The following is a 54800-nucleotide window of genomic DNA, read 5'->3' as shown; positions in this document are numbered from 1 at the left end:
CAAAAGCGGCAAATGCAACCGCAAGTGTGAATGTCTTCATGATAATCTCCCTTTTTGCGACAAGTCTGACCTTCAAAGGACCATCCGGCAAGATTGACTTAGCGTCGCGTTGCATCCCCTGCCCTTCCCATGCCATATCCCTCGCAATTATCAGCAAAAGGCCGCCAGATCATGATCCTTTATCCCGCTATCGACCTCAAAGACGGCCAGGCCGTTCGCTTGCTGCGCGGCGAGATGGACAAGGCCACCGTGTTCAACGAAGACCCCGCCGCGCAGGCCCGCGCCTTTGTCGAGGCCGGGTGCGAATGGCTGCATCTGGTGGACCTGAACGGCGCCTTTGCGGGCGAACCGGTCAACGCCGCCCCGGTCGAGGCGATTCTCAGGGCCTGCGACGTGCCCGCGCAGCTGGGCGGCGGCATTCGCGACATGGCCACGATCGAGGCATGGATCGACAAGGGACTGGCGCGGGTCATTCTGGGCACCGTTGCAGTGGAAAACCCCGATCTGGTGCGCGAGGCCGCTCGTGCGTTCCCCGGCAAGGTTGCCGTCGGCATCGACGCCCGCAACGGCATGGTCGCCACCAAGGGCTGGGCCGAGGAAACCGACGTTCAGGTCACCGATCTGGCCCGCAGCTTCGAAGACGCGGGCGTGGCCGCCATCATCTATACCGACATCAACCGGGACGGCGCCATGCAGGGTCCGAATATCGAGGCCACGGCGGCGCTGGCCCGGGCCGTGTCGATCCCGGTGATCGCTTCGGGCGGTGTCAGTTCGCTGGACGACCTGATCGCCCTGCGCGATTGCGGCGTGGAACTGAATGGCGCGATCTCGGGCCGCGCGCTTTATGACGGTGCGATTGACCTGGCCGAAGCACTGACCACGTTGCAAGGCTGAGGTCATTGGACTTCGGCCACTTCCGTCAGCGTTATTTCATCTTCGCGCGGTGCTTCAACGGTTTACCGTCCTTGTAAAATTGGAACTCTTTCTCGCCGGTTTGGACAATCTGCCAACACCCTGAGCCGCTGCCCCAGTCTTCGCACCATAGGTCACCCTTCACAGACCATGTGCCCTCGTATGCGTCGCCCCCCCAGTTTCCGGCCAGCTTTCCCTTTTTGCGGCCCTTGCCGTACGCTTGTGCCCAGGGCGTTTTACCATCGGCGTTGGAAATGCCCTGCAGCGTCGAGCCTGGAATAGTGGCCAGAAGCTCTTTTTGGGTCATAAATTCCTGAGCGTAGGCAGACCCTGCAATTACAATGGAAATCAAGCCAGCCATCCACATTGCTTTAAGTGAAAACGGCATCAGAAATTACCTCTCTTTACGGAAAAAAACACGAGCAATTTATCACACGAAGCAGAATCCAGCAATTTTGGTGACTTGTGAGAAGCTTGCCCCGTCTCCCATCGAGCAGGGCAAGCGATAAGAAAGTGAGCTTACTCGGCAGCGACCGAAGTCAGCTTGGCCAGAGCGCCGCGCATTTTTTCGATAACTGGTGACTTCTCGACCTCGTCAAGCTCGTCCATGGTCTCTTTCGGGTCTTCATAGATCAGCCAGACCTGACCGTCGGCATCTTCGTATGCCTGCACCTTCAGCGGCAGGAACAACCCGGCGCGCGGGTCCAACTGCATCGCGGGCGTGCCCAGCGCCGGATTACCGAAGATCAGCACCTGATTGGCCGGGATGCTCAGGCCGACCTTTTCGGCCCCTGCCGCATGATCGACGCGTGCAAAGACGGTTGCGCCCGCATTGCCCACGGCGGCTTCAAGCGCGTCCATCGCCTCTGCCACAGATTTGTCCGTGTTTATCTTGATGATGTCTTCAGCCATTGCTGCGACGGCTCCCGTGAAAATGAATGTTGTCGTCAAAAAGAGTTTGCGCATCTCATTGATCTCCTGATGAATTTGGAGATAGTTTTCACAGGTTCGAGAGTTGTGACAATCACAAGTCTGGCATCGGCGGGGCTTTGCCGGTAGAGGTGCGCCAACAAAGGATGCCGCCATGTTGAAAACCCGGATCATTCCCTGTCTCGATGTTGCCGATGGCCGCGTGGTCAAGGGTGTGAATTTCGTCGGTCTGCGCGATGCGGGCGACCCGGTGGAATCGGCCAAGGCCTATGATGCGGCGGGCGCGGATGAGATCTGTTTTCTGGACATTCACGCCACCCATGAAAACCGGGGCACCATGTTCGATGTGGTGCAGCGCACTGCGGAACAGTGCTTTGTGCCGCTGACGGTGGGCGGCGGCGTGCGCAGCAAGGACGACGTGCGCGCTCTGCTGCTGGCAGGGGCGGACAAGGTCAGTTTCAACTCGGCGGCCGTGGCCAACCCGGATGTGGTGGCCGAAGCGGCGGATCAGTTCGGCGGCCAGTGCATCGTGGTCGCCATCGACGCCAAGACCGTCAGCCCCGGCAAGTGGGAGATATTCACCCATGGCGGCCGCAAGCCCACCGGCATCGACGCAGTCGAATTCGCCAGAACCGTCGTCGCCAAGGGCGCGGGCGAGATCCTTCTGACCTCAATGGACCGTGACGGCACCAAGGCGGGGTTCAACCTGCCCCTAACCCGCGCCATTTCAGACGCGGTGGACGTGCCGGTGATCGCCAGTGGCGGCGTCGGCACTCTGGACCATCTGGTCGAAGGCGTCACCGAGGGCGGCGCCAGTGCGGTGCTGGCGGCCTCGATCTTTCATTTCGGCGAATACACCATCCGCGAGGCCAAGGAACACATGGCCGCCGCCGGCATTCCCATGAGGCTGACATGAGCATTCTGCACGATCTGGCCGCCACCATCGAGGCGCGCAAAGGGGCTGACCCGGACTCGAGCTGGACCGCCAAGCTGTTGGCCAAGGGCCCCGAGAAATGCGCCGAGAAATTCGGCGAAGAGGCCATCGAGGCCATCATTGAAGCCACCAGGGGCGATCAGACCAGGCTGACGTCCGAAGCGGCGGATGTGCTGTACCACCTGCTGGTCATGCTGGCCGCGCGCGATGTGGCGCTGGACGATGTGCTGGCCGAACTGGCCCGGCGTCAGGGCGTCAGCGGTATCGCCGAAAAGGCCGCCCGGACCAGTAATTGAAACCCGGCAAAACCGGGATTACGATCACCCTGATTGCAAATCAGGTAGCAATGTCCGAGGAACCAGAAATTGCCGACACGCATTTTATCCATCTTTGCGGCGCTGACTCTGGCGGTTTTGGCCGGCTGCGCCCAGACGCCCAGCGTCACCCAACAGGACATTGACGAACTGGCGCTGCAAATCAAAAGCCTCGGCCCCGAAGTTGATCCGGCAGAGGCCGAACGGGCGGCAAGCATCGCCTATCTGTATCCCAGGCAACTGGCCGAGGAATACCAGATCACCGACCCGCCGCTGGTGCACAACGCCAAGGTAAATCACGGCCTGCGCCCGCGCGGTCTGTGCTGGCATTGGGCGGAAGACATGGAAAAGCGTCTCAATCAGGAAAATTTCCGCACTCTGACGCTGCACCGCGCGATTTCCGACCCGGAAAACCCGTTCCTGATCGACCACAGCACAGCAATCATCTCGAAACGCGGTGATGACATGTATGGCGGCGTGGTACTGGACCCGTGGCGCTATGGCGGTACGTTGTTCTGGGCGCCGACGCTTGAGGATACCCGCTATGACTGGCGGCCGCGCATTGAGGTGCTGATCGACAAGACCCGGCGCAAGCAGGCCAAGCTTGATCAGGAATTCAACGAATAGGCGCGCCCTACAGCTTTGACGAGATGATGCCGGTGGCGAAACCGCCCATGCGCAACTCGCCGAACAGGCGCTGATATTCGATCTTGGGACAGCGATTCATCACCACATCAACCCCGCGCGCCTGCGCCTTTGCCGCAGCCTCGGCATTCTCGACCCCGATCTGCATCCAGATCGTTTTCAGGCCCGGGAAACTGTCCAGCGCCTCGGCCACGATGGGCGGCACCGCCTCGGAACGGCGGAAGATGTCGACCATATCCACCGGCCCGGATATCTCCGACAGCGACGCTCGCACCGTTTCCCCGAACAGCATCTTGCCGGCATGACCCGGATTGACCGGGATGACCCGGAACCCCTTCAGCCCCAGATACCGCGCAACGTAGTAACTGGGCCGCACCGGGTTCATCGACACGCCCACCACGGCAATCACCTTGGTGCGCTGCAAAATCGTCCTGAGATAGTCGTCGGAGTAATCTGGCATGCGGCCACATTATCCAGCACCGCACAAAGAAAAAAGCGCCCAAGTGAACCTTGGGCGCCAGTTATGGAACGAGGGACAGTGAAATGACCCGCGGCAGTTCCAATCCGCGGTCACTGTGACATTTAGGACCTATTTCTGAGAAAAAAAGGGGTTTCACAAAAAAATGTGATGACACGTCTGCATTGGCAAAGAATCGCCGCTCATCCTTGCTGCAGGTGCGGCCAGTTCTGTTCGGCCAGGGCAATGTTTCCGGCGATATCCCGCTCCCAGATCAGTTCCACATTTGGTGAGTGGATCAGGTACAGCTTGCCATCGACGATCCTCCAGGCTTTGGGATCGGAATCCAGAAGCTTTCCGCGTGAAACCCCATAGGCGCAATAGCCTCCGAATTGCGGCGCAAAAGCGCGGGGATTGGCTTCGAAAGCCTCACGATGCGTCATCGACGCAAAGCGCCACTCGGCGCCTTTCCACATGACCGCGACATCGGCCCGTCCAACCAGAGGGGTTTGCGACCGGAAATAGGAAACGGCGTCAAATCCCCTGACCGCCAGTCCATTATCCGAATAGTACAAAGAGGAATTCGCCCACGCGGATCTGGCGGAAAAGGCCGCCGTCACGCCCACCACGAAGTCACGTCGTGATATCATCAACTCTCTACCCAAATATTCAGGCTATAAAATGCATAAAACAGCCGATTTTCGAAACCCCATCTGACGCTGTTGTGAACGGCGCGGGCCTCAAAATACCCGTTCAGTCGAATATATCTTCGATCACATCCCAGACTTCATCCAGGATCTTCGACATCGCACGTTTTCGCGGCCTGGGTTTCGACCTTTTTTTGCGTGTGTGATTCGGCTCAAAAGCCTGTTCCGGACGGCGTTCGGGCCTGGCGGGAGCCTTGCGCAGCATCTTCAGCTCGTGCAGGGGCGCCCCACAGCTGGCACAGCTCAACTCGTGGCGTTCGTGCCCGCGCAACACCAGCGCCGCACGGGTTCCGCAATAGCAACAGGTCGCGATTTTGGCCGGTCCGGGAATTGCTGCCTCCTGTCAGACGTGTCTGGACGCATATAAGGCAATCGCAGCCGCATTCGAGACGTTGAGCGATCCAAACCCACCAGCCGCGTCAATCTTGACCAGCCGATCCACCGTCTCCTTGGTTTTTTGCCGCAACCCCGGCCCCTCGGCCCCCAGCACCAGCGCCACCGGATGGTCCCTGCGCCCTTCCAGCGCCTCTTCGATGGTCACCTCGGCCTCACCGTCCAGCCCCAGCACAAGGAACCCCATCGCCTGCAACTCGATGATGGTATCGGACAGATTGCGCACCCGCAGATAGGGCTGCCGTTCCAGAGCCCCGCTGGCGGTTTTGGCCAGGGCGCCCGTTTCGGGCGCCGAATGGTGCCGCGTACCGATCACCGCGCTGGCCCCCAGCACCTCGGCCGAACGCAGAATCGCCCCCACGTTATGGGGGTCCGTCACCCGGTCCAGCAGCATCACGCGCGGGTGTTCGGTGCCGATGCAATTCTCGGCCAGCCCGCCCCAATCAAGCGGCCTGACCTCCAGCGCCGCGCCCTGATGTACCGATCCGGGATCGATCGGGGCAGAAAACTTGCGCGGATCGACCTGCTCCGGAGAAATCCCGGCAAATTCAATGGCCTCGGCCAGCTTGTCTTGCGCGTTCCGGGTCACGATCAGGCGCAGTTTCTGCCGTTTCGGATTCATCAGCGCATCGCGCACCGCGTGCAATCCGAACAGCCAGACGGTCTCAGCAGCCGCCGTCTTGCGAGCCCGTTCCTTTTCGACCACCCACTTGGGTTTCTTCATTTTGCCGGCCTCCGGGCCATGAAATCGGTTTCCTGCGCCAAAGCGGAATTTTCCTGTTGACGCTCCTTTGCCGCGCTAGTAATCACGCCTCCACGTCAGGTGCAACGCCTGACAGTGGGCGACAGGCCGCAAGGTGTGGCAGGGGACTGTAACTCCCTCGCGGAGACGCACGCCTGGTTCGATTCCAGGGTCGCCCACCATCTCTTCAAAAAACCAATCCCTTGCCGAGCATTCTTAAAGTTTGCGCAAAAGTGACGCGCTGGCCTCGATCGATTCCCCAGGCCAGTCCGCCATCACATCTCCGGCCCGGGTCCAGCCCGGGCAGGTAGCTCCATTCGAACTGCGGCCTCGTCAGCAGTCAGCGACGCCTGCGCAGTCTCAGGCGGCCGAACGTTCCGCGACCACTCCGGCGATCCATTCCTCGATCGCATCCGGATCGGCGGCCAGTTTGCGGGCTGCTTCACCGGCGAATTCAAGAAACTTGTCCTCGTTCAGCCCGTTGACCCCGACGAGAACCGGAATATCGCGGGCCAAAGCCTCGCCGATCACCGGGCGGAACCCGCGTCCGTCGGATTCGTGCTTGCCGAACTTGTTCACGATCATCAGTTGCGGGCCATTCTCCAGCGACGCAGTCACGTCGCCCACGGCCTGTTCCAGCGCCGCCGGATCCAGGCGGCAGCCCCGTGCCATAGACCCCAGCGATTGCGAGATGCGGATGGTCGCGCCATCCGGTAGCACCTGCAGGTCCATGTCGCATTTGCTGGTGTCGTAACATTCGGTGTTGGTCTGCACCACACCGGCCAGCGCATAGCCATTGGCTTTCAGACGGTCGGCGGCGGCGCTCAACAAGCGGTCGGTCGCGCCCCGGTCGGTGGTGGTGATATAGGCCAGATGCATGGTCGTGGCTCCTGAAGTTCGATTGTGGATTAAGCAGATAGCACGCAGTTCGGGTTTCGGCCACTCCTCTCGGTCAAGGCAGTGGCGACAGCCCGATCACGGGCGCGTGCAGGTGAAGGATCGCGGCATAGGCGGCGGCGGCGGCAAGCCACACCCAAAGGCGCGGCCAAGGACGCGGCGGGCGCAACGACAGGCGCGCGGTGTTGCGGGCAAGGCTTTCCCAATCCGGCATCTCGCGCGCCTTGCGCCGGTCGATCAGCGCCATTCCCATCCCTGCGAATCCGGCGAACAGGCCAAACAGAATAACGTGGGACAGGCTGCCATTGGCCAGCAGATGCGCCACCGCCCACAGCATCAGCGCCGCCAGAACGGGGTGGCGCGTGATCCGCAGGATACCCGGCCTTTCCGGGTCAAAAGGCCGGGTTCCCATGCCGCCAAAGGAAAACGGATTGTGGATCGCCATCCCCGCCACCGCAAGCCAGCACACGACCGGCATGAGCAGAACTGGCACCCAACGCAGGATGGGCAGCGGCGGAATGACCTCGACATAGGGCGCATTGGCGGCGGCCACGATCAACCAGACCAGCACCGCCACCGACAATACGGAATAGGCGGCGAAATAGCCGGCGCGTCCCAGCGTGGCGATCAGCCAGCCGCGCACCGTCGGGCGCACGGGGATGGCGTGGCTCAGCAGAAAGGTGGCGAGCGCCGCAAGGAATATGCCCCAACCGGTCATGGCTGCCTCCGAAAATGTACCCGCCCGGTCTACAGACCGCCCGCCGGCCGGTCCTTGTCCGAAATCAAGTCGGGTTCAGAGGCGGACGCGCCGCCCCCGCCCCTGTTTCCAAGGCATCGTCAAAGACCCAGCGCCTTGCGCCGCTCCTCGGCAAAGCCCTGCACCATGCGATCCGCGATCAGCGCCAGAATCGCCATCGCTGCGCCGGCAGAGATTCCCAGACCCACATCCGCCTGCCCCAGCGCCAGGTAGATCGACTGGCCCAGACCGGTGGTTCCGATCAGCGCCGCGATCACCAGCATGGCGAAAGCATAGAGGATGGTCTGGTTCAGCCCCAGCAGGATCGTCGGTGCGGCATAGGGCGCACGCACGTCGCGCATGATCTGCCACTCGGTCGCGCCGCTGGAAATCGCGGCCTCCATCATCTCTTCGGGCGTGTTGACCAGCCCGTGCCGCGTATAGCGGATCATCGGGACGATGGCGTAGGCACAGATTGCCAGAAAGGCCGAGAATTCGCCGATCTGGAACACCATCAGCACCGGGATCAGGAACACGAACAGCGGGATCGTCTGCAGCATGTCGCAGATCGGTCTAACGACTTTCCACACTGGCTCCCACACCGCGCTGGCCAAACCGATCAACCCGCCCAGAACCGCGCAGGAGAACACCGCCGCCCCGCTGAGGTACAGCGACAGCAGCGCCCGTTCCCACAGGCCCGACACCAGGATAGTGCACAGCAGCGCCACCGACAGCGCTGCCAGACGCCAGCCACCCGCAACCCAGCCCAGCGCGGCGGCGCCGGTCAGGACGAAAGGCCATGGCAGATTGGCGATGCCGGTCTCCAGCATACCGATCAGGATTAGCGCGATCAGCCCACCGGTCAGGCGGCCGCGCCACGCCATCAACAATGCGATAGCTGCACCAACGGCGAAGAGCCCATAGCTCATGGAGGGTGTCCATGCGAAGCCCCATGTAAACGGTAGCACCGCCTGATCCAGCCCGATCCTGAGCGGCAGCAGCACGTAGAACAGCGAGTTGTTCTTGAGCGCATCCAGCCACGGGCCGTTGGCCTGCGTGAACGCCGTCAAGCCGCTGTCGATCGCCTCGGCCATCGGGTCCAGCACGGTCAGCTCGGACGGGTTCGGCAGCCTGGCCCAGAATGCGGCGGTGAACAGCACCGCAAAGCCGAGCATCGCCCAGACAACACGGCGGTCATAGCGCTTGCGCTCGGTCGCCAGCGTGCCGCTCATGCGGTCGATGACCACAGCGAAGACGACGATGACCAGACCGGCCATCAGAGATTCCCCGAACTGCGCCTTGCGCATGGTCAGCAGAACCTCCCACCCGATGTCGTTGAACCCGCCGATGACGGCGGCGATGATCACCATCGACAGCGCGGCCATCAGGCATTGGTTCACACCCACCATGATCTGAGTCGTGGCGGCGGGAATCTCGACCTGGAAAAGTTGTTGGAACCGCGTGCCACCTGACATGATGGCAGCCTCCTTGATCTCGGATTCGACTCGTTCCAGCCCCAGCATCACGTTCCGCGCCATCGGCGGCGCGGCATAGATGGCCGAGGCGATCAGGCCGACAACCGGACCAAATCCGAACAGCAGCAGCAGCGGCGTCAGATAGGCAAAGGTCGGCACCGTCTGCATCACATCCAGCACCGCCTGCACAAACGCCTTCACCCGCGGCACTTCATTGGCGAGGATTCCGATCGCGCCACCCATGATCAGCGCCACCGGCACCGAAACGGCCACCAGCGCCAGCGTATTCATGCTTTCGGCCCAATAGCCCGAGGCGAGAACAAAACTGAGGCCGACAAAGCCCAGCGCCGCCATCGGCAGACCGCCCAGGTACCAGCCCAGCGCGGTGACAATACCGATCAGGATCGGCCATGGGGTGTTACCCAACACGAAATTGGCCCAGTTCATCGGATAGGCCATCAGGTCGGAAAACAGCCGGGCCGCAGGTTTGATCCCGTTCAGGAACCAATCGAGAAAGGCACCGACCCATTGGGTCGCAGGCAGTTCCCATGCGGCGGGCCATTTAACCAGCCATGGTGCGGCGCCTTCCAGCGTCAGACACATCGCGCCAACGATCACAGTGATCAGCGCCGCTTTAGCACCCACAGTCAGTCGCTCCGTGGGCTGTGAAGGGATGTCCGTGACAGCCGTCATGTCTCGTCCACCTGCAAGGCGGCGGCCAGATCAGACGGATGTACCGTCCCGACAATATTGCCGCTTTCATCGCGCACCGGGACAGGCTCATAAAGTTCCATGCAATGTGCCAGTGCCGCATCCAGCGTCATCGAAGTGGTCAGGCCCGGATCGTCCGGCCCCCTTTCACCATCTTCGCGCATGACCGAGGCCACCTTGGCATGCTGCCCTTTGGCCACATCTTTTGAGAACTCGCGCACGTAATCGTCCACCGGCCGCAGCACGATATCCGTCGGCGTGCCGATCTGAACGATCTTGCCATCGCGCATGATGGCGATGCGGTCGGCGAGTTTCAGCGCCTCTTGAATGTCATGGGTGATGAAAACGATGGATTTCTTCAGCGTCGCCTGAATGCGCAGGAATTCGTCCTGCAACTGGCGGCGGATTAATGGATCGAGGGCCGAGAATGGTTCGTCCAGGAACCAGATATCAGGGTTCACGGCGAGGCTGCGCGCGATCCCCACACGCTGCCGCTGCCCTCCCGAAAGCTGTCGGGGAAAGCTGTCCTCGCGCCCCTCAAGACCGACCAGAGAGATCACTTCCTGCGCGCGAGCCAGACGTTCCTTTTTGCCAACGCCCTGCACGCGCAGCGGATAGGCCACGTTTTCAGCGACCGTCATATGCGGGAACAGGCCGAAATGCTGGAACACCATGCCCAGCTTTTTGCGGCGCAGATCGGTCAGTTTTTTCTTCGACGCTCCGATGACGTTGTCGCCGTCGACGCGAATCTCTCCACCGGTGCCTGGCAGCAGCTGCGAGATACATCGGATCAACGTGGATTTGCCCGAACCCGACAGGCCCATAATGACAAATAGCTCGCCTTCCTTGACCTCGAAATTGGCATCCTGAACGGCGGGAATGAACCCGGCCTCGCGCAGACTGGTGGCAGCTTTGTCGGTGTCATCCCCTGACCGAGACAACGCGTCGGTCAGGGCCTTGTCAGCGCCGGGGCCAAAGACCTGCCAGAGATTCCGGCAGGCGATGGCTGGCGTAGCAGTGTCAGTCACCTACGGGGCTCACTTGGTTGCCGCGTCGACGACCGGACGCCATTTGCCTTCGTTCGCGGCCATCCATGCGGCGACCACTTCCTCGACCTTGCCGCCATCGACATCAATGGCACCCATCATCGGCTGCTGGTCTTCGACAGCCAGTTGATAGTTGGTCAGAATTTCATAGGCGGCGGGCCATTTTTCTTCCATGCCGCTCCAACCGGCCTTGAAGATGCGCGAGGGCGAGAAGTCGCAGTCGTTGACCGCATTCGGGTTCGGGCCCCAGGCCGGATCGTTAAAGCAAGCCTCTTCGCCCGCGGGCAAGTCGACGAACTGCACGTCATAGGCCGACATCGCCCAGTGCGGTTGCCAGAAGGTGATCAGCAGCGGCGACTTGCGCTCGGTCGAGGCACGAAGTTCTGCGATCAACGCACCCTCGGACCCGGCGGGGACCGCTTTGAACGGAAGCTCCAGACCGGTCATGCGGTCGGCGCCGGGCGTGCCCCAATCGGCCGGATAGTCAACCAGACGGCCGCCGGGCAGCGTTTCCGCCGTGGCAAAGACCTGCGCACAGTCTTTCAGCGCCTCCCAAGCTGGCAGGCCCGGGCACAGTTCGGCAACATGCGCCGGATAGGCGATGCCTTCCTTGGCATCCAGACCCAGATCACCGATTTCGACCACGGTGCCTTCGTCAATCTTCTTGGCATATTCGTCCGAAACGTTGGACGACCAGATTTCCAGCGTTGCGTCGATGTCGCCATCGGCCAGCGCCTGGAACTGGTTCATCATGCCCGCGGTCACGTATTCCACGTTATACCCCGCCGCCTTCAGCATCTCACCGGCGACATGCGTGGTGACGTGCTGGCCGGTCCATTCGTTGATCGCCAGTTTGATCGGCTCGTCCACCGCGCCCATGTCGGCGGCATAGGCCGAACCAGCAACGGTTGCGGCCGCAAGGCCCAGGCTCAGTTTTTTCATTTTCATTCTCCCAGTTGATTAATCCGCCGTCACCCGGTCGGTTGTTATTCATGGGTGTATCTTGCCGACATCTCTCGCTGCACTGCAACATACAAACCCGGAAAATTTCAGATTCCAACGCACCAAGGGCGTGCCTCTCCGGTGCCGTATTCCTCCTCTTTGAATATCTTCAATCCGGACCTGAGCTTGCGCAAGCCCAAACCGGTTCACCGCTCCACGTTCCTAGTCTTGCCGGTTATTGATTGACCAGTCAATTACAAATCTCGCCTTCCGGTGAACATAACATCGCAAGATCCGTCTCTGGCAAGCTGCCATGCCCTCGGAATTCCCCTTGCCAAAAGGGAACAAAAAGAAAACACTCAGGGCCGGAGGATGCAGGAATGCGCCATTTCGACGAGATCTTCAAACTGGCTGCCGACCGGCACGGCGGCACCGACGCGCTGAATGCCAAGCTGGCCAAACCAAAGCCGGCGGATGAACTGGCCGCCATGCCCGACGACCGGTGGCTGTCGATCATCAGCAAATGCGTGTTTCAGGCCGGCTTCAACTGGAAGGTCATTGAAAACAAATGGGACGGATTCGAGGCGGCCTTCGACGGCTTTGACGTCGGCCGCTGCGCCTTCATGGACGACGAAAAATTCGACGCGCTGCTTCAGGACACGCGCATCGTCCGCAACGGCACCAAGATCGCCACGGTGCGCGACAACGCCGCCTTTCTGTTGGAACTGCGCGAACAGGGCGGCGCGGGCAAAGTTCTGGGCGGCTGGCCCTCGACCGATTACGTCGGACTGCTTGTCATGCTGGGCAAGGGCGGCTCGCGTCTTGGCGGAACCACCGCGCAATACGCCATGCGTTTCGCGGGGCGCGACAGTTTCATCTTGTCGCGCGACGTCACCGCCCGGCTTGTCGCCGAAGGCGTGGTCGACAAGGCCCCCACTTCCAAAAAAGCGCTGGCCGCGACACAGGCGGCTTTCAACACATGGATGGATCAATCCGGCCGGTCGCTGACCGAAATCAGCCGCGTGCTGGCCATGAGCCTGTGAAAACGTCTTGCGGCAGGCAGATTGCGGGCTAGTCTCGAATTCATGGATAAACGCATGTTTCTTGTTCTGCTTGTGCTTGCCGCCTGCGGCCGCCCCCTGACCGATACCGAACGCGCGTTTGCCGCCAGCGTCCATGGCGAAAGCCTGAATCTCGACCGTGTGCGCCTGGTCGAGGGCGCGCCGGTGGCGGCGGTGACCTTCCGGCGCAACAAACGCCCGCGCGTGACCTGCCGCGAACGCATCCTGCCGCCGCTCAAGGAAGAGATCGTCACCAGCAAACCCGCCGCCGTGGCCCTGTTCAACCGGGTCTATTTCACTCGCGACTGGTATATCGACGACTACATGGCCGATTATCCGGACAACCTCAATCTGGTGGCGGCCATGTTGTTGGCTCATGAGTTGACCCATGTCTGGCAATGGCAGAACCGCAAGGAAACCGGGTATCATCCCCTGCGCGCCGCCGCCGAACATGGCGGCGACGACGACCCCTATTTGTTCGACCTCGACGGGCCGGCCGATTTTCTCAGCTACGGGTTCGAACAACAGGGCGCGATCGTCGAGGAGTATGTCTGCTGCCGTGCCCTTGCCCCAGATGCCCCGCGTACCAAACGCCTGCACGCCATGCTTGGCCAGTCGATGCCGGTCGCCGATCTGCCCCGGGCGCGCGAAAGCGATGTGGTCATCCCGTGGAGTGGCGCCGAAATACAGGGCATCTGCGACTGACCCGTCAGCCGGACACCTGTATGCTTTCCAGATAAGTCAGCAACGCGGCCAGCGGGCGCGGCGTGGGCGTCAGAACACCATCCACCTCGACCGGCACCAGATCGCCTTCCAGCAGCCCGCCGAATTCCGGCATGATATCCGGCGATACCCGGCCGCGCCCATAGCCGTCGATCTGCGACATCACCCTGGCGCGCGGAAATGTTCCGCCGTTCCGTTCCGCGATTCGCGTCAGATCCGGCGCGACCTGACCTTCGGCTAGCGCGCCTCCGCGCCCGTCATAATCGTGGCAGGCCGCGCAATTGGCGGCGAATATCGCCTCACCCTCTCCCGGCGTGGGCATCTTTTCCCCCGGAGTACAGGCGATCAGCGCCAACGCCCCGGCTATCCCGATCCCTGCTGACCGCATGGTTTCACCCTCCCTGCAGCGTCTGCAGATAGGCGACCAGATCGGCAATCGGCTCGCTGGTCAGAATGGGCTGTCCTGCCGGTGTCTTGATCGCCACATCATTGCCTTCGAAATACGGGCCATAGACCGGCATCGGGCTGCCATGGCTGACCAACGGGTCGCGCCCGTCAATACGGCGTACCACCCGCTCGGTCGGAAACACACCGCCTTCGCCCTGCAGGGCAGTCAGGTCCACCGGCTGGATGATCAGCACGCCCGCCATCGGCCCGAACCCCGTCGCCTCGATGCCGTGACAGGTGGCGCAATGGTGGCGATAGAGCTCGGCACCGCGACCGGTATCCTGCGCCACGGCGGGCGCGGACAGGGCAATTCCTGCAGCCAAAGCATATCCAAACGCTGTCCTCATCGGCCCTACTCCACATCTGATCTTCGCATTTGCAGGCTTGCCGATGGCCGACGATATCACAATGATCCAGATCAACGATCTGGAGGCAAGAAGGATTCGGGCATGACACACTACGCCACAATCATGTTGGCCGCAGGGATCGGCATCCCGATCCTCGCCGCGCTGAACGCCGCTCTGGGCAAGCTGATCGGCTCTCCCACCGTCGCCGCCGTCGTCCTGTTTGCCGTGGCTTTCGCCGCCTCGGCGCTGGTCATGCTGCTTTTTCCCGGCCCGCAGGCGCTCGCCAAGGTCGCCTCCAGCCCCAAACATCTGTTGCTGGGAGGTCTGCTGGTCGCCTTCTACGTCCTTTCGATCACCCATGTGGCCCCGCATTTCGGGGTTGGGAACGCGGTGTTCTTCGTGCTGCTGGGACAGTTGATCAGCGCCGCCGCCATCGATCACTATGGCCTGTTCGGCGCACAGGTCGAACCGCTGACGCTGATGCGTGCGGGCGGCATCGCGGTGATGGCGATCGGCGTGGCGATCACTCAGTTGGCCTGAGAACGCCGCCCTCCAGCCGCACCACACGGTCCATGCGCGCGGCCAGTTCCATGTTGTGCGTCGCAATCAGCGCCGACAGGCCGTTGCCACGCACCAGATCCATCAATGCGTCGAACACCTGATCCGAGGTTTCGGGATCCAGGTTCCCAGTCGGCTCATCCGCCAGCAGGACCCTCGGCGCATTCGCCAGCGCCCGGCAAAAGGCCACCCGCTGCTGCTCGCCACCTGACAGGGCCGCCGGGCGGTGCCCCGCACGCGCCGCCACACCAACGCGCCCCAGCAAGCTCATCGCCCGCGCCTGCGCCTCTTTCTCGGGCACGCCATTGGCCAATTGCGGCAGAGTGATGTTCTCGAGGGCCGAGAACTCGGGCAGCAGGTGGTGGAACTGATAGACAAACCCCACATCCCTTCGTCGGATCGCCGTGCGCGTCCGGTCACCCCTGCCGCTGGCCGCCTGCCCCGCAATCTCGACCGCCCCGGCATCCGGCGTATCCAGCAGCCCGGCGATATGCAGCAGCGTCGACTTGCCCGCCCCCGATGGCGCCACCAGCGCCACCGCCTCGCCCGCGCGCAGGTCCAGATCGGCGCCGCGCAGCACCTGCACCTCGCCCGGCGTGCCGCGCAGATAGGTCTTGGTCAGGCCCGTCAGCCGCAGGGTCACATCATTCATAGCGCAGCGCCTCGACCGGGTTCAGCCGCGCGGCGCGGCGGGCCGGAAAATAGGTGACAAAGAACGACAGCCCCAGCGACAGCCCCACCGCCTTGAGCACATCCGACAAGTGCAACTCGGCCGGCAATGCATAAATTCCCCGGATCGCCGGATCCCATACACCACCGCCCATCAGAAAGTTCACAAAGGAAAAGATCGGGTCGATGTATATCGCGAACAAGCACCCCAAAATCACCCCCATCGCGGTCCCGATCACGCCCGTGAATGCGCCGCAGATGAAAAACACCCTAAGCACCGACCCTTCGCTCAACCCGATGGTACGCAGGATGCCGATATCGCGCCCCTTGTTCTTGACCAGCATGATCAGGCCCGAGACGATATTCATCGCCGCGATCAGTACGAGGATCGACAGGATGATGAACATCACATTGTCCTCGACCTCGAGCGCCCGCAGGAACCCGCCCGAGGAATCCTTCCACGTCCAGATCTGCACCCGCTCTCCGGCGGCGTCGAAGATCGGCGTGATCACCTGACCCAGTTCCTCCGGGGCCTCGACCATCACTTCAATTTCATCCGCCAAGCCTTCTCGATTAAAGAAAATCTGCGCCTCTTCAAACGGTAGATAGGCCCGCGTCCGGTCGATATCATACCGGCCTGCCGAAAAGACATAGACGACGTCATAGGCTTTGACGCGCGGCGACACGCCGAATGCCGTCTTGACCCCGTTGGGCGATGTCAGCTTTACCCGGTCGCCAACCGTCGCTCCAATGGCCCGCGCCACGCCGGACCCGATGGCGATGCCCTCGTCGAACCTCGTAAGATCGCCGATCGCATTGTCGCTCTGGGCGATCCCCGGCAGGTTCATCAGGTCATCCTTACGAATGCCGAATATCTGTACACCCGAACTGTTGCTCCGGTTGGTGATCAGCACCTCACCCTTGACCAAGGGTGCTGCGCTGCGCACGCCCGGAACCTGAGCCACCCGATCCGCGATTTCATCAAAATTGCTGATCGTCCGGTCCACCTGCCCCTGGGCGTCCACCTCACCCACATTGTAAAGGGTGACATGCGCATTCGCGCCCAGAATGGTGCCGACAAATTCGGACCGGAACCCCGACCGCACCGCCAGTGTCGCAATCAGTGCGAACACTGCCAGCGTGATGCCGATCAGCGAGATCCAGGTCATCACGCTGACGCCGCCCTCGGCCCGCCGGGCGCGCAGATAGCGCCAGGCGATTTTCCATTCGAAAGGCGCAAAGGGCGGCGGTGTCCTGGTCATGCTTTCTCCGGGTATTCCGGGGCGGACCCTCGTTCGATCGCCGCCGATGGTCAAGGGCAGAGTTTGTGCTCGTGCGCCTTCCTGTCAGCCGGATACAGCCGATACGCGTTCCAGAACTGCCCGCGCCGTTTCCCGGTCACAGATCTCCCGCGCCTCCAGCGCGGCGAAAACACGATCCTGCACCGCCTCGGGCAAGGCTGCAACCGCCTTGTCATGCAACCCGAAGGAAACCGTTTCCGGCCGCTCCAGCCGCTCGATCTCCGCCCTCACCTGCTGCGGCGAATAGGCGGGCCAAAGCTCTGCGTTCTTTGTTCCCGAATCCTCGAACCCACCACCAATGTCGCCGTAAGTTTTCAGACAATATGCGTTCAGCAACATGAACTCGGACGGCCTGAGTGGCGAGGCGAATAACTCCTGAACCGAGTGGTTGCGTGCTTCGAGATCCTCGCACAGGCCAAGCGCCAGCTGCCGGCTTACCGGAAAAGGTGTCGAAAACGTCGTTGTCCGGATCTCGTCGGGATCGGCCACCTGAACGTCCAGCGCATTCAGGCTCTCGCGCCACCAGGCCCGGTGGCATTCGGTGCCGGGCGCAGCGAAAAACAACTTGCCCCGGCCATCCGGCGTAAAGAAATCCTCTATTCCTATGTGGCGCAGCAGCAGGTTCCTAGTCTCAAGTATCACCACCCTCTCACAAGGTGCCCGCGCGGCCGCCGCCAGTTTGAGCGCCTGTTGCATGCGATAGCCGTTGTCGCCCCGCCTCCCCTGATGCCGCACGAGCGGCAGCCGGAACCGGTGATCTACATAATATCGATCCGCCAATCCGCTGGCGGGCGGCCGCCCGCCCTCGCGCAACAGATCATCGCCACGCAGGATGCGCAGCTTGGCGGCCAATGGGCCATACGCGGTCAATACAGGCTCCAGCGCCCGCTCAAGCGCCGCCTCGTCCCGGTCGTTCATCACAAGCTGGATCGAACCGACCTGACTGATATCCAGAAAACGGGCCATCGACAGGGCTTGGAGCTCCAGCAATGGGTAGTCGCATGAGTAGACCACCGTCACGAAACTCAGCATCATGCCGCCTCGACCATTTCCGTTTCAGCCAGCGCCCAACACGCCATATTCGATCTGCACTCCTGCCCCGCAAGAACAATGATTTCAAGGGGCGCGGAGAATGCAGGTTCGACCAGCCCCGCCATTACTGTATCCACTTTAAAAACAATTCGTTTCCGGTTGCGCTAACTGACTTCCAAATGCAACATTCTTGCGGTAATTTTATTACATAGTTTGACCAAGAAGCGCAATTTTGTCACCCTGAGATGGGGGATTAATGAGTTCAGAGCGGAGGACGCTCATGAGTTATGAATATTCAGTTCAACCCGTAGGCCCATTGAGGCCGGAACACGCCTCAACACAACTGGATTGCGAATCCGCTGCCTTGCTTCGGGCGGCGATACGGCCGGATTTCGAAAACGCCGCCAGTTGGACAACGCTCAGGGATACGCTGCGGGCGAAGGGATACCGCCTCGCTTTCCGTCAGGGCCGCCTTTGTATTACCGATCGAGTGACCGGCGGGAGAATCTGCGGGCTTCGGTTCCTGGGCCTGGAACTGCGCGATCTGGTGATACGGCTGGGACGTCCGATTGTGGTGGCCCTGCCCGGCAGCAATGCGGATGGCGATCTGCTCTTTGCACGCCCGGCAAGCCAGCCCTGATCTCGCGCAGCACGCCGAGGCGTCCAGACCGCTGATCTCCTCCGGGGTCCGCTGCATCTTTCTGACGGCCAACACCCCGGAAGGCTCGCCGGACAGCGCCCCTCACACACATATCGAAAATGCGTGCCGAAGGCACTCAATCTGACAACCGCATGGTTCAGAGGCTCCGCCAGGGTTGCATGCAGCGGCGAAGGGTTTGAACGGGCTGTGTCGCGCCGCCGCCCGCAATGCCTTCGGCTGCCTCCGTTTGCAGAACCGGACGGAATCTTCGACCGTCAGGTCCTTTGCGGCGGCATTTCCGACGAAAACTTCACCCAGATCTTCGTATAATCCAGCCCCCAAAGCGTCGGCGGTCAGGATCAGAACATCGTCCGAGGCCAGAGCGTCGTCCGAGTTCAGAAACAGCACGTACTGCCCTGCGCCGCCTCGACGCGCGGTTCATAGCGTCATACAATCCGGTATCCCGGGCACTGTAAACATGTACAAATTGGTCATTTCGGGTCAGATCCCAAATGAATGGGGTTGTACAATCCGACGAGGCGCCTTCCTGAGTCACATGCTCGAACCGGTCACGATCCTGCCGTCTCAGGTATGCAACCACTTCGCGAAAGCTGTCGGCGCGCTCCTGAGACAGAAGATTTTACGTGGCCGTGATCACCGAGATCAGTGGCCGCCATTTTGATCAGGCGATACCTTCATAGATGCCCGCAACCTTGGCCACCGCCTGCTCCGGGTTCAGTTCTTCGCTTTCCCCGGTCCGGCGGCAGGTGAGTTCCACCACGCCGTTTTTCAGGCCACGCGGCCCCACGGTAATCCGCCACGGCAGGCCGATCAGATCCATGGTGGCGAACTTGCCCCCGGCACGTTCGTTGCGGTCGTCATAGAGTGGCTCAAGGCCCAGCGCAGTCAGCGCGCCATAGATCTTTTCGCAAGCCGCATCCGCCTCGTCGTCGCCCTGTTTCAGGTTGACGATGCCGCAGTGGAACGGGGTCACACCCTCGGGCCAGATGATACCCTTGTCGTCATGGCTGGCCTCGATGATGGCGCCGATCAGACGGCTGACGCCGATGCCGTGGCTGCCCATGTGAACGGGAACCGGCTTACCATCAGGGCCTTGAACCGTGGCACCCAGAGGTTCGGAATATTTGGTACCGAAATAGAAGATCTGGCCAACTTCAATACCACGCGCCACGCGGCGGCGTTCTTCGGGAATCTGATTGAACAGCGCCTCGTCATGGGTTTCATCCGTGCGCGCGTATTTCGAGGTGAACTCTTCCAGGATCGCCTGACACTGTTCGCGGTTGTCATAGTCAATCTCGCGGTCACCAAAGGTCAGGTCGGTGACGGCGCTGTCATAGAACACTTCGGACTCGCCAGTATCGGCCAGCACCAGGAATTCATGCGTGTCATCGCCGCCGATCGGACCGGAATCGGCACGCATCGGGATGGCTTGCAGGCCCATGCGCTCATAGGTGCGCAAATAGCTAACCAGATGACGGTTATAGGCGTGCAGCGCATCCTCTTTGGTCAGGTCGAAATTGTAGCCGTCCTTCATCAGAAACTCACGGCCCCGCATCACGCCGAAACGCGGGCGGATTTCGTCGCGGAATTTCCACTGGATCTGATACAGCGTCAGCGGCAGATCCTTGTAGCTGCTGACATGGCCGCGGAAGATATCGGTGACCAGCTCCTCGGCCGTCGGCGTGTATAGCATGTCACGGCCATGGCGGTCCTGCATCCGCAGCATTTCCTGACCGTAATCGTCATAGCGCCCGGATTCGCGCCACAGGTCAGCCGATTGAAGGATCGGCATCTGGATCGCGATATGGCCGGCTCGCGCCTGTTCCTCATGCACGATATTTTCCAGCTTGCGCAGAACTTTGAAGCCCAGCGGCAGCCAGGAATAGATGCCGGCAGCGGCTTGTTTGATCATCCCCGCCCGCAGCATCAGGCGGTGGCTGACGATCTGGGCCTCGGACGGGTTTTCCTTGAGCACGGGCAGGAAATAACGGGACAGGCGCATATACTCTCTCTTTGCTCGTCAAAAAGGCGTTCAGGGCGGTCTAAGCCATCGCCGCGTGACAGGCAATCACACATTGGCGCTATTGCGACGAGTGCGATGTCGGAAAGCGGGTTGAACCGCCCCGCAGCTTCGCGAAATGGTGGCGGAAACAGCGGTGGGAGAGAGCTGCGTTGGAAAACATTCTGGAGCCCGCGCGTCCTACGCCGGTGGTTCACAAGACCGATATTCTGGTTGTGGGCTCCGGCCCTGCCGGACTGGCGGCGGCGCTGGCGGCGGCGCGCACTGGCGCCGAGGTCACGCTGATGGACCGTTTCGGCTGCTTCGGCGGCAATATCACGGCGGTCGGCGTCGAAGGATTCGCCTGGTATCGCCATGAGAAGACAGTCGAGGCCGGCGGCATCGGCATGGAATTCGAAACCCGCGCCAAAGAGATGGGCGCGGCAGTGCCGGAAAGCCAGTCGCTGAGTTACGAGTTGGACAGCGAAGGGTTCAAACTGGTCGCGGATAGATTGGTCGAAGAGGCGGGAATTCACCCCATGCTGCACCGTCAATTCGTCGCTCCGATCATGGAAGGCGACCGGATCACCGGGGTCATCACCGAATCCAAGGCCGGGCGCGAGGCGATTTTGGCCAAGGTGGTGATCGACGCCACAGGCGATGCCGATGTGGCCCATCGTACGGGTGCTCCGACCCGCAAGACTGCGCCCGAGAATATGATGGCGGCCTCGGTCATGTTCCATCTAGCCGGGGTTGACAAGCGTGCCTTTGTCGAAGGGGTCAAGGCCGATCCGCAAACCTACAAGGACTGGGGCGGCGGCGGCGAGTGGAACATCGAAACGAGCGGCAAGGAAGACAACATGTTCTCGCCTTTCATTTACAAACCGTTCCAGCAGGCGATCGATCAGGGGCTGATCCCGCCGCATCTCAACACCATCGCGGGCACCTGGGGCGCAATGCATGACACCGGTGAGCTAACTTACATGAATCTGATCCATCTGGGTGGTGTGGATGGGACCGACCCCGACAGCCTGACACGGGGCGAGATCGAGGGGCGGCGGCAGACGATGCTGGCCATCGAGGCGCTGCGCCGCTTCATGCCGGGTTGCGAAAACGCGCGGCTGAGGAATTTCGGGATGACCATCGGCATCCGCGACACCCGCAAGATCGACGCGGTCTACAACATGACCGAAGAAGACGTGCGCCATCAGGGCCGGTTTGAAGATTCCATCGGCGTTTACCCCGAATTCATCGACGGCTACGGTGTTCTGATTCTGCCCACTACGGGGCGTTACATGCAGGTGCCCTATCGCTCGATGCTGCCCAAGGGAATCGAAGGATTGCTGGTCGCGGGCCGGTCGCACGGGGCCGACCGCATTGCTCATGCCGCCACCCGCAACATGGCCTGTTGCGCCGTGATGGGACAGGGTGCTGGCATAGCGGCGGCGCAATCGCTGAAAAGCAACCGCGCGCTCGATCAGATCGACATTAGCGCCGTTCACAAGGAACTGGATAAGCAAGGCGTGAGGATTCACTGATGCAGTATATCCCGACCATCGACATCACGCCGCTCAACCTGCCGGACGGACCGGAACGCGCGGAAACCATCGAACGGATAATGGAAGCCTGCACCGGTATCGGCTTTCTGTCGATCACCGGCACCGGCATCGCGCCCGAGACCGTGGACCGGGTACGGGCCTGCGCCCGCGCCATTTTTGAAGTTGATGAAAACGGCAAATGGGATCAGGCGATTACCCGCGACAATTATCGTGGTTACATCCCGATGGGATTTTTCACGCCCAACGACAGCTCGGGCACGGCGGACAAATACGAAGGCTACAAACTGCATCACGAAGTTGCGCCAGACGCCAGGGTCCGGTCAGCCTGCCCGCTATATGGCCCGAACCTCTGGCCGCGCGAGGTGCCGGAGGCGCGCGAGGTGATCCTGAACTATTGGGCGCAACTGGACTTGGTGGCGGACCTGCTTTTGGGCGCGATTGAATCCGGGCTTGAGCTTGCCCCCGGAATCCTGCGCGACGCCTTTGTCGATCCGATGACGAACATGACGCTACTGCATTACCCACCGCAGGCACCCGACGAGGCCGGCTATGGTATCCACCCGCACAAAGACACCGATGCGCTAACAATCATCGCCCCTGACCCGGTAGGCGGGCTGGAGGTGAATACCCTGAGCGGGGACTGGATCACTCCTGATTGCCCGCCGGGCGGGTTTGTCGTCAACATCGGTGACATGCTGGAACTGTGGTCGGGCGGGCGGTTGAAATCAACGCCGCATCGCGTGGTGAACCAGTCGGGACGCGAACGCTATTCCTTTCCCTACTTCGCCGTCCCGCGCCATGATGTGGTGATCGAACCGCTTCTGGAACCGGTCGCCGGGTTCGACCGACCGGCAGTTCATTGCGGCCATTGGTCGGCGGAAATCTGGCGCACCAACTGGCCGGACGAACAGGCCACGGACCAAACGCCTGAGCTGGGAACACTGAACGTCTGAGATTTGCCACCGGCCCGGGAACGGGTTGCATCATGCCATCGCATCGTCCAAGAACTGAATCAGGAAAGCGGCAACGGGAACAATATCATGGCTTTGCCCGTCAGGGATCAACTCAGATACTGGGGCATTGCAGCGGTAGGTTTTGTTGCGGTTCTGTGGCTGCTGGGCGACGTACTGCTGCCCTTCGTGATCGGCGGGGCCATCGCTTACTTCCTTGATCCGGTGGCCGACCGGCTGGAACGCCTGGGATTGTCGCGTGCAGGCGCGACCGCCGTCATAACAATTCTGTCGGTACTCGTTTTCGTGCTGATGTTTCTGATGGTGGTTCCGGCGCTGATCACGCAGCTATTGGATCTGATCGACACTTTGCCCAGCTTGTTCAAACAGTTGCGCGGCTTTATCGAACGCCAGTTCCCGGCGCTGCTGGACCGGGAATCGAATACGCATCAGATGCTGGTATCTTTTGGCGAAACGCTGAAATCCAAGACCGGGGACGTGCTGCAAACGGTGCTGGCCTCGGTCGGTTCGGCGATCAATGTCGTCATCCTGCTGGTCATCGTGCCGGTGGTGGCGGTTTACCTGCTGCTGGACTGGGACAGGATGATCGCGCGAATCGACCAGCTTTTGCCGATGGACCACGCCCCGGTGATCCGGCGGCTGGCAGGCGAAATCGATCAGGTTCTGGCCTCGTTCGTGCGTGGGATGGGCACAGTCTGTCTGATCCTCGGCACCTATTACGCGGTTGCCTTGATGATCGTGGGGCTGCAATTCGGCCTGATCGTGGGTTTCATCGCGGGGCTAGTCACATTTATTCCCTATCTTGGGGCGCTGATCGGCGGCTCTCTGGCCATCGGTCTGGCCTTGTTCCAGTTCTGGGGCGACTGGACCTCGATCGGGATGGTGGCCGGGGTATTTGCCATCGGACAGGTGGTCGAGGGCAATTTCCTGACCCCCAAACTGGTCGGCAGTTCAGTCGGCCTGCATCCGGTCTGGCTGTTGCTGGCTCTGTCGGTCTTCGGCGCGCTGTTCGGCTTTGTCGGAATGCTGATCGCAGTTCCGGTAGCCGCCGCGCTGGGGGTGGTCGCGCGTTTCGGTGCCGGGCAATATCTGACGAGCCGCCTGTACCTGGGGCTGACCGCGCAGGACCGGGATAACGAGTGAATGGCCGAGCAACTCAGCTTTGACCTCCCGGCCAAGACGGCGCTGGGGCGCGAGGATTTCTTTGTCTCGCCCGCAAATGCGCTGGCAGTCGCAATGATTTCCGCCTCGACCTGGCCCGGCAACAAACTGGTGCTGACCGGGCCTGCGGGTTCGGGCAAGACACATCTGGCCCATGTCTGGGCCGGAGAGAAAGGCGCGCGCATCGTTCAGGCGTCGGACCTGCGGCACGAGGATGTGCCCGAACTGGCGCAGCGGCACATCGCGGTCGAGGACGTGCCCGACATCGCCCAGGACATCGAACGCCAGAAAACGCTGTTCCACCTGCATAACCTGGTTTTGGCCGAGGGCAATTTGCTTTTGATGACGGGCCGTCTGTCGCCTGCCCTGTGGACGCTGCCGCTGGCCGATCTGCAGAGCCGGATACAGGGAGCGCACCATGTGGCGCTCGACCCGCCCGACGACGCCCTTTTGGGCGCGGTTCTGGCCAAGCTCTTTGTCGATCGACAACTTAACCCCGGCCCTGAAGTGATCTCGTATCTCGTGAAACATATGGACCGCCGATTCACGACCGCCGCCGGGGTGGTGGACCATCTGGATCGTCTCGCTCTGGCGGAAAAGCGCGAGATCACCCGTGCTCTTGCGGTCAGGGTGCTCAACTATGACGCAGGTCCGGGGTGAACCTGCAATTGACCCGATACCGGCGATTTCGCATCCTGCCGGCGCAATGACCGGGGGAGAGATGGAAAAACCAATCGCAACCACCGCGCCGGACTGGGGGTCATTTGGCAGGCCGCTTTTCGATGATCCAAGCGCACGTGCACTATCGCGCGTCGGGGTCGTGGACGTGGGTTCAAACTCTGTCCGGATGGTCGTTTTCGATGGCGCGGCCCGTTCACCCGCCTACTTCTACAACGAAAAGATCATGTGTGCGCTTGGCGCGGGCCTGTCCGAAACCGGACGCCTGAACTCCGAGGGCCGCACCCGCGCGCTGGCAGCATTGCGGCGCTTTCAGCAACTGTCGCGCGATCTTGAGATGCCACCGCTGCACGTCGTCGCCACGGCCGCAGTTCGCGAGGCCGAGGACGGGCCGGAGTTTTGTGCCGAAGTAAAGCGCGAAACCGGCTTGCGCATCGCAGTCATCAATGGCGAGGAAGAGGCCCGGTTGTCCGCGCAGGGCGTATTGCTGGGCTGGCCCGGCGCATATGGCCTGATCTGCGACATTGGCGGCTCGTCCATGGAACTGGCCGAGATCGGTGGCGGACAGGTCGGCCGCCGCTTGACCTCACCGCTGGGGCCTCTGAAACTGCGCGACCTCAAGGGCGGGCGCCGCGGCCGCAAGGAACATATCAAGGCGGTGATGGAAGGCCTGCGCGACCAGTTGGGTCCCCAGCGCGACCGCCTGTTTCTGGTTGGCGGCAGCTGGCGCGCGTTTGCGCGGATCGACATGATCCGGCGCGGTTATCCGCTGAAGGTGCTGCACGAATACCGGATGAGCACCAAGCAGGTGCGCGCGACCATCAAATTCATCGAACAGTCGAACCCCGAGAAACTGCGCCTGATGGCGGGCGTTTCGGGCTCGCGCATGGCGCTGGTGCCCTATGCGATGGACGTGCTGGCTCGCCTGATCCGCACATTCAAGCCCAAGGATATCGCAATCTCAAGCTATGGCATTCGCGAGGGGTTGCTTTACGAGCAGATGCCACAGCGCCTGCGCGACCGCGACCCGCTGATCGAAGCCAGTTATTTCGCGGAAGCCAAGGATGCCCGCCTGCCCGGTTTCGGAAAACATCTGTTTGAATTCGTCATGCCGCTGTTCAAATCGGCACCGCCCACCATGGTCCGACTGATCAAGGCGGCTTGCCTGCTGCATGATGTGTCATGGCGCGCGCACCCCGATTATCGGGCAGAGATTTGCTTTGACAATGTCACCCGCGCCAATCTGAGCGGCCTGAAACATTCCGAACGTGTCTTTATCGGTCTGGCGTTGCAGCACCGTTATCGAAACAAGCGCGAAATGGATCAATTTGACCCGCTTTACAAGCTTTTGGACGAAAAGGGGCAGAAGCAAGCCGAAATTCTGGGCAAGGCAATGCGATTTGGGGCCATGTTGTGGATGCAGCGCGACGTCAGGATGGGTCGGTTGAAATTCTATCCCAAAAAGCTTGAACTTGAACTTCTGTTGCCCAAGGAAACCCTGCCGCTTTTCAGCGAGGTTGCCGCCGCTAGGCTCGATTCACTTGCCGGTGCCTTGAACGCCAGGGTGCGGATCATCGTTGGGGATTGAGCAATGCTCAGATGTCGATTTCCCCGCCCGGTGCGGCTTTGTCCAGCGAGGGGGTCTGCTCTGTCTCGGGGTCTTCGGACGGCGGTTTTCTGCGTATGATGATATCCCCGTTCGGTAGCATCTCCGGGGCTTCGTAGACGCTCCAGTCCTGGACCTCGCGCGCCAGATCAGTCAGCGCCGGTCCCATCTCTTCCATGAACGAACGCATCGACGGGCCAAACTGCTGAGCCAGGTCACGCAGATTGTCGAGTGTCGGTTCCATTTCCTGACGCAGCCCTTCAAAGAACAATTCGGCACCCTGTTCCATCAGTGACTTTCCGGTTTCCTCTTCTGCAGGGGCGGAAACCGGCGTCAGGGCAATTGCAGCCGTGGCAAGGACAATTCGCATAGGTTGGATATAGGGGAGGCGGCTTGTGCATTCAAAGGTCATATCTCGATATCCAGTGTCACCGGGAAATGATCGGATGCGGTCAGCAGGGCATCGCGCAGTTCGGGCAGGTTCCAGCAACCCGGATCGTCGAAGGGGTGCCAGATACGCCAGGCCGGATTCCTGGAGCGCAGGTTCGGGCTGATCATGATGTAGTCCAGCAGCGCCTGTAGAAAGCGCCCTTCCCCGGGCAATTGAAACCGCGCTGTCGCTGGCAACGACCCTGGCCTGAACTGGCTGGCTTTGGTCGCGTGAGGATCGAACAACCCGGTGCCAAGCAGAATTTCGACCGAGGATCGCCCGAACAGATGTTCGAATTCATCCAGTCCGGGGCCGTCGTTCATATCACCCAGCAATATGACGTCTTCGTTCGCATTAAGATGCTGTTCGATACGCTGTTTCAGCCAGATCGCCTGTGCCAGTTGCTTGCGCCGGTTGGCAATGGAAATCTGTATCGCCTCATCGCGTTTTTGCGCGCCGTGGGGCGCTTTGGATTTCAGATGCGCACCGATCAATCGCAGATCGGTGCCCGACGTGGTGCGTATCGCAAGTTCGATCGGGGGTTTGGAGAACCGGACAAGATCCTCGGTGGCGTCGATATCAAGGTCGATGCGGAAAACGCCATCAAATCGCGGCGTGTCGGAGTTGCCTTTTTTGCCGGTTACGTCACCTTTGGGATCATGCCGCGCCTCAAGGCAATCCGGGTCATAGAGCAGTGCCAGTTCCTGATGCGTGTCATTGGCAAACCCCATGATCGCGCGCCGGGTGCGCAGATCAAAGGCTTCGGCAAACTCCTGCAAGGCGCGCACGGTGTTCTGGGTGCGGCCGGTATTGGGGGCTTCGACAATCAGAACGGCATCGGCATCAAGTGCCGTCATCACCTTGGCCAGCGCTTCGACCTGCTGGGCCTTGGTCACGTTGTGGCGCCCGGACCAGCTGTCATCGACGATCAGATGGTCATCCTTGTCGAAAAGATTGGCGAACCATTCCACATTATAGGTCGCCAGCCGCATCATATCAGACCTTCGCGCCGTTGATCTCGTCCCAGGCACGGTTGATGTCGATCATCTTCTTCTCGGCCAGCCGGATCGCCTCTTCCGGCACGCCCCGCGCCATCATCGCGTCCGGATGCGTTTCGCGCACCAATTGCCGCCATACCTTGCGAATTTCCGCCAGCGGCAAGTCGGGCGGAACGCCCAACACCGTATACGGATCGGCGGTCGCATCCGGAACGAACCGGGCGCGCAGGGCTTTGAACTGGGCATCGGTCTGTCCGAAAATCCGGCTGACCTCTTCGAGAAACTCGTTCTCGCCCGGGTGATAAAACCCGTCGGCCATGGCGATGTGAAACAATCCCTCCATCAGGTCGCATAGCGTCGTGCTGTCCTCGGCAAACATCTTTTTTATGTTGCGCGCATAGTCCTGATAGCCCGCAACATCGGTTCGGGCCATGTTGAACACTCGCGCAGCGCCGTCCTCGTCCGCGCGGGCAATCTGGAACACTTCGCGAAACGCCGTCACCTCGTCACGTGTCACCTGTCCGTCGGCTTTTGCCATCTTGGCCCCGAGGGCAATAACGGCAATGGTGAAGGCCACCGACCTTTCGGGCGGAGTGCGCAGACGTTCGAAAACCTTGGCAAGGCTCTCTCCTTGCGCCAACGCGCTGATTGCATCTGTTATGCGGGTCCAGATCGACATGGCTTCACCCTAGCCCTCATGGCGGTCGCTGTCAGGTGCGGCGAATCATACCTCGATCAGAATTTTCTGCATCAGCACCAGATCGAGCCATTGCCCCCGTTTGCGCCCCACCTCCGGCATCCGGCCGACCTCGTGAAATCCGATGGCGGCGTGAAAGGCGATCGCAGAGGGGTTGGCGGCCGAAATGCCCGCCACCAGCACATGCACACCATCAGCCCGCGCCCGTTTTTCGAGCTGTTCCATCAAAGAACGCCCCAAGCCCCGCCCCCGCGCGTCCGGGGCGAGCTGAATGGAAAGTTCCCGCGTATGAGCATAACCCGGCCCGCCGCGAAACGGGCCATAGGTGGCAAACCCCGCAATCGTGCCGTTCAATTCGGCCACCAGATACGCCGCGCCTCGGGCTACTATGTCGGCCGCGACACTTTCCGGGCTGCGTTCCGCTGTCGTGAAGGTGATCAGCGTGTCGCGGATGATGACGTTGGTGATGGCGGCAATGGCCACGGCGTCCCCGGGTCTTGCGCTGCGGACGGTCACTCCAGAACCCGCTTTCCGTGAGGAGTATCGAATTCCGCCAGCAATCCGGGATCTCCGGGCACGATTTCGACCCAATGCAGCGGTCCAAGAAGGCCGGAAAGGTCGTCGGCATGCGGGTGAGACACGATCAACCGCTTCAGCGCACAGCCACTTTGCGCCAGCATACCGGACGGGTGCAAATTGCCCTGCCATTCGATGAGCGCGGGAAACAGGTTGTCGAACGGCAAAACACCCGTGTCCGGCACCGCCATGCTCCATCGCAAATCGCCGCGCGACAATGAAATGGGTTTGCCGACTGAGTCCGGCAAGCTTGCCAGCACGGCATCCAAGCCGGCCACATGACATATCCAGTTCGTCAGGCGCGGTCTGCCGGAAAACCCGTCCAGACCGAACCAGCGCGGCCTGTCGGGCGCAGCAGCTTCGAGATCGACGGCGATGGCCTCCAGATACAACCCGTTCGCCAGCCCCAGCAGCTTGTTATACGTGCCGAACTTGTCGTGATGCCCGCCGGCCTGAAGCTTGACGCCCAATGCGGCCTCGACATGCTCGGTTGCTTCTTCCAGCGTCGACCCGGCGACAGCGATGTGGTCCAGTTGCATGGCGTACCTCCACTGTGGCGAACCCTAGCGCATTGGAATTGGCGTGCAACCGTCGGATGCGGTCTCAGATGAGCCAGACCAATCCCGACCACAATGCAGCCACAACAGTCGGATAGAAGGTTCCCGCAAAACCAAAGGCCCGCAATGGCGGCGACAGGTGGTAGCCAATCCAGAACAAAACCCGCATCACTGCAAAAGAAAGCCCCAATGCCACGGCCAGAGCCCCACCAAGCACCAGCGCGACAAAGGGCCAGACTGCCAGCGCCAGCACCAGTTGTTCAATCGTATTGGTCAATACCCGCTGGTCGATATCGGCGCCAGAGTCCGGGGCGAACGGTTCACCGTCAATGATCGCGTCGTCAAAGAAACGCCGCTGCGCCAGTCGCCCGATCATGGCGGTCAGAACCAGCCCCGGCAAAAGAAACGACGCCGGCAACGCCATCGGCAGAGGCAGAAACGGCAAATCCAGCCGCAAGGGAAAAGCGACGACGGCGAGCGCCCATAGAACGCCCGCCGCCATACCTGTCAGAATGACACCACGCTTAGCCACGCGCTTCGCGGATCAGGCGCAGGATATCCTGCGCGGCGTCCGGGATATTCGTACCGGGGCCAAAGATCGCCTTGACGCCATGGTCGTGAAGGAACTGGTAATCCTGCTGCGGGATCACACCGCCACAAATGACGATAATATCCTCGGCGCCGGCTTTCTTAAGTTCTTCGACCAGTTGCGGCGCCAGCGTTTTGTGACCCGCCGCCTGCGACGAGATACCGACCACATGCACATCGTTGTCGATGGCGTCCTGTGCCGCTTCCGCGGGTGTCTGGAACAGCGGGCCGACATCCACGTCAAATCCGATATCGGCAAAGGCAGTGGCAATCACCTTGGCCCCACGGTCATGCCCGTCCTGCCCCATCTTGACCACCAACAAGCGCGGGCGGCGGCCTTCGGCCTCGGCGAATTCTTCGATGGATTTCTGGATGGCGGCAAAGCCTTCGTCGCCTTCATAGGCCGCGCCATAGACACCGGCCAGCGTTTTTACCTCGGCACGGTGGCGGCCGAATTCCTTTTCCATTGCCATGCTGATCTCTCCTACGGATGCGCGGGCGCGTGCGGCCTCGACGGCGGCGGCCAGCAGGTTGCCGCCTTTGCGGGCGGTCGCGGTCAGGTTGTCCAGTGCCGCCTGGCACGCAGCCTCGTCCCGGGTGGCGCGGATGCGTTCCAGCCGCGCAACCTGAGCTTCGCGCACGGCGACGTTGTCGACATCCAGAATGTCGATCAGATCTTCCTGTTCCTTGCGGTACTTGTTGACGCCGACGATCACCTCATCACCGCGATCGATCATCGCCTGGCGCCGTGCGGCGCTTTCCTCGATCCGCAGCTTGGGCATGCCACTGGCCACGGCCTTGGTCATACCGCCCATCTCCTCGACCTCTTCCATCAGGGCCCAGGCCTTGTCTATCAACTCATTGGTCAGGCTTTCGACATAGTACGACCCAGCCAGCGGGTCGACCACATCGGTTACACCCGTCTCCTCCTGCAGCACCAGCTGCGTGTTCCGTGCGATGCGGGCCGAGAAATCGGTGGGTAGCGCAATCGCCTCGTCCAATGCGTTGGTATGCAGCGACTGGGTGCCGCCCAGAACCGCGCTCATCGCCTCATAGGCGGTGCGGATCACGTTGTTGTAAGGGTCCTGTTCCTGCAACGACACGCCCGAGGTCTGGCAGTGGGTGCGCAGCATCTTGGAACGCTCGGATTTCGCGCCGAAATCCGTCATCACCCGGTGCCACAACGTGCGGGCAGCACGCAGTTTGGCGATCTCCATGAAGAAATTCATGCCGATGGCAAAGAAGAACGACAAACGGCCCGCGAACTTGTCGACGTCCATCCCGGCCTCGGTCGCGGCGCGCACGTATTCGCGGCCGTCAGCCAGCGTATAGGCCAGCTCCTGCACCAGGTTCGCCCCGGCCTCTTGCATGTGATAGCCAGAGATTGAGATCGAGTTGAACTTGGGCATCTCGTTCGAAGTATAATCGATGATGTCCGAGATGACCTTCATCGACGGCTCGGGCGGATAGATATAGGTGTTGCGCACCATGAACTCTTTCAGAATGTCATTCTGAATGGTGCCGGACAGAACGGACTTGTCGTGCCCCTGCTCTTCGCCCGCAACGATGAAGCTGGCCAGAACCGGGATCACCGCGCCATTCATCGTCATCGAGACCGACACCTTGTCCAGTGGGATGCCGTCGAACAGGATCTTCATATCTTCGACGCTATCGATGGCCACACCGGCCTTGCCCACATCGCCCACAACGCGCGGGTGGTCGCTGTCATAGCCGCGATGCGTGGCCAGATCGAAGGCGACCGAAACGCCCTGCTGGCCAGCGGCCAGATTGCGGCGGTAAAAAGCGTTCGATTCCTCGGCCGTCGAAAACCCCGCATATTGCCGGATCGTCCACGGGCGCCCTGCATACATGGTGGCCTTGACGCCGCGCGTGAACGGGCCAAAACCCGGCAATGTGCCCATATGCGGCAGCTTGGCCGTGTCCGCCTCAGTGTAAAGCGGTTTGACCTCGATCCCTTCCAGAGTCGTCTTGTTCAGATCTTCAACGGATCGGCCGCGCAGTTCCTTTTCGGCCAGCGCCCGCCAGTCGTCGGTCTTGGTCATTGTGTCATCCTCTTGTCGAATCCGGTTGTGGCAGTCGCTTGCTGCCTATTGTTTTCCGATCCTGCGCGGGCAAGGTCCGCCCGTCCGCACGGCAGAATCGTTTCGTGTCCGTATCGCGCGTTATGGCTCGGGTCTGTGCTTTCGGTTGCCGGGCAGCGCTGGGACGCGACAGGGAAATTTCTGGTGCCGCCTTGCACGGCAACCCGCCCGCAGCCCAAAAATTTCAAGCCACTTCGAAATTCACCGGTCGCATTCACCCGATCAGAGGCTATATTCAACCTGACAGGAGACCAAATGACCCGAACGCTAGCCATTGTTTTAACAGCGCTTATTCCGTTTGCCGCGATTGCCGCGGATGGTGGTGCCACGCAGAACGACGATTTGATCCGGCCGGTCGGCGACAGCCACCTGGACGAGTTTCTATGGTTGAACCGGCCCATTGTCATATTCGCCGACACGCCAGCCGACCCCCGGTTCCAGCAGCAGATCGACATGCTGCGCGAAGGTGAAGACATGCTGCGCGACCGCGATGTTGTGGTGCTCACCGATACCGACCCCAAGGCGCGCTCGGCAGTACGCGCCAAACTGCGTCCACGCGGTTTCCAGATGGTTCTGGTGGACAAGGACGGCGTGGTCAAACTGCGCAAACCCTCACCGTGGAGCGTACGGGAAATCAGCCGTTCGATCGACAAGACCCCCATGCGCGAACGAGAAATCCGTGAGCGGCGCGAGAGCAACTGACCCTCGCGTCCGATCATCCGATCACGTTCCGACAAAGTAGTTCTGCCGCATTTCACGGTGTTATCCCCTGTATGCCATACGAGAGACCGAAGTTTTCCCGGTCACTCGAACTCCATGATCACTTCGTCGACGGCCAGGCTGTCTCCGGGACCCGCATTGAGCTTGGCGACGGTGCCTTTCTTTTCGGCGCGCAGGATGTTTTCCATCTTCATCGCCTCGATGGTGCACAGCGCCTGACCTTCCTGCACTTCCTGCCCCACTTCGACGTCGACCTTCACGATCAGCCCCGGCATCGGGCAAAGCAGCAATTTCGAGGTATCGGGTGGCAGTTTCTCGGGCATCAGGCGCGCCAGTTCCGCCTGGCGCGGGGTTCGCACATGCACCTTGAGGTCCGCGCCCCGGTTGCGGATGCGGAACCCGCCCGGAATCTTGCCGACTTTCAGAACCAGCGGGCTGCCATCAACATCCAGCGTGGCCAACTGGTCCCCTGGCGTCCAGTCCGAGGCGACGCGATAGGAACCACCCCCTTCAAACGTCACGGTCGAGCCCGCCTGATCCGCCGCGATCACAACATTGTAGTCATGGTCCTGGAGGCTCACGGTCCAGTGGGTGCCGACTTTGCGTTCGTGATTGTCCATCCGGCCCGAAACACGGGTGCGGCGGATCTCGGCCACCCGGTGCATGGCCGCACACGAGGCCGCGATACGGCGCAGGTCGTCTTCGTGCAGGGTCACGCCCTCGAACCCGTCAGGGTATTCTTCGGCAATGAAGGCGGTCGTCATGTCACCTTCGACGAATTTCGGATGATCCATCACCGCACTCAGGAAAGGCAGATTGTGGCCGATACCCTCGACCTCGAACCCGTCGAGCGCCACGCGCATCGCCTCGATGGCCTGTTCGCGCGTCGGCGCCCATGTGCACAGCTTGGCGATCATCGGATCGTAGTACATTGAAATTTCGCCGCCCTCGTAGACACCGGTATCGTTGCGCACGGCAGCTACGCCCTCGGGCGCATCGCCCTGCCATTTGCCATTGGCAAGCAGCGGTCCAGCAGCGGTTTCCGCAGGCGGACGATAACGGGTCAGACGGCCGATGGACGGCAGAAAATTGCGGTACGGGTCCTCGGCATAAAGCCGGTTTTCGATGGCCCAGCCGTTCAGGCTGACATCGTCCTGCGTGATCGACAGCGGCTCACCCGCCGCCACCCGGATCATCTGTTCCACCAGGTCGACCCCAGTGATCAGTTCGGTGACGGGGTGTTCAACCTGCAGGCGGGTGTTCATTTCGAGGAAATAGAAGTTCTTGTCCCCATCCACGATGAACTCCACGGTGCCAGCGCTGGCATAGCCTACCGCCTTGGCCAGTGCGACCGCCTGTTCGCCCATCGCCTTGCGCGTTTCGGGATCGAGGAAGGGGCTGGGCGCCTCTTCCACCACCTTCTGATTGCGGCGCTGGATCGAGCATTCACGCTCGCCCAGATAAATACCGTTGCCATGGCTGTCGCAGAGCACCTGAATTTCGATGTGACGCGGTTGCGTGACGAATTTCTCGATAAAGATTCGGTCATCGCCGAAGCTGCTGGCCGCCTCGTTTTTGGACGATTGGAACCCTTCGCGCGCCTCGTCATCGTTCCAGGCAATCCGCATGCCCTTGCCGCCGCCGCCGGCGCTGGCCTTGATCATCACCGGATAGCCGATTTCGTTGGAGATTTTCACGGCCTCGTCGGCGTCTTCGATCAGACCCATGTAACCGGGCACGGTCGACACATTCGCCTCCTGCGCGATCTTCTTCGAGGTGATCTTGTCGCCCATGCTTTCGATGGCGCCGACCGGGGGGCCGACAAAGGCCACGCCTTCAGCCGCCAACGCTTCGGCGAATTTCGAGTTCTCGGACAGGAAACCATAACCGGGATGCACTGCCTGAGCGCCTGTTTCGCGAATGGCGCTCATCACATTGTCGATAACGATATAGGACTGGTTGGCGGGTGGCGGGCCGATATGCACGGCCTCGTCCGCCATTTGCACATGCAACGCCTGTTTGTCGGCATCCGAATAGATGGCAACGGTTCCGATACCCATTTTGCGGGCGGTTTTGATGACCCGGCAGGCAATCTCGCCCCGGTTGGCAATCAGGATCTTGTTGAACATGGAACGTCCTTTGTCTTGGGGTGTTTCAGATGCAAAACGCCGCTTCGGACAATTCGGTCCGAAACGGCGTTCCACAGTGGTTTGGATTGGCCGGAAAAACCGGCCTGAATTACAATCTGCCGGTCAGCAGCTTTTCTGCACTTCGCAATACAGCAGGTTTCCTGCCGCGCCGGCCGCAGCGCCGACAACCGGGTCTGCGTCCAGTACGAGCGCGCCCAGCAGGCCCGCGCTGCCGCCAAAGAGCGCCTGTTCGCCTTTCGTGTCACCACAGGCGGCCAGCCCCGCACAAAGTGCAATGACCGATATGAACCGAATGTTCCGCATGAGTCCCATCCCCTATTAAAGTTTGACTGCTCACGCGTGTGTTGAAGGGGATTTTTCCGGTTCCGCAAGTCAATTCTACGGGCCGTTTCGCCATGCGCAAATCTTTGCCATGCTCCCGCGGAATTCGGCCACCAGAAAAAAGCGGGCGGGTCAATGTGGGGAACATCAACCTGCCCGCTGAAGGAAGGGGTACGGAATAGTAGGTGCCAGTGCGGCGCAGGCAAAGACGTGCCGCACGGCCCGATCACCTTGCCTTCGTCGCGGCCCGCCGCCAACACGACATTTTCGGCGACATATATTCCGGCCAGTTTCTGCCCATTCTTTGCCACCGCACGCAAAATTGCGCCGATACCGCCACGGCCAGGCTGATTGGTGTCCGCAGCCTTTGCCGTCACTTCTTTGTCAAAACCATCAATTCGCTCGTACACTGCCGTAAAGGCAACATCACAGGCGCAATTCCGGAGACCGCCGGAAAAGTTTTCATTTGTTAACAACTTGCATACCGACCTCACCGACGCGTGCGCAAACTGTGACAACCGATAAACTTGCCGTGAGGGATCCGCAAAAGACGATCTCAGGAACGTGAGTTCACACTTCGCAGACTGCGTGGAACGTTCGTTTTGCTCACTCGCAAAACAAGGACTAACAACATGATAGTAAAGACTAAAACAGCCCTTTGGCTGGCTTCCTCGGCGTGCGCGCTTGCTGCCCTTCCCGCGCTGGCTGAGGACTCTGGGGAAATCGCCGAACTGCGCGCTCGCGTGGAGGTTCTGGAAGCTTCCAAAAACGCTGCCCCGTCCGGAGATCTGAAGATTGGCAGTACCGCGCTCGATATCTATGGCTATGTCAAAGCCGACTTCTTTTACGACTTCGAATACGATCAGGGCGACACCGCATTCGTCAACGTGATCGGTGAACCGTCCGCCGCCACGGACGGGACGTTCGGCGCCACTTTGCGCCAATCGCGCCTGGGACTTCGAACCACCACGCTCACCGATATCGGCGAAATCACTGGCCAGCTTGAATATGACCTGTTTGCCTCCAACGGCACCGCCGAGCTTCGGCTTCGTCACGCAAATATCGGCATCGGAGACAACTGGCTGATCGGCCAAACCTGGACCAATTTCATGCCGCTGGACACCTATCCGACAACGGTCGAATTCAATGGCCCGGTTGGTATTCCTTTCGCCCGGGTGCCGCAGGTCCGTTTCAGCAACAAATTCGGCGGCAACACGACCTTCAGTGTTTCGGTCGAGGAAAACGTCGGAGGATCGAATTCCGACGATCCGGTCCTGACGGGTGCCGTCGAATACAACGACGGAACATATGTTGCACGCGCGTCCGCACTGTATGGCAAGGCCCAGTCCGGTTCCGTCGAGGTCGATCAGACGGGCTTTACCGTATCCGGCTCGGTCCGTCCCTGGCAGGGCGGCCTGTTTCAGGTCAACTATGTCAACGGCGAAGCGCTTGGCCCCTACCTTATCGGTCTGGGCAATGCCATCGTCGGCGCGCAGGCCAACGATGTGGACGGCTACACCGTCGAACTTCGGCAGGATCTGGGCTCCAAATGGAATGTCGGCGTCTCCTACGGCAGGGAAGATTACGACCTGCCAACCTCGACCGGCACACTGTCCTTCACCGAGTTGGAGACAATCCATGTCAACGCCTTCTACAAGGCGACGGACAATCTGACGCTCAGCGCCGAATACATCTATGGCGAGCGAAACGACGTGATCTCGGGGCAAACCTTTGACGGCAGCCGTGTTCAATTTGCCGCACAACTGAATTTCTGACGCCACATACTGGCCCTGCCCCTGATCGGGCAGGGTCATGGCGGAGTTCGCACATTGGCCAATATGTGTCGTCCCAGGAAGCACAGTCAGCCCTTCCCTTCGAAGATTTCCGGAAACGACTGCCGGGCAGCCTCCACATCGATGACCAAAAGCGCATCATAGCTCGCGGCATCGAACGGTTCCTCGGCCGGGATGACCTCGCGCCCGAACAGCCAGCTCAGCCGCCCGGCATCCAGATTGCCGCGTTCAAAAGGCTGATCGCCGAAATGTTCCCACAAGGCTTCGACAAAGGCCGCGTCCGCGCGACGGTCCGCGGCCTTGCGGTCGCGATATCTTTCGCGGCGAGTCAGCGGCGTTACCCCCTTGGGGTTGCCCCGGCGAATTGTGAACTGAAAGTCGGTGCCGGGAAGGCGGCCTGGAAATCCACGATGCTTCAGCATGGGCGAACCTCCCTGCGCGGCAATTTCGCGTGTAATAGCAACGCCATATTGGTGTTCGGTTTATTCCGGATCAAATCCCCGGTTATCGTCTGCATCATGTTTTTCGCTTTCAAAGCCGTCTGGCCCCGACAAGAGAACGGAGTCAGTGCGGAGGTTGCATTTGACATCAAAGCCCCTCCCACACGCAGGCGGCGTTTTCCAGCCTGTAGGCTTCGAAAAACTGGGTTGCGGCCTGTTGGGCCTGACCGAATTCCATCTCGCGGTCCGCCATCGAGATGATCACGCGGACCGGCTGCAAACGGTGTTTGGCGACGTAAGGCACCGCCAGCGTGTCGCAAAGGTGATCCATGTCGCTGGTTGCCACATCATGACCGATCTGCCCGGGCTCTGATCCGATTCTGGGCGCAACAAAGCGGAAGCGGACCCAAAGCTCACCCGGGTTGGTGTCCAACAGAACCTCGCTCAGCCAGACATCCTGTCCGGACGGGACCGGCAGGCTGCCTTGGGCCAGGGCGTTCGTGTTCGCGGTCAGGGACAGCAGGGCCAGCAGAAATCCGCAGCCCCGGCCCCGCCAGTGACGGACTCCTCCTGCCGGGGCTGCTGGCGCTGCGCGATGGGCGCGCGCTGACTCATGCCGGTTGGCGCGGATCATGGCGCGGTTTCATCCTGTGTGTCAAACGCTGCGGGAGAAGTGACTTCGATCAGCTCCATATCGTCAGAGTGCCGCACCTCACGATGTTTGATGCCAGGGGGCTGCAATACGCAAGATCCGGCGCGCAGCATATGTTCCCCCTGCCCATCGTACTCAAAGGCGACCCAGCCTTTGGTGACATAGACCATCTGGAAATCGAGCTCGTGAGAGTGCCATTCTCCGGGACTTTCCATCCCTGGCACCGCCCGAATCACATGGGCGCCGAATTTAGCATTGGTGGCGTCGCTGATCCCCAGATCCCGATACTGAAAAAACGCCCGCAGCCCATCGGCCGCAAACGGAGAGCTGTCCGGATGGGATATCGTGAAGGCCTGATTTTTCCAAAGCTGTGCCATGTCATCCTCCATAGAGCGGGGTTCACCCCGCCCTACCCTGTGTCTCTACAGCGGAATGTTGTCGTGCTTTTTCCAAGGGTTCTTCAACGACTTGCCTCGCAGCGAGGCAAAGGCGCGCGACACCCGGCGGCGGGTCGATTGCGGCATGATAACCTCGTCGATGAAGCCGCGCTCGGCCGCCACAAAGGGATTGGCAAAGCGGTCTTCGTAATCCTTGGTGTGGGCGGCGATCTTTTCCGCATCGCCCAGATCAGCACGGTGGATGATTTCGGTTGCACCCTTGGCGCCCATCACTGCGATCTCAGCAGTTGGCCAGGCATAGTTGAAATCGCCGCGCAGGTGTTTGGAGGCCATCACGTCATAGGCGCCGCCATAAGCCTTGCGGGTAATCACGGTGACCTTCGGCACAGTGGCTTCACCATAGGCAAAGAGCAGCTTGGCCCCATGCTTGATCACGCCGCCATATTCCTGGCTTGTTCCCGGCAGAAAGCCCGGCACATCCACAAAAGTCAGGATCGGGATTTCGAAACAGTCGCAGAACCGGACGAACCGCGCGGCCTTGCGGCTGCTGTCGATATCGAGACAACCTGCCAGCACCATCGGCTGGTTGGCGACGACGCCGACGGTCTGCCCCTCAAGCCGGATAAAACCGGTGATGATGTTCTTGGCGAAATCCTCCTGAATTTCGTAGAAATCGCCCTCATCCGCCACTTTGGTGATGAGTTCCTTCATGTCGTAGGGGGTATTGGGGTTTTCCGGCACCAGCGTGTCCAGCGAAGCTTCGACCCGCCCCGGCTCGTCAAAGAACGGACGCACCGGAGGTTTATCGCGGTTGTTGAGCGGCAGAAAATCGACCAGACGCCGCACTTCGGCCAGCGCCTCGACATCATTTTCGAATGCGCCGTCGGCGACGGAGGATTTTCTGGTATGGGTCGACGCGCCGCCCAGTTCCTCGGCCGTCACCACCTCATTGGTGACCGTTTTGACCACATCCGGGCCGGTCACGAACATATAGGAGGTGTCCTTGACCATGAAAATAAAATCGGTCATCGCCGGTGAATACACGGCGCCCCCGGCGCATGGTCCCATGATCACGCTGATTTGCGGCACCACGCCCGAAGCCATGATGTTGCGCTGGAACACTTCGGCATAACCTGCCAGCGAGGCAACCCCTTCCTGGATTCGCGCCCCGCCCGAGTCGTTCAGGCCGATGACGGGCGCACCGTTCTGCACCGCCATATCCATGATCTTGCAGATCTTCTGGGCATGGGTTTCCGACAAGGATCCGCCGAAAACGGTGAAATCCTGCGAGAACACATAAACCATGCGGCCATTGATCGTGCCCCAGCCGGTCACAACGCCGTCGCCCGCAGGCTTTTGTTCTTCCATCCCGAAATCGGTACAGCGATGCGCGACGAACATGTCGAATTCTTCAAAGCTGCCCTCGTCGAGCAGCAGCTCGATCCGTTCGCGCGCGGTCAGCTTGCCGCGCCCGTGCTGTGCGTCGATCCGTTTTTGCCCGCCCCCCAGGCGTGCGGCTTCACGGCGGTCTTCGAGCTCGGCAAGGATGTCTTTCATCGCGATTGTCCCCTTTGAAATTTGTCCGGACCATATAGTGTGTATCGCGTCACCCAAAGAAGAATTCGGCAAATTTGCAAATAGTTGGCAACTTAATCTATGCTAAATGCAAATTAGTTAATTAACACATTAACTCATCAACCGACATGGAACTGGCGCCGCCTTTCCCGTAAATGCAGAGCATGCAGTTCGATAGTGCCCAAACTCACCGTAGCCCGCCAACACTGGCGACGCTTGTTTTGCTGTCCGGGCTGTCGGCATTGGGCATGAATGTGTTTCTGCCGAGCCTGCCCAACATGACCGAATATTTCCAGACCGACTACCGGGTCATGCAACTGTCTGTGGCAGTGTATCTGGGCGTTAATGCGGGCATGCAAATCATTATTGGCCCCCTTGCAGACAAGGCTGGCCGTCGCCCTGTCATCCTTTGGGGGATTGCACTGTTCCTTCTGGCGACGCTGGGGTGCATCTATGCGCCGACTGCGGAAATTTTTCTGTTCTTTCGTATGTGCCAGGCCGTGATCGCGGTCGGTGTCGTGCTCAGCCGGGCGGCAGTGCGCGATATGTACGAACAGGACAAGGCCGCCTCGATGCTCGGCTATGTCACCATGGGCATGGCCGTGGTGCCGATGATCGGTCCGGCCATCGGCGGGCTTCTGGACGAGACGCTTGGCTGGCAGGCCAATTTCTGGCTGCTGCTCATTCTAGGTGCTCTGACCTTTCTTCTGACCTATACGGATTTCGGGGAAACCTCTCTCAAAAGCGGCAAGACCCTGGTGCAACAGTTCCGGGAATATCCGGAATTGCTTAAATCGCCACGTTTCTGGGGTTATGCGCTCGCCTGCGGGTTTTCGTCCGGTGCGTTTTTTTCCTATCTCGGCGGCGCGCCCTTTGTGGGGTCCGAGGTGTTCAGACTGAATCCCGCACAGGTCGGCATCTATTTCGGAGCGCCCGCGCTCGGGTATTTCTTCGGCAACTTCTTGAGCGGCCGTTTCTCGATGCGCGTTGGGGTGAACCGCATGGTGCTTTGGGGTTGCTGGCTGAATACCCTGGGAATTTCGCTGTCCATTCTGATTACGTTCCTGGGTGCGGATAGTGCGGTTTCTTTCTTTGGCCTGATGACATTTGTCGGCCTTGGCAACGGGATGTCGATCCCCAATGCAACCGCCGGCTCTCTTTCGGTTCGCCCGCATCTTGCGGCCACGGCCTCGGGCCTGAGCGGTGCGATCATGCTGGGCGGTGGCGCGGCACTGAGCGCACTCGCGGGGCAGTTGCTGACGCCTGAAACCGGCACACTGCCCCTGCTTTGGCTGATGTTTGCCACGTCCGTATTCGCCATTCTCGCGATCAGCGTTGTTATTTGGCGAGAAAAGCAGCTTGGCCTTTGACCGCTTGCGCCGGACGATTTGCAAAGTTAGCCTTTCACCGAGTAAATCCGCAAAGGCGCATTGATGGCCACTCAGAAACTCTATGCCGGCGCAAAGCTGCGTGAAGTTCGCACGCGATTGTCCCTGACGCAAAAGGACTTTGCCTCGAAGCTTGGCGTCTCGCTGCCCTATCTGAACCAGATGGAGAACAACAACCGTCCGATCTCGACGACCGTTGTTCTGGCGCTGGCGCAGGAATTCGGGCTGGACGTGACCGAACTCAGCACCGGTGACAGCGAGCGGTTGGTGTCTGACATGCGCGAGGCCCTGGCCGATCCGATCTTTGCCGACGCAATGCCACCGCTGGCCGATCTGCGCCTGACCGCCTCGAACGCGCCCGCACTGGCGCGCGCTTTCATCGAGTTGCACCGCAACTACCGCCAAACCCATGAGCGGCTGGCCTCGCTGGACGAGGCACTGGGGCGCGAGGATTCCCGCGTCCAAGCCAGCCCATGGGAAGAGGTGCGCGACTTTTTCCACTATTGCGACAACTATATCGACGCTGTCGATCACGCGGCCGAACGCTTTGCCGAACGCGGTGCCCCCGGCGATATTCGCACCGTCGCAATGGAAAACCTCAGTGATCGCGGCATTCATGTGGAGCTTTCCGATATCGAAGCTTTGCGCAGCTATGACGCTCCATCGAAAACCCTGCGCCTGTCCTCGCGCGCGACCCCGCAAACCCAGGTTTTTCAACTCGTGCTTCAGGTTGCTTTGCTGAGCCAGGACAAATTGCTGGAAGCGACGCTGGATTTTGCCCGGTTTCAAAGCGAAGAAGCGCGATCCATCGCCAAGATCGGCCTGGCCAATTATTTCGCTGGCGCCGCATTGATGCCTTATGGGGCCTTTCTGACTGCAGCGCAGGAGGACCGCCACGATCTGGAACTGCTCGGCAACCGTTTCGGTGCCTCTATCGAGCAGGTGGCGCACCGCCTTTCAACGCTGCAACGACCCGGGGCGAAAGGAATCCCGTTCTTCTTTGTACGCGTGGATCAGGCCGGGACCATCACCAAGCGGCATTCGGCCACTCGCCTTCAATTTGCTCGGTTCGGCGGGGCCTGCCCGCTGTGGAACGTGCACCGCGCCTTTGAAACACCGGGTCATTTCCTGCGTCAGTTGGCCGAGACACCGGACGGGGTCCGCTATATCTCACTGGCTCGAGACGTCTCAAAACCCGGCGGCTCTTTTGGCGCGCCCGTGCGCCGCTATGCCATCGCCCTGGGGTGCGAAATCCGGCATGCCGACGCGCTGGTCTACGCCGACAATCTCGACATCAACAACGCAAGCGCCTATGAGCCGATCGGCATATCCTGCCGAATCTGCGAACGAAAATCCTGTCACCAGCGCTCGGTTCCGCCGTTGGAACGCCGCCTGACCATCAACGCCGACACCCGGGGTACATTGCCTTATGAGGTCAACTGACGGTGTTGTGCCTAAAGAGCGGCCTGTGGCAACCGGGGCCAATGCCACCCTTCAGGCGGGCTTGGGAACTAGGCCTTGGACAGGATTCCCCAGATCTGATCCTTCAGCACCGCGCGTTTCTTGCGCAGTTCCACCTCGGCCATTTCTACCATCGGCTCGATATTGGTTTCGGCCCGGTGAACCGCCCGGTTGATCTCGTGATACTCCTCTGCCAGCTTCGCGAAATGCGCGTCCGACTGCTTGAGCTGGCTCATCAGATCAACCTTGTCGGGAAACTCTTCGGCCAGTTCGTGAGGCGTGTGAGACATCCTGTTCGCTCCTTGTCTTGATGTTACCAACAACAGCTAGTCAGTCCCGAACGCGCGCTCTTTGACCCGGATCAAATCGAAAGGGAAAACACCTCTTTTCTCAGCGCTGTGTCACTTTCCACTGCGGATGCAACCAAGGCTCGTCATTGGCGCGCGGCAGCGGGTTGCGGCCCAGAAGGTGATCGGACACTTTCTCGCCCACCATGATGGACGGGGCGTTGAGGTTGCCGTTGGTAATCTGCGGAAAGATCGAGCTGTCCGCCACCCTGAGGCCGTCGACGCCGATCACACGACCTTCGGGATCGACAACGGCACCGGGATCGTCCGCGCTGCCCATCCGGCACGTACCGCAGGGGTGATAGGCGCTTTCGGCGTGTTTAGCTATGAAGCCGTCGAGTTCTTCATCCGACTGAACTGCCGCGCCCGGTTGAATTTCCTTTCCGGCGAACGGCTTGAACGCATCCTGCAAGAATATCTCGCGCGTCAGGCGGATGCAGGTGCGGAAGTCTTCCCAATCCTCGTCTTGGCTCATGTAATTAAAACGGATAATCGGCGCATCTTCGACCCGCGCAGAACGCAGAGTGACGTTGCCGCGCGATGGCGAACGCATCGGGCCGACATGAGCCTGAAATCCGTGCCCCTCGGCGGCGGCCTGTCCGTCATAGCGCACGGCAATCGGCAGAAAATGGTACTGGATGTCGGGGTACTTCACCCCCGGCCTTGATCGGATAAAGGCCGCGCTTTCGAACTGGTTCGAGGCGCCAAGACCCGTTTTGGTGAACAGCCACTGTGCCCCGATCGCGCCTTTGCCGATAAGGTTCCAATACTTGTACAGGGTCACCGGCTGGATCGCCTTCTGCTGGATGTAGAGCTCCAGATGATCCTGCAGATTGGCTCCTACTCCCGGACGGTCGGCAACCACATCGATCCCGTGCTCGGCAAGATGCGCACCGGCGCCGATACCCGACAGCATCAGAAGTTTGGGCGAGTTGATGGACGAGGCCGCCACAACGACCTCGCGCCGCGCACGGATCACTTCTTTTTTTCCGCCACGCAGAATTTCGACGCCCCTCGCTTTGCCGCCTTCAATGACGATCCGGGCCGCCAGCCCGCGAATGACGTCGCAGTTCGGCCGTTTCAGGGCCGGCTTGAGATAGGCATTGGCCGCCGACCAGCGCCGTCCTTTCCAGACGGTCTGCTCCATCGGGCCGAACCCTTCCTGCTTTTCGCCGTTATAATCGCCGGTGACCTCATAACCCGCCTGTTGACCGGCCTCGACAAAGGCTTTGAAAAGCGGGTTCGACCGCGGTCCGCGCGTTACGTGCAAGGGGCCGTCCGTGCCGCGCCACGTGGGATCGCCGCCGTGTCCGCCATCGTGCCACGTCTCCATCCGCTTGAAATAGGGCAGCACGTCCGAATAGGCCCACCCGCTGGCGCCCATCTCGGACCAGGTATCAAAATCCATTGCGTGACCGCGCACATAGACCATGCCATTGATCGAAGACGACCCGCCGATCACCTTGCCCCGCGGACAGGCCAGACGCCGGTTGTTCAGATACGGCTCGGGCTCGGACTGATATCCCCAGTCATAACGCGACATGTTCATCGGATAACTGAGCGCAGCCGGCATCTGTATGAACGGACCGGCATCGGTGCCGCCATACTCGATCACCAGCACCGAGGACCCGGCTTCGCTCAGTCGATAAGCCATCGCACAACCGGCAGACCCTGCGCCAATTATGACAAAATCAGCTTCCATATTCAGTTCTCCCTGGCTTCGGGGGCCAAGATTTTTCGTCAAAAAATCTCATCCTCCGCAACCGTGATTTTCCAAAATGTGCAGAGGTCACTCGCCACGCGGGAAGCGCTGGCTTTCCTCTAGGTTGTCCAGATTCATGTGGTTGCGCATATAGCGTTCCGAAGCCTTCTGAAGCGGCTGGTAATCCCACGGGAAATACCCTCCCTGCCTGAGCGCCTCATAAATCACCCAGCGGCGGGCCTGACTGGCACGGACCTCGGCATCGAAGCGATCGAGATCCCAGCGTGCTTCGGACTTGGCCCTGAGCGTTTGCACCGTGCCCGCATGAGCAGGATTATCCGCCAGATTTGTCAGTTCATGCGGGTCGGAGTGCAGATCGAAAAGCTGATCGGGGTCCAGCGCACATCGATTGTATTTCCACCTTCCGTAGCGAATCGACACCAGAGGCGCATAGGATGCCTCGGCCGCGTACTCCATCAGAACCGGTTCAGTCCGCTCTTCACCATTGGCCAGCGGCACAAGGCTGTGCCCGTCCGTCCAGGGTTCAAGCTCTTTCATGTCGACGCCGGCCAGCGCGCCCAAAGTGGGCGTCACGTCGATGGTCGAAACCGACGTGTCGATACGGCCTGCGGGCATGTCAGGTGCAGAAATCATCAGCGGCACCCGCGCCGAGCCTTCGTAGAAGTTCATCTTGAACCACAAGCCGCGCTCGCCCAGCATGTCACCATGGTCGGAAACGAACAGGATAATAGCCTTCTGCCGGGTGGTTTCCAGCACCTCGATAATCTCGCCGATTTTGTCGTCAAGATACGAGATATTGGCAAAATAGGCGCGGCGGGATTTCCGGATGTCCTCCTCGGTAATGTCGAAGCTTCGCCAGTCATTGGCATCGAAGATGCGCTGCGCGTGCGGGTCCTGATTGTCGTATCCCAGATCCGCCACCTGCGGCAGCAGATGCTCGCACTCCTCGTAAAGGTCCCAATACTTGCGGCGCGCCACATAGGGGTCGTGCGGATGTGTAAAGCTGACGGTCATGCACCACGGGCGGTCATCCTTGCCGCGGGCCAGATCATAGAGCTTGGCCTTGGCATTGTAGGCGACCTCGTCGTCATATTCCATTTGGTTCGAAATTTCGGCCACCCCCGCGCCCGTCACCGAACCCATGTTGTGATACCACCAGTCGATACGCTCCCCCGGTTTTCGATAGTCGGGCGTCCAGCCGAAATCGGCGGGATAGATATCGGTGGTCAGACGATCCTCGAACCCGTGCAGCTGATCGGGCCCGACGAAATGCATCTTGCCAGATAGAGCGGTGTAATAGCCCGCCCGGCGCAGGTGGTGGGCATAGGTGGGGATGTCGCTGCGAAACTCGGCAGCGTTGTCATAGACCCCGGTGCGCGAGGGCAGTTGCCCGGACATGAAGCTGGCACGCCCCGGCGCGCAAAGAGGCGATGCGGTATAGGCATTGGCAAACCGCGTCGAACGTTCCGCCAGCTTCTTCAGGTTCGGCGCATGAAGCCAGTCGGCGGGACCGTCGGGAAAGAGGGTTCCGTTCAACTGATCCACCATCAGGATCAGAATATTGGGCCTTGTCATTTTTCAGCCTCGATAAGGGTGTTGAGAACGCGCAGCGCGTGATTGACCGCAAGCTCAGGCTTTTCCGGGGCGCTCAGCGCCGCCCGGATATAGAGACCGTCAATCAGGGCGATCATGTTTTCGGCGGCTTCAACCGGATCGTCCAGCAAGGGCCGCAATGCGTCGACAAGATTTGACCTGATACGCGACTGATAGATTTGCCACAGACGCAGGGCGTCATCATTGGTTTGGGCCAGAACATAGAAGGTCATCCAGGCGGCAATCACGTCCGGAGTGAAACAGGAAGGGGCGAAACAGGCCCGAATGATCGCCTGCGCGCGCGCTTCTTTCGGCGCGGCCTTGAGTTCCGATCGGGCCTCTTCTCCGAAATCCGACAGGATGCGCCGCATGGCGGCCAGAAAAATCTGCTCTTTGCCGCCAAAATAGTGATGCGCCAGCGCGCTGGACATACCCGCACGTTTGGCAATCTGGCTGACGGTGACATCAAGCGATTTTTTCACGCCAAGCTCGGCGATGGTCGCCTTCACGATCGCATCGCGCCGGATCGGTTCCATTCCGAGTTTCGGCATGCCTGCCCCTTTTTGAGCTACGGTAGTGGTAGAAACGCTAAAAGGATTTTATTGACTCGTCAATCAATAACCGCCCGAGCGTTCACATTCCGCCATCAATCCGCTCAGAATTTGGTTTCAAGATTGGCAGGCGTGACAGCGCGGCGGTACAAGACGGCCTCGCGCCAGGTCATGAAACTGATGGCGCTCAAAATAAGCGTTCCGCCTGCGATCACCCAAAAATCCACCTTTTCGCTGAATACCAGCGCACCCAGCAGCGTTGCCCAGATAAGCTGCACGAAGGTCACGGGTTGTGTCACGGTGATGGGGGCCGCCTGCATAGCGAGGGTCATGAAATAGTGCCCGCCGGTTGCAAAGCAGGCAACCAGAAACAGGCCACCCAGATCCTGCCAGCTAGGCGTTGTCCAGACCGAAACCGCAAACGGAATCAATGCGACAGTGACCCAGATCGACAGATGCGCCACAACCACAGAGGGGCGAAGATCCTGAACCAGCATTTTCGCAATCAAATACGATCCGCCCAACATCAACGCCGTTCCCAGCATGGCCAGGTGCCCCGGCGACACCTCGCGAAATCCGGGGCGCAGGATGATCAGGACACCAATCAGAGCGACTGAGATCGCGGCCAGCCGACGCAGGGCAAGGCGTTCGCCCAGGAACAGAACGGCCCCCAATGTGACGTAAATCGGTGTCAGATAGTTCATCGCGGTCACTTCCGCCAACGGGATCTGCGTCATTGCGAAGAACCACAACATGACCGCAATCGCATGGATAACGCCCCGAACCCCGACCAGTGTCCAGTGTTTACGGGTCAATCGCGCCGACAGGATTGCGGGCATCACCGGGATCAGAAACACAAGGCCGAGCAGATATCGCAGGAACGCCGCCTGAATTGGATGCAATGACGTTCCCATGGACTTGACCATGGCCGTCATCATTACAAACGAAATGCCTGCTGCCAGCATCCAGAAAATGCCGGCAAGGGGTCGGGATTGGGCGGCGATCGTTGTCATGTGAATGGTTCAACACGCAATTGAACGCCGGAGCAAGACTTCACATCGCGATCAGCTTCCACGCGATGCCAAGCATGACCAGCCCGATCACCGTATCGAGGAATTGCCATGCCCGCGGGCGGGCAAAGAACGGGGCGACCAGCCGGGCGCCATATCCAAGCGAGAAAAAGAAAACGAAGCTGGATGCAACCGCCCCCAGGGCAAATCCAATCCGGTCGTCATATTGCGCAGAGATCGAGCCCAGCAAGATCACCGTGTCCAGATATACATGCGGATTGAGCCATGTGAATGCAAGAACCGTCAGCATTGCGGCTCGTAAGCTGATTCGCTGATGGGTGTCGGTCCGCAGTACCCCACCTCCCTTCCAGGCCAGCCACAAACTACGCACGCCGTAACAGATCAGAAACGCCGCCCCGCCGTACCGCATGACCGCCTCGAAACTCGGCGCGAGTTCCGCCAGCGCCCCGAACCCAGCAACCCCGGCTGTTATGAGTATTGCATCGGAAAGGGCGCAGGTCAGGCAGAGGGCGAAGACATGTTCGCGCCTGAGGCCCTGACGCAGGACAAATGCATTCTGCGCTCCGATCGCGAGGATGAGGCTGAACCCGAGGGTAAAGCCGGGAAGGAAGGAAACAAGCATGGGCGCTCCTGAAGGTTGCAGGAATTGACTAGCCATGCTCGGCCCGCGTATCAAATTAAAGATGATCATTCAAATTAAGAACCACTAATGAAGCTTGATCCCAATCAGTTGGATGCTCTGTCGGCGATACTTCGGTTGGGGAGTTTTGATGCCGCGGCCGACGCGCTGACCGTGACACCTTCGGCGGTTTCCCAGCGCATCAAGGCGCTGGAAGAAAGAGTCGGGACATCGCTGGTCCATCGTGGCCCGCCGTGTACCGGAACGGCGGCGGGACTGAGGCTTGCCAAACACGCCGAGGACGTCCGGTTGCTGGAAGCGAATCTGAGCCGGGATTTGTCTCTGGACCAAGGTCCGGGCCCGACCCTGCTGAAAATCGCGGTTCCCGCCGACAGCCTCGCGACCTGGTTCATCGAGGCCATGGCCAGCGTCGATGACATGCTGTTCGACCTGATTGTCGACGATCAGGATCATTCCGCGGAATGGCTGCGTCGGGGAGAGGTCAGCGCCGCGATCACCGTGGGGGGAATACCGGTCACCGGATGCGACGGACATCCGCTGGGAACCCTGCGCTATATCGCAACGGCCAGCCCGGATTTCATGCGGCGCTGGTTTGCCGACGGTGTCACACCCGCATCATTGGCAAAGGCCCCCTGCTTGACGTTCAATCGCAAGGATGGGTTGCAAAAGGCCTGGCTGGCCGCCAATGCAGGGGCGCGTGTCAACCCGCCATCCCACTATCTCCCATCCACACATGCCTTTGTCGACGCTGCATGTGCCGGGATCGGCTGGGGCATGAATCCCGAACCTCTGATACAGGACCATCTCCGGACAGGCCGCCTGCGCGCGCTTGTGCCCGGCAGTCCTCTGGATGTGCCTTTGACCTGGCAGGTCAGCCGCGTCATGGCTCCGGCGATCAAAAGACTGACCCGGGCGGTCAAAACCGCTGCGGCGCATGGGTTGCAACCAGACTGATCTCGCCGGATAAACGACCGAACCAACTGGAGAACATGCCATGTTTTCGCGCGACGCGCTGAGCTATGATCCAATCCCCCTGCCCGACCGGAACGACCTGTCCGATGCCGAAATGGTCACGGCGGCGCAGGCGTTTCACGAGGTCATGCGCAGGCGCCACACCGTTCGCGACTATTCCGACCGCCCGGTCCCGCGCGAGGTGATAGAAACCTGTCTCCGCACAGCGGGCACCGCTCCGTCGGGCGCCAATCATCAGCCTTGGCATTTCGCTGCTGTATCCGATCCCGCCCTGAAACAGCGCATCCGTGAAGAGGCAGAAGAGGAAGAGTGCCGTTTTTATGCAGGTGGCGCCGGTGATGAATGGATCAAGGCGCTTGAGCCGATCGGCACCAATGCGGTCAAGGAACATCTGACCGTGGCCCCCTGGCTGATTGTGGTCTTCGCCCAGCGGTGGGGTCAATTCGCGGACGGAACCCGTTTCAAGAATTATTACGTGCCCGAAAGCGTCAATATCGCCACGGGTTTCCTGCTGGCGGCGCTGCACCATGCGGGCCTCAGCACGTTGACCCATACGCCGAACCCCATGCGATTTCTAAACGACGCGCTGGATCGTCCAGCTTCGGAAAAGCCCACGATGATCATTGCGGTGGGGCATCCGGCCAAAGATGCCACGGTCCCTTCGGTGGCCAAACTGAAGAAACCGCTGAAAGAAATATCGTCGTTCTTTTGACTGGGCACTTTGCGGCCAGCCGGCCCCGGAGGCGCCGTAGGGATCGCTCGCAACGTATCAACGCACGACCTCGTCGCGCTTTGGATCAGCTTCGACAAAACGCATACACGCGACGGCCGCGAAAATACTGGCCGCCACGATAAAAACTATCGCCCACACGACTTCGTGAATGTGAGCGACCGCGGCCAGCGCAGCCCCCACGATCACGGCGACCAATCTGGATGCGCTTTTGATAACTGCCGAGGCCTTGATGCGCTGGTTTTCCGGGGCGATGTCCATGAAATACAGCCTGCGTGCCCCACCTGCACCGGTCACGGCGATAGTAGCTACGAACAGGGCTATCGAATGCGCGCGCACGTTGTGATCAAGCCCGCCAAAATGCATTGCGATCAATGACAGACCGGTTGCCGCCACCAACAGCGACCCGGCGATCATGACCACCCGATGCGACTTCATGTTTACAACATGCCATAACGGTGCCGCCACAAGGTAACCGGCGGCCGAAGAAATAATCAGCGCCGTCAAACCCTTGGCCGAGGTGTGGTGAGATTCCGCAGCGATCAAAGCAAAGAAGGGAACGGCAAGGGCAATCACCACCAGCGGCAGGCGCAGAGCCATGTAGTTTCGAAACCAGCTTTCGCCAAACAAAGCCCTTGCATCCGCCAGAAAGGAAACGAACGTCTCCTTGGGCGATCTTCGGGTTCCCGAAGACGACAAAGGTTCGCCAGTCAATTCTCGCACCGACATCACGATGATTGCGGAAAACAGGAAACAAACAGTGGCAATGACAACCACGGCTGAATGGCGTTGGAAAGGCGGCTGATCCTTGGTGAATTCATGGATTGTCAGGGTCAGGGCGATTGCACCGACGCCGCCAAGCCCGAGTTGCAGGTAGTGTTGCCAGATGCGCGCTTTGGAATCCAGGTGATTGCTCAGAAAGTCCACGAGCATCAGACCCTGCAATTCTTCGACCAACCCGATTACAAAAAACGCCGCGACAAATGCGACGGCCGCCATAAGCACATTGCCGGTGGCCGCGACGAGAACTGCAAGCAGAAGGCAGGAACCAATGGCAATTTCGCAAAACGCCAAGGCGCGTTTCTTTTCCGACTTTGCCGCGATCACGTCGGACAGGAAGACATCTCCGATCATGCCGCCCAGCTTTCGGATGGAAACCAGCGCACCGGCAAGTAGCATTGGCAGTTCCAGGGACACCGCCAAAAAAGGCATGACGACAGCAGGGCTACCCATGGTCCACGCAACTTGAGAAAGGACGCTTTGGCCGGTCAGTGCAGACATGTTGCGGCGGCGAAAATCCCGGCGAACCGAACTCATGAAGTAACCTTTCGGATGTGCCGACCCTCTCTCATTGATGGTAACCTCCGACGTTTTCGACGCCTCCGCCTCAAAGTACACGGTTCCCGAGATTCAACCAAGGAACGAAAAAAGAAAGCCCGGCCATGGCCGGGCTTCTTTGCGTCTTCGATCTAAACTCGGATCAAAGCTGTGCCATGACCTCGTCGGAAGCCTCGAAATTGGTGGTCACGCGCTGTACGTCATCGTCATCTTCCAGCGCATCCACCAGCTTCATCAGACGCTGCATATCCTCCAGCCCCAGCTCGGTGGTGGTGGTGGGTTTCCAGACCAGCTTGGTCGATTCCGACTCGCCCAAAGCGGATTCAAGCACGTTCGAAACCTCGTTCAGTTCAGTGTCGGCGCACCAGATGATGTGGCCGTCTTCCGAGCTTTCGACATCCTCGGCCCCCGCTTCGATCGCGGCTTCGAAAATGGCGTCGGCATCGCCTGCCGTCGCAGGATAGACAACCTCGCCCTTGCGCTCGAACATGAACCCGACCGAGCCTGTTTCACCCAGGTTGCCGCCATTCTTGGAAAAGGTCGAACGGACAACCGACGCGGTACGGTTGCGGTTGTCTGTCATCGCCTCGACGATCACCGCCACGCCGTTGGGGCCATAGCCTTCGTACCGGATTTCTTCGTAATCGTCGCCTTCGCCTGCAACCGACTTCTTGATCGCACGGTCGATCACGTCCTTGGGAACCGAGTTCGACTTGGCTTCTTTCACCGCCAGACGCAGGCGAGGGTTCTTGTCGGGATCGGGGTCGCCCATCTTGGCGGCGACGGTAATCTCTTTCGACAGTTTGGAAAACAGCTTGGACCGCGCGGCGTCCTGACGCCCCTTGCGGTGCTGGATATTGGCCCATTTGGAATGGCCTGCCATGTTGCGTCCTCGTCATGATTGCGTGTTCGGCGCTCATATAGACGTTTGCAGGGGGCAGGATCAAGAGAGCGGCTTGCCGGTACACGCTCTCGGGCTATGGTGAGCGAATGACAACGGATCAGATCATTCTTTTCGCCCTTTTCATTTCCGTCTTCGGCCTGCTGTTGTGGGGCCGGTTCCGATACGACCTGGTTGCCTTTGCCGCGCTGATGGTTGGCGTGGTACTGGGGGTGGTTCCCGTCGACAACGCATTTGCCGGGTTCGGCCACCCCGCCACCATCGTGGTGGCGCTGGTTCTCGTGGTCTCGGCCGGGCTGGTCCGTTCAGGGGCCGTGTTCCTGATCACGCGGACGCTGGTGGACGCCTCACGCGGCCTTGGTGCGCATATTGCCCTGATGGGAGGGCTGGGAGCGGTCTTGTCGGCCTTCATGAACAATGTGGCGGCCCTGGCCCTGCTGATGCCGGTTGATATCCAGACCTCGCGCAAGACCGGACGCTCGGCGGCATTGTCGCTGATGCCACTCAGCTTTGCCACCATCCTTGGCGGTATGGCCACATTGATCGGGACGCCGCCCAACATCATCATCGCCTCGTTCAGGAGCGAGGCTCTGGGCGAGCCATACCACATGTTCGATTTCGCGCCGGTCGGCGGGCTGGCCGCCATTGCCGGGCTGATTTTCGTTGCGCTGATCGGCTGGCGGCTGATCCCGGACCGCGGTGTGCAAGCCGACACGTCGGATGCGCTGGCAGAGTACATCGCCGAGCTCACCGTTCCCGAAGGCTCGCCACATATCGGCAAACGCCTTGCTGAACTGGACGAGACCGCCGAGAAAACCGATGTTGCCATCCTTGGCCTGATCCGAAACGAAAAACGGCGCTATGGCCGGGCGGCGAATGCCGTACTCGAACCCGGCGATACGCTGGTGCTGGAAGCCACGCCCGAAGCACTGGACGAGTTTCGTGCCGCGGTCAGCCTCGATTTCTCGGACATCCATCGGCAACAGGCGCTGAGCGCCGCCGGCGAAGGGTTGGAAGTGCTGGAAGTGGTGGTTCCCGAAACCGCCCGCGCCACCGGACGGACGGCGCAGGGGCTTGGCCTGACATGGCGTCAAAGCACGGTGCTGATGGGTATTTCGCGACAGGGCCGGAGGATCACGAAACAGGTACGCAAGACCGAGATCGAGCCCGGCGATATCCTGCTGCTGCTCTGCCCCCGCGACCATGGCGCGGATGTGACCGAATGGCTGGGCTGTTTGCCCCTGGCGGAACGCGGGCTGAACGTGACGGCGAATGAAAAGGCGGGGCTTGCCATCGGTTTGTTCGCCGCTGCTGTTCTGGCCGCAAGCGTCGGACTGATCTATCTGCCCATCGCCCTGGGGCTTGTCGTCATCGCCTATGTTCTGACCAAAATCCTGCCGATCGACCAGATTTATGATCACATCGAATGGCCCGTCGTTGTCCTGCTGGGGTCGATGATTCCGTTGGGGGCCGCTTTGGAGACATCCGGCGGAACCGAACTGATAGCGAACGCC

General features: G+C 60.4%; 60 protein-coding genes and 1 tRNA gene (2 of these 61 cut by a window edge). 21 read left to right on the top strand and 40 right to left on the bottom strand.

What is annotated here, in order from left to right; all coding sequences use genetic code 11:
• Window positions 1–40, bottom strand: the 5' end (the start) of a protein-coding gene (locus ACR0AO_RS02540) for a DUF2147 domain-containing protein (protein WP_480599552.1). 362 nt of this gene lie to the left of the window's left edge; 40 of the gene's 402 nt are visible here — the first part of the coding sequence; the start codon lies at window positions 38–40; its stop codon lies off the left edge, out of view.
• A gap of 131 nt (window positions 41–171) precedes the next feature.
• On the opposite strand from ACR0AO_RS02540, the gene hisA reads away from it, so the two are divergent.
• Window positions 172–894: a 1-(5-phosphoribosyl)-5-[(5-phosphoribosylamino)methylideneamino]imidazole-4-carboxamide isomerase gene (hisA, locus tag ACR0AO_RS02535; RefSeq protein ID WP_480599550.1), complete on the top strand. Its 723-nt coding sequence runs from the start codon at window positions 172–174 to the stop codon at window positions 892–894.
• Between the two features lie 31 nt (window positions 895–925).
• On the opposite strand, the gene ACR0AO_RS02530 is transcribed toward hisA, so the two are convergent.
• Together ACR0AO_RS02530 and ACR0AO_RS02525 are read right to left on the bottom strand one after the other, a co-directional pair.
• A complete protein-coding gene (locus ACR0AO_RS02530; RefSeq protein WP_480599548.1) occupies window positions 926–1300 on the bottom strand; it encodes a hypothetical protein in 375 nt (124 codons plus the stop codon).
• A gap of 131 nt (window positions 1301–1431) precedes the next feature.
• Complete coding sequence (locus tag ACR0AO_RS02525) at window positions 1432–1824, bottom strand: DUF302 domain-containing protein (protein ID WP_480599546.1); 393 nt, start codon at window positions 1822–1824, stop codon at window positions 1432–1434.
• Window positions 1825–1996: 172 nt separating this feature from the next.
• On the opposite strand from ACR0AO_RS02525, the gene hisF reads away from it, so the two are divergent.
• From hisF to ACR0AO_RS02510, 3 genes are all read left to right on the top strand, one after another.
• Entirely contained in the window at window positions 1997–2758 is a 762-nt protein-coding gene (gene hisF / locus ACR0AO_RS02520; RefSeq protein WP_480599544.1) for an imidazole glycerol phosphate synthase subunit HisF, read from the top strand.
• Window positions 2755–3072: a phosphoribosyl-ATP diphosphatase gene (locus ACR0AO_RS02515; RefSeq protein WP_480599542.1), complete on the top strand. Its 318-nt coding sequence runs from the start codon at window positions 2755–2757 to the stop codon at window positions 3070–3072. Before hisF ends, ACR0AO_RS02515 begins: the two co-directional genes overlap by 4 nt.
• Window positions 3073–3141: 69 nt before the next feature.
• On the top strand, window positions 3142–3717 hold the full coding sequence (locus tag ACR0AO_RS02510; RefSeq protein WP_480599539.1) for a hypothetical protein: 576 nt from the start codon (window positions 3142–3144) through the stop codon (window positions 3715–3717).
• Between the two features lie 7 nt (window positions 3718–3724).
• On the opposite strand, the gene ACR0AO_RS02505 is transcribed toward ACR0AO_RS02510, so the two are convergent.
• From ACR0AO_RS02505 to rlmB, 4 genes are all read right to left on the bottom strand, one after another.
• Complete coding sequence (locus ACR0AO_RS02505) at window positions 3725–4195, bottom strand: CoA-binding protein (RefSeq protein ID WP_480599537.1); 471 nt, start codon at window positions 4193–4195, stop codon at window positions 3725–3727.
• A gap of 200 nt (window positions 4196–4395) precedes the next feature.
• Window positions 4396–4842 (bottom strand): YHS domain-containing (seleno)protein, encoded by a 447-nt coding sequence (locus ACR0AO_RS02500; RefSeq protein WP_480599535.1) that lies wholly within the window; start codon window positions 4840–4842, stop codon window positions 4396–4398.
• Window positions 4843–4945: 103 nt separating this feature from the next.
• On the bottom strand, window positions 4946–5230 hold the full coding sequence (locus tag ACR0AO_RS02495) for a hypothetical protein (protein ID WP_480600823.1): 285 nt from the start codon (window positions 5228–5230) through the stop codon (window positions 4946–4948).
• A gap of 12 nt (window positions 5231–5242) precedes the next feature.
• Window positions 5243–6016 carry a 23S rRNA (guanosine(2251)-2'-O)-methyltransferase RlmB gene (gene rlmB / locus ACR0AO_RS02490; RefSeq protein ID WP_480599533.1) on the bottom strand — a complete coding sequence of 258 codons (774 nt, stop codon included), beginning with the start codon at window positions 6014–6016 and terminating at the stop codon, window positions 5243–5245.
• 116 nt (window positions 6017–6132) lie between these two features.
• Here rlmB and ACR0AO_RS02485 point away from each other — a divergent pair.
• Window positions 6133–6216, top strand: a tRNA-Tyr gene (locus ACR0AO_RS02485).
• Window positions 6217–6394: 178 nt separating this feature from the next.
• Here the strand turns inward: ACR0AO_RS02485 and ACR0AO_RS02480 are convergent.
• The 5 genes from ACR0AO_RS02480 to ACR0AO_RS02460 form a co-directional block, all read right to left on the bottom strand.
• A complete protein-coding gene (locus ACR0AO_RS02480; protein WP_480599531.1) occupies window positions 6395–6913 on the bottom strand; it encodes a DUF2478 domain-containing protein in 519 nt (172 codons plus the stop codon).
• Between the two features lie 73 nt (window positions 6914–6986).
• The gene (locus ACR0AO_RS02475; RefSeq protein ID WP_480599529.1) at window positions 6987–7649 is read right to left on the bottom strand and encodes an NnrU family protein; all 663 of its coding nucleotides are present in this window, start codon (window positions 7647–7649) and stop codon (window positions 6987–6989) included.
• 119 nt (window positions 7650–7768) lie between these two features.
• Window positions 7769–9835 carry an ABC transporter permease gene (locus ACR0AO_RS02470; RefSeq protein ID WP_480599527.1) on the bottom strand — a complete coding sequence of 689 codons (2067 nt, stop codon included), beginning with the start codon at window positions 9833–9835 and terminating at the stop codon, window positions 7769–7771.
• Window positions 9832–10881, bottom strand: a complete 1050-nt coding sequence (locus ACR0AO_RS02465; RefSeq protein ID WP_480599525.1) for a quaternary amine ABC transporter ATP-binding protein — start codon at window positions 10879–10881, stop codon at window positions 9832–9834. The genes ACR0AO_RS02470 and ACR0AO_RS02465 overlap by 4 nt, the downstream gene beginning before the upstream one ends.
• 9 nt (window positions 10882–10890) lie before the next feature.
• Window positions 10891–11841, bottom strand: a complete 951-nt coding sequence (locus ACR0AO_RS02460; protein ID WP_480599523.1) for an ABC transporter substrate-binding protein — start codon at window positions 11839–11841, stop codon at window positions 10891–10893.
• Between the two features lie 380 nt (window positions 11842–12221).
• Here ACR0AO_RS02460 and ACR0AO_RS02455 point away from each other — a divergent pair, with 380 nt between their 5' ends.
• A complete protein-coding gene (locus tag ACR0AO_RS02455) occupies window positions 12222–12884 on the top strand; it encodes a DNA-3-methyladenine glycosylase I (protein WP_480599521.1) in 663 nt (220 codons plus the stop codon).
• 54 nt (window positions 12885–12938) lie between these two features.
• Complete coding sequence (locus ACR0AO_RS02450) at window positions 12939–13607, top strand: hypothetical protein (protein ID WP_480599519.1); 669 nt, start codon at window positions 12939–12941, stop codon at window positions 13605–13607.
• A 4-nt stretch (window positions 13608–13611) separates the two neighbouring features.
• Here ACR0AO_RS02450 and ACR0AO_RS02445 read toward each other — a convergent pair whose 3' ends face one another.
• Window positions 13612–14013, bottom strand: coding sequence for a c-type cytochrome (locus tag ACR0AO_RS02445; RefSeq protein WP_480599517.1), 402 nt, complete (start codon window positions 14011–14013; stop codon window positions 13612–13614).
• A gap of 4 nt (window positions 14014–14017) precedes the next feature.
• A complete protein-coding gene (locus ACR0AO_RS02440; protein ID WP_480599515.1) occupies window positions 14018–14419 on the bottom strand; it encodes a cytochrome c in 402 nt (133 codons plus the stop codon).
• Between the two features lie 102 nt (window positions 14420–14521).
• Between ACR0AO_RS02440 and ACR0AO_RS02435 the strand changes: the two genes are divergently transcribed.
• Window positions 14522–14959 (top strand): DMT family transporter, encoded by a 438-nt coding sequence (locus ACR0AO_RS02435; RefSeq protein ID WP_480599512.1) that lies wholly within the window; start codon window positions 14522–14524, stop codon window positions 14957–14959.
• Here the strand turns inward: ACR0AO_RS02435 and ACR0AO_RS02430 are convergent.
• The 4 genes from ACR0AO_RS02430 to ACR0AO_RS02415 form a co-directional block, all read right to left on the bottom strand.
• Window positions 14943–15629, bottom strand: a complete 687-nt coding sequence (locus tag ACR0AO_RS02430) for an ABC transporter ATP-binding protein (RefSeq protein ID WP_480599510.1) — start codon at window positions 15627–15629, stop codon at window positions 14943–14945. The two genes, ACR0AO_RS02435 and ACR0AO_RS02430, sit on opposite strands and share 17 nt — an antisense overlap.
• Window positions 15622–16908 (bottom strand): lipoprotein-releasing ABC transporter permease subunit, encoded by a 1287-nt coding sequence (locus ACR0AO_RS02425; protein WP_480599508.1) that lies wholly within the window; start codon window positions 16906–16908, stop codon window positions 15622–15624. The genes ACR0AO_RS02430 and ACR0AO_RS02425 overlap by 8 nt, the downstream gene beginning before the upstream one ends.
• A gap of 84 nt (window positions 16909–16992) precedes the next feature.
• Window positions 16993–17982, bottom strand: a complete 990-nt coding sequence (locus ACR0AO_RS02420) for a DUF6492 family protein (protein ID WP_480599506.1) — start codon at window positions 17980–17982, stop codon at window positions 16993–16995.
• Window positions 17979–18104, bottom strand: coding sequence for a hypothetical protein (locus ACR0AO_RS02415; protein WP_480599504.1), 126 nt, complete (start codon window positions 18102–18104; stop codon window positions 17979–17981). The genes ACR0AO_RS02420 and ACR0AO_RS02415 overlap by 4 nt, the downstream gene beginning before the upstream one ends.
• A 155-nt stretch (window positions 18105–18259) precedes the next feature.
• On the opposite strand from ACR0AO_RS02415, the gene ACR0AO_RS02410 reads away from it, so the two are divergent.
• The gene (locus ACR0AO_RS02410) at window positions 18260–18619 is read left to right on the top strand and encodes a hypothetical protein (RefSeq protein WP_480599502.1); all 360 of its coding nucleotides are present in this window, start codon (window positions 18260–18262) and stop codon (window positions 18617–18619) included.
• A gap of 682 nt (window positions 18620–19301) precedes the next feature.
• Here the strand turns inward: ACR0AO_RS02410 and proS are convergent.
• A complete protein-coding gene (proS, locus tag ACR0AO_RS02405) occupies window positions 19302–20642 on the bottom strand; it encodes a proline--tRNA ligase (RefSeq protein WP_480599500.1) in 1341 nt (446 codons plus the stop codon).
• 170 nt (window positions 20643–20812) lie between these two features.
• On the opposite strand from proS, the gene ACR0AO_RS02400 reads away from it, so the two are divergent.
• From ACR0AO_RS02400 to ACR0AO_RS02380, 5 genes are all read left to right on the top strand, one after another.
• Window positions 20813–22177 (top strand): FAD-dependent oxidoreductase, encoded by a 1365-nt coding sequence (locus tag ACR0AO_RS02400; protein ID WP_480599497.1) that lies wholly within the window; start codon window positions 20813–20815, stop codon window positions 22175–22177.
• Window positions 22177–23151, top strand: coding sequence for an isopenicillin N synthase family dioxygenase (locus ACR0AO_RS02395; protein WP_480599494.1), 975 nt, complete (start codon window positions 22177–22179; stop codon window positions 23149–23151). Before ACR0AO_RS02400 ends, ACR0AO_RS02395 begins: the two co-directional genes overlap by 1 nt.
• 87 nt (window positions 23152–23238) lie before the next feature.
• Entirely contained in the window at window positions 23239–24312 is a 1074-nt protein-coding gene (locus tag ACR0AO_RS02390) for an AI-2E family transporter (RefSeq protein WP_480599491.1), read from the top strand.
• Complete coding sequence (locus tag ACR0AO_RS02385) at window positions 24313–24990, top strand: P-loop NTPase family protein (RefSeq protein ID WP_480599488.1); 678 nt, start codon at window positions 24313–24315, stop codon at window positions 24988–24990.
• Window positions 24991–25051: 61 nt separating this feature from the next.
• Complete coding sequence (locus tag ACR0AO_RS02380; protein ID WP_480599485.1) at window positions 25052–26596, top strand: Ppx/GppA family phosphatase; 1545 nt, start codon at window positions 25052–25054, stop codon at window positions 26594–26596.
• 7 nt (window positions 26597–26603) lie between these two features.
• Here the strand turns inward: ACR0AO_RS02380 and ACR0AO_RS02375 are convergent, their stop codons facing one another.
• From ACR0AO_RS02375 to scpA, 7 genes are all read right to left on the bottom strand, one after another.
• Entirely contained in the window at window positions 26604–27026 is a 423-nt protein-coding gene (locus tag ACR0AO_RS02375; RefSeq protein ID WP_480599482.1) for a hypothetical protein, read from the bottom strand.
• Window positions 27023–28036, bottom strand: a complete 1014-nt coding sequence (locus ACR0AO_RS02370; RefSeq protein ID WP_480600821.1) for an endonuclease/exonuclease/phosphatase family protein — start codon at window positions 28034–28036, stop codon at window positions 27023–27025. The genes ACR0AO_RS02375 and ACR0AO_RS02370 overlap by 4 nt, the downstream gene beginning before the upstream one ends.
• 4 nt (window positions 28037–28040) lie before the next feature.
• Window positions 28041–28721: a TerB family tellurite resistance protein gene (locus ACR0AO_RS02365; RefSeq protein WP_480599478.1), complete on the bottom strand. Its 681-nt coding sequence runs from the start codon at window positions 28719–28721 to the stop codon at window positions 28041–28043.
• Between the two features lie 45 nt (window positions 28722–28766).
• Window positions 28767–29255, bottom strand: coding sequence for an N-acetyltransferase family protein (locus tag ACR0AO_RS02360; RefSeq protein ID WP_480599474.1), 489 nt, complete (start codon window positions 29253–29255; stop codon window positions 28767–28769).
• Window positions 29252–29854, bottom strand: coding sequence for a VOC family protein (locus ACR0AO_RS02355; protein WP_480599471.1), 603 nt, complete (start codon window positions 29852–29854; stop codon window positions 29252–29254). The genes ACR0AO_RS02360 and ACR0AO_RS02355 overlap by 4 nt, the downstream gene beginning before the upstream one ends.
• A gap of 64 nt (window positions 29855–29918) precedes the next feature.
• Window positions 29919–30404 (bottom strand): MAPEG family protein, encoded by a 486-nt coding sequence (locus ACR0AO_RS02350; RefSeq protein ID WP_480599468.1) that lies wholly within the window; start codon window positions 30402–30404, stop codon window positions 29919–29921.
• Window positions 30397–32523 (bottom strand): methylmalonyl-CoA mutase, encoded by a 2127-nt coding sequence (gene scpA / locus ACR0AO_RS02345; RefSeq protein ID WP_480599465.1) that lies wholly within the window; start codon window positions 32521–32523, stop codon window positions 30397–30399. The genes ACR0AO_RS02350 and scpA overlap by 8 nt, the downstream gene beginning before the upstream one ends.
• 294 nt (window positions 32524–32817) lie before the next feature.
• Here scpA and ACR0AO_RS02340 point away from each other — a divergent pair, with 294 nt between their 5' ends.
• Complete coding sequence (locus ACR0AO_RS02340; protein ID WP_480599460.1) at window positions 32818–33264, top strand: DUF4174 domain-containing protein; 447 nt, start codon at window positions 32818–32820, stop codon at window positions 33262–33264.
• Between the two features lie 101 nt (window positions 33265–33365).
• Here ACR0AO_RS02340 and ACR0AO_RS02335 read toward each other — a convergent pair whose 3' ends face one another.
• Together ACR0AO_RS02335 and ACR0AO_RS02330 are read right to left on the bottom strand one after the other, a co-directional pair.
• Entirely contained in the window at window positions 33366–35411 is a 2046-nt protein-coding gene (locus ACR0AO_RS02335) for an ATP-binding protein (RefSeq protein ID WP_480599456.1), read from the bottom strand.
• Between the two features lie 123 nt (window positions 35412–35534).
• Window positions 35535–35735: a hypothetical protein gene (locus ACR0AO_RS02330; RefSeq protein ID WP_480599453.1), complete on the bottom strand. Its 201-nt coding sequence runs from the start codon at window positions 35733–35735 to the stop codon at window positions 35535–35537.
• 650 nt (window positions 35736–36385) lie between these two features.
• Between ACR0AO_RS02330 and ACR0AO_RS02325 the strand changes: the two genes are divergently transcribed.
• Entirely contained in the window at window positions 36386–37528 is a 1143-nt protein-coding gene (locus tag ACR0AO_RS02325; protein WP_480599450.1) for a DcaP family trimeric outer membrane transporter, read from the top strand.
• An 86-nt stretch (window positions 37529–37614) separates the two neighbouring features.
• Here the strand turns inward: ACR0AO_RS02325 and ACR0AO_RS02320 are convergent, their stop codons facing one another.
• The 4 genes from ACR0AO_RS02320 to ACR0AO_RS02305 all read right to left on the bottom strand — a co-directional run bounded on the left by ACR0AO_RS02320 (window position 37615) and on the right by ACR0AO_RS02305 (window position 40593).
• Complete coding sequence (locus tag ACR0AO_RS02320; RefSeq protein WP_480599447.1) at window positions 37615–37968, bottom strand: hypothetical protein; 354 nt, start codon at window positions 37966–37968, stop codon at window positions 37615–37617.
• 166 nt (window positions 37969–38134) lie between these two features.
• Entirely contained in the window at window positions 38135–38620 is a 486-nt protein-coding gene (locus ACR0AO_RS02315) for a DUF6497 family protein (RefSeq protein WP_480599444.1), read from the bottom strand.
• Window positions 38617–39015 (bottom strand): cupin domain-containing protein, encoded by a 399-nt coding sequence (locus ACR0AO_RS02310; protein WP_480599442.1) that lies wholly within the window; start codon window positions 39013–39015, stop codon window positions 38617–38619. The genes ACR0AO_RS02315 and ACR0AO_RS02310 overlap by 4 nt, the downstream gene beginning before the upstream one ends.
• A 45-nt stretch (window positions 39016–39060) precedes the next feature.
• A complete protein-coding gene (locus ACR0AO_RS02305) occupies window positions 39061–40593 on the bottom strand; it encodes an acyl-CoA carboxylase subunit beta (protein WP_480599439.1) in 1533 nt (510 codons plus the stop codon).
• A gap of 182 nt (window positions 40594–40775) precedes the next feature.
• On the opposite strand from ACR0AO_RS02305, the gene ACR0AO_RS02300 reads away from it, so the two are divergent.
• On the top strand, window positions 40776–41981 hold the full coding sequence (locus ACR0AO_RS02300; protein ID WP_480599436.1) for a multidrug effflux MFS transporter: 1206 nt from the start codon (window positions 40776–40778) through the stop codon (window positions 41979–41981).
• A 63-nt stretch (window positions 41982–42044) separates the two neighbouring features.
• Complete coding sequence (locus ACR0AO_RS02295) at window positions 42045–43442, top strand: helix-turn-helix domain-containing protein (protein ID WP_480599430.1); 1398 nt, start codon at window positions 42045–42047, stop codon at window positions 43440–43442.
• A gap of 68 nt (window positions 43443–43510) precedes the next feature.
• Here ACR0AO_RS02295 and ACR0AO_RS02290 read toward each other — a convergent pair whose 3' ends face one another.
• From ACR0AO_RS02290 to ACR0AO_RS02265, 6 genes are all read right to left on the bottom strand, one after another.
• A complete protein-coding gene (locus ACR0AO_RS02290) occupies window positions 43511–43750 on the bottom strand; it encodes an HP1242/YdcH family protein (RefSeq protein WP_480599426.1) in 240 nt (79 codons plus the stop codon).
• A gap of 100 nt (window positions 43751–43850) precedes the next feature.
• Window positions 43851–45509 carry a choline dehydrogenase gene (gene betA, locus ACR0AO_RS02285; RefSeq protein WP_480599423.1) on the bottom strand — a complete coding sequence of 553 codons (1659 nt, stop codon included), beginning with the start codon at window positions 45507–45509 and terminating at the stop codon, window positions 43851–43853.
• An 87-nt stretch (window positions 45510–45596) separates the two neighbouring features.
• The gene (betC, locus tag ACR0AO_RS02280) at window positions 45597–47105 is read right to left on the bottom strand and encodes a choline-sulfatase (protein ID WP_480599416.1); all 1509 of its coding nucleotides are present in this window, start codon (window positions 47103–47105) and stop codon (window positions 45597–45599) included.
• Window positions 47102–47674, bottom strand: a complete 573-nt coding sequence (betI, locus tag ACR0AO_RS02275; protein ID WP_480599413.1) for a choline-binding transcriptional repressor BetI — start codon at window positions 47672–47674, stop codon at window positions 47102–47104. Before betI ends, betC begins: the two co-directional genes overlap by 4 nt.
• Before the next feature lie 104 nt (window positions 47675–47778).
• Window positions 47779–48687 carry a DMT family transporter gene (locus ACR0AO_RS02270; protein WP_480599410.1) on the bottom strand — a complete coding sequence of 303 codons (909 nt, stop codon included), beginning with the start codon at window positions 48685–48687 and terminating at the stop codon, window positions 47779–47781.
• Between the two features lie 40 nt (window positions 48688–48727).
• Window positions 48728–49327: a LysE/ArgO family amino acid transporter gene (locus tag ACR0AO_RS02265; RefSeq protein WP_480599407.1), complete on the bottom strand. Its 600-nt coding sequence runs from the start codon at window positions 49325–49327 to the stop codon at window positions 48728–48730.
• Between the two features lie 87 nt (window positions 49328–49414).
• On the opposite strand from ACR0AO_RS02265, the gene ACR0AO_RS02260 reads away from it, so the two are divergent.
• Window positions 49415–50299: a LysR family transcriptional regulator ArgP gene (locus ACR0AO_RS02260; protein ID WP_480599404.1), complete on the top strand. Its 885-nt coding sequence runs from the start codon at window positions 49415–49417 to the stop codon at window positions 50297–50299.
• Window positions 50300–50339: 40 nt separating this feature from the next.
• Window positions 50340–51029, top strand: coding sequence for a nitroreductase family protein (locus ACR0AO_RS02255; RefSeq protein ID WP_480599401.1), 690 nt, complete (start codon window positions 50340–50342; stop codon window positions 51027–51029).
• Between the two features lie 57 nt (window positions 51030–51086).
• Here ACR0AO_RS02255 and ACR0AO_RS02250 read toward each other — a convergent pair whose 3' ends face one another.
• Window positions 51087–52364: an MFS transporter gene (locus ACR0AO_RS02250; RefSeq protein WP_480599398.1), complete on the bottom strand. Its 1278-nt coding sequence runs from the start codon at window positions 52362–52364 to the stop codon at window positions 51087–51089.
• Between the two features lie 163 nt (window positions 52365–52527).
• Window positions 52528–53268, bottom strand: a complete 741-nt coding sequence (locus ACR0AO_RS02245; protein ID WP_480599395.1) for a YebC/PmpR family DNA-binding transcriptional regulator — start codon at window positions 53266–53268, stop codon at window positions 52528–52530.
• 107 nt (window positions 53269–53375) lie between these two features.
• On the opposite strand from ACR0AO_RS02245, the gene ACR0AO_RS02240 reads away from it, so the two are divergent.
• Window positions 53376–54800, top strand: the 5' portion of a protein-coding gene (locus ACR0AO_RS02240; protein WP_480599392.1) for an SLC13 family permease. Its footprint extends 348 nt past the window's final position; only the first 1425 of its 1773 coding nucleotides appear in the window; the start codon lies at window positions 53376–53378; its stop codon lies off the right edge, out of view.

It is taken from the genome of Ruegeria sp. AF8, assembly GCF_056541825.1.
This window is presented reverse-complemented; position numbering and strand designations above follow the sequence as displayed.

Bases quoted from the DNA above. Each gene is read 5' to 3' on its own strand.
- proS (WP_480599500.1), bottom strand. From the start codon at position 20,642: ATGCGCCTGTCCCGTTATTTCCTGCCCGTGCTCAAGGAAAACCCGTCC.
- ACR0AO_RS02295 (WP_480599430.1), top strand. From the start codon at position 42,045: ATGGCCACTCAGAAACTCTATGCCGGCGCAAAGCTGCGTGAAGTTCGC.
- ACR0AO_RS02370 (WP_480600821.1), bottom strand. From the start codon at position 28,036: ATGCGGCTGGCGACCTATAATGTGGAATGGTTCGCCAATCTTTTCGAC.
- ACR0AO_RS02460 (WP_480599523.1), bottom strand. From the start codon at position 11,841: ATGAAAAAACTGAGCCTGGGCCTTGCGGCCGCAACCGTTGCTGGTTCG.
- ACR0AO_RS02335 (WP_480599456.1), bottom strand. From the start codon at position 35,411: ATGTTCAACAAGATCCTGATTGCCAACCGGGGCGAGATTGCCTGCCGG.
- ACR0AO_RS02480 (WP_480599531.1), bottom strand. From the start codon at position 6,913: ATGCATCTGGCCTATATCACCACCACCGACCGGGGCGCGACCGACCGC.
- ACR0AO_RS02325 (WP_480599450.1), top strand. From the start codon at position 36,386: ATGATAGTAAAGACTAAAACAGCCCTTTGGCTGGCTTCCTCGGCGTGC.
- ACR0AO_RS02395 (WP_480599494.1), top strand. From the start codon at position 22,177: ATGCAGTATATCCCGACCATCGACATCACGCCGCTCAACCTGCCGGAC.
- ACR0AO_RS02255 (WP_480599401.1), top strand. From the start codon at position 50,340: ATGTTTTCGCGCGACGCGCTGAGCTATGATCCAATCCCCCTGCCCGAC.
- ACR0AO_RS02375 (WP_480599482.1), bottom strand. From the start codon at position 27,026: ATGACCTTTGAATGCACAAGCCGCCTCCCCTATATCCAACCTATGCGA.
- ACR0AO_RS02320 (WP_480599447.1), bottom strand. From the start codon at position 37,968: ATGCTGAAGCATCGTGGATTTCCAGGCCGCCTTCCCGGCACCGACTTT.
- ACR0AO_RS02450 (WP_480599519.1), top strand. From the start codon at position 12,939: ATGTTTCTTGTTCTGCTTGTGCTTGCCGCCTGCGGCCGCCCCCTGACC.
- ACR0AO_RS02300 (WP_480599436.1), top strand. From the start codon at position 40,776: ATGCAGTTCGATAGTGCCCAAACTCACCGTAGCCCGCCAACACTGGCG.
- ACR0AO_RS02260 (WP_480599404.1), top strand. From the start codon at position 49,415: ATGAAGCTTGATCCCAATCAGTTGGATGCTCTGTCGGCGATACTTCGG.
- hisF (WP_480599544.1), top strand. From the start codon at position 1,997: ATGTTGAAAACCCGGATCATTCCCTGTCTCGATGTTGCCGATGGCCGC.
- ACR0AO_RS02525 (WP_480599546.1), bottom strand. From the start codon at position 1,824: ATGGCTGAAGACATCATCAAGATAAACACGGACAAATCTGTGGCAGAG.
- ACR0AO_RS02530 (WP_480599548.1), bottom strand. From the start codon at position 1,300: ATGCCGTTTTCACTTAAAGCAATGTGGATGGCTGGCTTGATTTCCATT.
- ACR0AO_RS02390 (WP_480599491.1), top strand. From the start codon at position 23,239: ATGGCTTTGCCCGTCAGGGATCAACTCAGATACTGGGGCATTGCAGCG.
- ACR0AO_RS02315 (WP_480599444.1), bottom strand. From the start codon at position 38,620: ATGATCCGCGCCAACCGGCATGAGTCAGCGCGCGCCCATCGCGCAGCG.
- ACR0AO_RS02330 (WP_480599453.1), bottom strand. From the start codon at position 35,735: ATGCGGAACATTCGGTTCATATCGGTCATTGCACTTTGTGCGGGGCTG.
- ACR0AO_RS02470 (WP_480599527.1), bottom strand. From the start codon at position 9,835: ATGACGGCTGTCACGGACATCCCTTCACAGCCCACGGAGCGACTGACT.
- ACR0AO_RS02265 (WP_480599407.1), bottom strand. From the start codon at position 49,327: ATGCTTGTTTCCTTCCTTCCCGGCTTTACCCTCGGGTTCAGCCTCATC.
- ACR0AO_RS02420 (WP_480599506.1), bottom strand. From the start codon at position 17,982: ATGATGCTGAGTTTCGTGACGGTGGTCTACTCATGCGACTACCCATTG.
- hisA (WP_480599550.1), top strand. From the start codon at position 172: ATGATCCTTTATCCCGCTATCGACCTCAAAGACGGCCAGGCCGTTCGC.
- ACR0AO_RS02305 (WP_480599439.1), bottom strand. From the start codon at position 40,593: ATGAAAGACATCCTTGCCGAGCTCGAAGACCGCCGTGAAGCCGCACGC.
- ACR0AO_RS02475 (WP_480599529.1), bottom strand. From the start codon at position 7,649: ATGACCGGTTGGGGCATATTCCTTGCGGCGCTCGCCACCTTTCTGCTG.
- ACR0AO_RS02270 (WP_480599410.1), bottom strand. From the start codon at position 48,687: ATGACAACGATCGCCGCCCAATCCCGACCCCTTGCCGGCATTTTCTGG.
- ACR0AO_RS02415 (WP_480599504.1), bottom strand. From the start codon at position 18,104: ATGGCGGGGCTGGTCGAACCTGCATTCTCCGCGCCCCTTGAAATCATT.
- betC (WP_480599416.1), bottom strand. From the start codon at position 47,105: ATGACAAGGCCCAATATTCTGATCCTGATGGTGGATCAGTTGAACGGA.
- ACR0AO_RS02455 (WP_480599521.1), top strand. From the start codon at position 12,222: ATGCGCCATTTCGACGAGATCTTCAAACTGGCTGCCGACCGGCACGGC.
- ACR0AO_RS02425 (WP_480599508.1), bottom strand. From the start codon at position 16,908: ATGACCAGGACACCGCCGCCCTTTGCGCCTTTCGAATGGAAAATCGCC.
- betA (WP_480599423.1), bottom strand. From the start codon at position 45,509: ATGGAAGCTGATTTTGTCATAATTGGCGCAGGGTCTGCCGGTTGTGCG.
- ACR0AO_RS02290 (WP_480599426.1), bottom strand. From the start codon at position 43,750: ATGTCTCACACGCCTCACGAACTGGCCGAAGAGTTTCCCGACAAGGTT.
- ACR0AO_RS02515 (WP_480599542.1), top strand. From the start codon at position 2,755: ATGAGCATTCTGCACGATCTGGCCGCCACCATCGAGGCGCGCAAAGGG.
- ACR0AO_RS02380 (WP_480599485.1), top strand. From the start codon at position 25,052: ATGGAAAAACCAATCGCAACCACCGCGCCGGACTGGGGGTCATTTGGC.
- ACR0AO_RS02310 (WP_480599442.1), bottom strand. From the start codon at position 39,015: ATGGCACAGCTTTGGAAAAATCAGGCCTTCACGATATCCCATCCGGAC.
- ACR0AO_RS02410 (WP_480599502.1), top strand. From the start codon at position 18,260: ATGAGTTATGAATATTCAGTTCAACCCGTAGGCCCATTGAGGCCGGAA.
- ACR0AO_RS02445 (WP_480599517.1), bottom strand. From the start codon at position 14,013: ATGCGGTCAGCAGGGATCGGGATAGCCGGGGCGTTGGCGCTGATCGCC.
- betI (WP_480599413.1), bottom strand. From the start codon at position 47,674: ATGCCGAAACTCGGAATGGAACCGATCCGGCGCGATGCGATCGTGAAG.
- ACR0AO_RS02430 (WP_480599510.1), bottom strand. From the start codon at position 15,629: ATGAATGATGTGACCCTGCGGCTGACGGGCCTGACCAAGACCTATCTG.
- ACR0AO_RS02500 (WP_480599535.1), bottom strand. From the start codon at position 4,842: ATGATATCACGACGTGACTTCGTGGTGGGCGTGACGGCGGCCTTTTCC.
- ACR0AO_RS02435 (WP_480599512.1), top strand. From the start codon at position 14,522: ATGACACACTACGCCACAATCATGTTGGCCGCAGGGATCGGCATCCCG.
- ACR0AO_RS02365 (WP_480599478.1), bottom strand. From the start codon at position 28,721: ATGTCGATCTGGACCCGCATAACAGATGCAATCAGCGCGTTGGCGCAA.
- ACR0AO_RS02340 (WP_480599460.1), top strand. From the start codon at position 32,818: ATGACCCGAACGCTAGCCATTGTTTTAACAGCGCTTATTCCGTTTGCC.
- ACR0AO_RS02440 (WP_480599515.1), bottom strand. From the start codon at position 14,419: ATGAGGACAGCGTTTGGATATGCTTTGGCTGCAGGAATTGCCCTGTCC.
- ACR0AO_RS02385 (WP_480599488.1), top strand. From the start codon at position 24,313: ATGGCCGAGCAACTCAGCTTTGACCTCCCGGCCAAGACGGCGCTGGGG.
- ACR0AO_RS02355 (WP_480599471.1), bottom strand. From the start codon at position 29,854: ATGCAACTGGACCACATCGCTGTCGCCGGGTCGACGCTGGAAGAAGCA.
- ACR0AO_RS02245 (WP_480599395.1), bottom strand. From the start codon at position 53,268: ATGGCAGGCCATTCCAAATGGGCCAATATCCAGCACCGCAAGGGGCGT.
- ACR0AO_RS02505 (WP_480599537.1), bottom strand. From the start codon at position 4,195: ATGCCAGATTACTCCGACGACTATCTCAGGACGATTTTGCAGCGCACC.
- scpA (WP_480599465.1), bottom strand. From the start codon at position 32,523: ATGACCAAGACCGACGACTGGCGGGCGCTGGCCGAAAAGGAACTGCGC.
- rlmB (WP_480599533.1), bottom strand. From the start codon at position 6,016: ATGAAGAAACCCAAGTGGGTGGTCGAAAAGGAACGGGCTCGCAAGACG.
- ACR0AO_RS02250 (WP_480599398.1), bottom strand. From the start codon at position 52,364: ATGAGTTCGGTTCGCCGGGATTTTCGCCGCCGCAACATGTCTGCACTG.